59 protein-coding genes and 3 pseudogenes are annotated in these 55,821 nt (G+C 56.9%); 43 read left to right on the plus strand and 19 right to left on the minus strand.

All coding sequences use genetic code 11. From position 1 onward, the window contains the following. Positions 1–25: 25 nt before the first annotated feature. A pseudogene (locus tag SFA35_RS25950) lies at positions 26–255 on the plus strand (multicopper oxidase domain-containing protein); the annotation flags it as partial. Between the two features lie 422 nt (positions 256–677). On the opposite strand, the gene SFA35_RS25955 reads toward SFA35_RS25950, so the two are convergent. Further along, positions 678–1,640: a tyrosine-type recombinase/integrase gene (locus SFA35_RS25955; protein WP_005782496.1), complete on the minus strand. Its 963-nt coding sequence runs from the start codon at positions 1,638–1,640 to the stop codon at positions 678–680. A gap of 401 nt (positions 1,641–2,041) precedes the next feature. On the opposite strand from SFA35_RS25955, the gene SFA35_RS25960 reads away from it, so the two are divergent. The 4 genes from SFA35_RS25960 to SFA35_RS25975 all read left to right on the plus strand — a co-directional run bounded on the left by SFA35_RS25960 (position 2,042) and on the right by SFA35_RS25975 (position 4,078). After that, positions 2,042–2,515 (plus strand): TrfB-related DNA-binding protein, encoded by a 474-nt coding sequence (locus tag SFA35_RS25960; protein ID WP_320579681.1) that lies wholly within the window; start codon positions 2,042–2,044, stop codon positions 2,513–2,515. A 225-nt stretch (positions 2,516–2,740) separates the two neighbouring features. Beyond that, positions 2,741–2,908 carry a hypothetical protein gene (locus tag SFA35_RS25965; RefSeq protein WP_320579683.1) on the plus strand — a complete coding sequence of 56 codons (168 nt, stop codon included), beginning with the start codon at positions 2,741–2,743 and terminating at the stop codon, positions 2,906–2,908. Positions 2,909–2,960: 52 nt separating this feature from the next. Further along, a complete protein-coding gene (locus tag SFA35_RS25970; RefSeq protein ID WP_320579685.1) occupies positions 2,961–3,797 on the plus strand; it encodes a DUF932 domain-containing protein in 837 nt (278 codons plus the stop codon). A gap of 65 nt (positions 3,798–3,862) precedes the next feature. Continuing rightward, a complete protein-coding gene (locus SFA35_RS25975; protein WP_320579687.1) occupies positions 3,863–4,078 on the plus strand; it encodes a hypothetical protein in 216 nt (71 codons plus the stop codon). A 58-nt stretch (positions 4,079–4,136) separates the two neighbouring features. Here SFA35_RS25975 and SFA35_RS25980 read toward each other — a convergent pair whose 3' ends face one another. Next, positions 4,137–4,433: a mobilization protein gene (locus SFA35_RS25980; RefSeq protein ID WP_320579689.1), complete on the minus strand. Its 297-nt coding sequence runs from the start codon at positions 4,431–4,433 to the stop codon at positions 4,137–4,139. 419 nt (positions 4,434–4,852) lie between these two features. On the opposite strand from SFA35_RS25980, the gene mobA reads away from it, so the two are divergent. After that, on the plus strand, positions 4,853–5,185 hold the full coding sequence (gene mobA / locus SFA35_RS25985) for a plasmid mobilization protein MobA (protein ID WP_320579691.1): 333 nt from the start codon (positions 4,853–4,855) through the stop codon (positions 5,183–5,185). Positions 5,186–5,192: 7 nt separating this feature from the next. Beyond that, positions 5,193–7,151, plus strand: coding sequence for a TraI/MobA(P) family conjugative relaxase (gene traI / locus SFA35_RS25990; RefSeq protein WP_320579693.1), 1,959 nt, complete (start codon positions 5,193–5,195; stop codon positions 7,149–7,151). Between the two features lie 696 nt (positions 7,152–7,847). Here the strand turns inward: traI and SFA35_RS25995 are convergent. Further along, entirely contained in the window at positions 7,848–8,204 is a 357-nt protein-coding gene (locus SFA35_RS25995) for a helix-turn-helix transcriptional regulator (RefSeq protein ID WP_320579696.1), read from the minus strand. Between the two features lie 247 nt (positions 8,205–8,451). On the opposite strand from SFA35_RS25995, the gene SFA35_RS26000 reads away from it, so the two are divergent. The 22 genes and pseudogenes from SFA35_RS26000 (at position 8,452) to SFA35_RS26105 (ending at position 28,181) form a co-directional block, all read left to right on the plus strand. Continuing rightward, positions 8,452–8,961, plus strand: a complete 510-nt coding sequence (locus SFA35_RS26000) for a transcription termination/antitermination NusG family protein (RefSeq protein WP_320579698.1) — start codon at positions 8,452–8,454, stop codon at positions 8,959–8,961. 89 nt (positions 8,962–9,050) lie between these two features. Beyond that, on the plus strand, positions 9,051–9,260 hold the full coding sequence (locus tag SFA35_RS26005) for a hypothetical protein (protein ID WP_320579700.1): 210 nt from the start codon (positions 9,051–9,053) through the stop codon (positions 9,258–9,260). Between the two features lie 292 nt (positions 9,261–9,552). Then, positions 9,553–10,044: a lytic transglycosylase domain-containing protein gene (locus SFA35_RS26010; RefSeq protein ID WP_320579702.1), complete on the plus strand. Its 492-nt coding sequence runs from the start codon at positions 9,553–9,555 to the stop codon at positions 10,042–10,044. Between the two features lie 35 nt (positions 10,045–10,079). Next, the gene (locus SFA35_RS26015) at positions 10,080–10,562 is read left to right on the plus strand and encodes a DotD/TraH family lipoprotein (RefSeq protein WP_320579705.1); all 483 of its coding nucleotides are present in this window, start codon (positions 10,080–10,082) and stop codon (positions 10,560–10,562) included. Next, complete coding sequence (locus SFA35_RS26020) at positions 10,559–11,359, plus strand: type IV secretion system DotC family protein (RefSeq protein WP_320579707.1); 801 nt, start codon at positions 10,559–10,561, stop codon at positions 11,357–11,359. Before SFA35_RS26015 ends, SFA35_RS26020 begins: the two co-directional genes overlap by 4 nt. Beyond that, the gene (gene traJ / locus SFA35_RS26025) at positions 11,356–12,525 is read left to right on the plus strand and encodes a plasmid transfer ATPase TraJ (RefSeq protein ID WP_320579709.1); all 1,170 of its coding nucleotides are present in this window, start codon (positions 11,356–11,358) and stop codon (positions 12,523–12,525) included. Before SFA35_RS26020 ends, traJ begins: the two co-directional genes overlap by 4 nt. A 129-nt stretch (positions 12,526–12,654) precedes the next feature. After that, positions 12,655–12,792: a hypothetical protein gene (locus SFA35_RS26030; RefSeq protein ID WP_320579711.1), complete on the plus strand. Its 138-nt coding sequence runs from the start codon at positions 12,655–12,657 to the stop codon at positions 12,790–12,792. A 9-nt stretch (positions 12,793–12,801) separates the two neighbouring features. Beyond that, complete coding sequence (icmT, locus tag SFA35_RS26035) at positions 12,802–13,083, plus strand: IcmT/TraK family protein (protein WP_320579714.1); 282 nt, start codon at positions 12,802–12,804, stop codon at positions 13,081–13,083. A gap of 48 nt (positions 13,084–13,131) precedes the next feature. Next, positions 13,132–17,502, plus strand: coding sequence for an LPD7 domain-containing protein (locus SFA35_RS26040; protein WP_320579736.1), 4,371 nt, complete (start codon positions 13,132–13,134; stop codon positions 17,500–17,502). Positions 17,503–17,527: 25 nt separating this feature from the next. Then, positions 17,528–17,881, plus strand: coding sequence for a conjugal transfer protein (locus SFA35_RS26045; RefSeq protein ID WP_320579716.1), 354 nt, complete (start codon positions 17,528–17,530; stop codon positions 17,879–17,881). Continuing rightward, positions 17,878–18,609: a DotI/IcmL/TraM family protein gene (locus SFA35_RS26050; RefSeq protein ID WP_320579718.1), complete on the plus strand. Its 732-nt coding sequence runs from the start codon at positions 17,878–17,880 to the stop codon at positions 18,607–18,609. Before SFA35_RS26045 ends, SFA35_RS26050 begins: the two co-directional genes overlap by 4 nt. Positions 18,610–18,652: 43 nt before the next feature. Beyond that, positions 18,653–19,705: a DotH/IcmK family type IV secretion protein gene (locus SFA35_RS26055; RefSeq protein WP_320579719.1), complete on the plus strand. Its 1,053-nt coding sequence runs from the start codon at positions 18,653–18,655 to the stop codon at positions 19,703–19,705. A gap of 5 nt (positions 19,706–19,710) precedes the next feature. Then, complete coding sequence (traO, locus tag SFA35_RS26060; protein ID WP_320579721.1) at positions 19,711–21,072, plus strand: conjugal transfer protein TraO; 1,362 nt, start codon at positions 19,711–19,713, stop codon at positions 21,070–21,072. Next, complete coding sequence (traP, locus tag SFA35_RS26065) at positions 21,069–21,785, plus strand: conjugal transfer protein TraP (protein WP_320579723.1); 717 nt, start codon at positions 21,069–21,071, stop codon at positions 21,783–21,785. The genes traO and traP overlap by 4 nt, the downstream gene beginning before the upstream one ends. Before the next feature lie 8 nt (positions 21,786–21,793). After that, entirely contained in the window at positions 21,794–22,096 is a 303-nt protein-coding gene (locus SFA35_RS26070) for a hypothetical protein (protein WP_320579725.1), read from the plus strand. Positions 22,097–22,902: 806 nt separating this feature from the next. Continuing rightward, on the plus strand, positions 22,903–23,661 hold the full coding sequence (locus tag SFA35_RS26075) for a hypothetical protein (RefSeq protein ID WP_320579738.1): 759 nt from the start codon (positions 22,903–22,905) through the stop codon (positions 23,659–23,661). Between the two features lie 608 nt (positions 23,662–24,269). After that, positions 24,270–24,517 (plus strand): annotated as a pseudogene (locus SFA35_RS26080) (DUF1654 domain-containing protein). A gap of 56 nt (positions 24,518–24,573) precedes the next feature. After that, a complete protein-coding gene (locus tag SFA35_RS26085; protein ID WP_213881693.1) occupies positions 24,574–25,005 on the plus strand; it encodes a LexA family protein in 432 nt (143 codons plus the stop codon). Continuing rightward, a complete protein-coding gene (gene umuC, locus SFA35_RS26090) occupies positions 24,992–26,272 on the plus strand; it encodes a translesion error-prone DNA polymerase V subunit UmuC (RefSeq protein ID WP_320579728.1) in 1,281 nt (426 codons plus the stop codon). Before SFA35_RS26085 ends, umuC begins: the two co-directional genes overlap by 14 nt. Positions 26,273–26,356: 84 nt before the next feature. Beyond that, positions 26,357–27,052, plus strand: a complete 696-nt coding sequence (locus tag SFA35_RS26095; RefSeq protein WP_320579729.1) for an SOS response-associated peptidase family protein — start codon at positions 26,357–26,359, stop codon at positions 27,050–27,052. A 161-nt stretch (positions 27,053–27,213) separates the two neighbouring features. After that, complete coding sequence (locus SFA35_RS26100; RefSeq protein ID WP_320579731.1) at positions 27,214–27,870, plus strand: ParA family protein; 657 nt, start codon at positions 27,214–27,216, stop codon at positions 27,868–27,870. 56 nt (positions 27,871–27,926) lie between these two features. Next, positions 27,927–28,181, plus strand: a complete 255-nt coding sequence (locus tag SFA35_RS26105) for a hypothetical protein (protein ID WP_320579734.1) — start codon at positions 27,927–27,929, stop codon at positions 28,179–28,181. Positions 28,182–28,911: 730 nt separating this feature from the next. Here SFA35_RS26105 and SFA35_RS26910 read toward each other — a convergent pair. Then, positions 28,912–29,004 (minus strand): annotated as a pseudogene (locus SFA35_RS26910) (hypothetical protein); the annotation flags it as partial. A 111-nt stretch (positions 29,005–29,115) separates the two neighbouring features. On the opposite strand from SFA35_RS26910, the gene SFA35_RS26915 reads away from it, so the two are divergent. The 4 genes from SFA35_RS26915 (at position 29,116) to SFA35_RS26125 (ending at position 31,054) form a co-directional block, all read left to right on the plus strand. Next, positions 29,116–29,241: a hypothetical protein gene (locus SFA35_RS26915; RefSeq protein WP_414058578.1), complete on the plus strand. Its 126-nt coding sequence runs from the start codon at positions 29,116–29,118 to the stop codon at positions 29,239–29,241. A 379-nt stretch (positions 29,242–29,620) separates the two neighbouring features. Beyond that, positions 29,621–29,998: a hypothetical protein gene (locus SFA35_RS26115; RefSeq protein ID WP_320579635.1), complete on the plus strand. Its 378-nt coding sequence runs from the start codon at positions 29,621–29,623 to the stop codon at positions 29,996–29,998. A gap of 261 nt (positions 29,999–30,259) precedes the next feature. Then, positions 30,260–30,712, plus strand: a complete 453-nt coding sequence (locus SFA35_RS26120) for a glyoxalase superfamily protein (RefSeq protein ID WP_320579637.1) — start codon at positions 30,260–30,262, stop codon at positions 30,710–30,712. Between the two features lie 6 nt (positions 30,713–30,718). Continuing rightward, entirely contained in the window at positions 30,719–31,054 is a 336-nt protein-coding gene (locus tag SFA35_RS26125; protein WP_320579640.1) for a hypothetical protein, read from the plus strand. Between the two features lie 334 nt (positions 31,055–31,388). Here SFA35_RS26125 and SFA35_RS26130 read toward each other — a convergent pair whose 3' ends face one another. From SFA35_RS26130 to SFA35_RS26155, 6 genes are all read right to left on the minus strand, one after another. Beyond that, complete coding sequence (locus tag SFA35_RS26130; RefSeq protein WP_320579642.1) at positions 31,389–31,862, minus strand: hypothetical protein; 474 nt, start codon at positions 31,860–31,862, stop codon at positions 31,389–31,391. A 134-nt stretch (positions 31,863–31,996) separates the two neighbouring features. Further along, on the minus strand, positions 31,997–32,953 hold the full coding sequence (locus SFA35_RS26135; protein ID WP_320579644.1) for a hypothetical protein: 957 nt from the start codon (positions 32,951–32,953) through the stop codon (positions 31,997–31,999). A gap of 19 nt (positions 32,954–32,972) precedes the next feature. Beyond that, positions 32,973–33,926: a tyrosine-type recombinase/integrase gene (locus SFA35_RS26140; protein ID WP_320579646.1), complete on the minus strand. Its 954-nt coding sequence runs from the start codon at positions 33,924–33,926 to the stop codon at positions 32,973–32,975. Between the two features lies 1 nt (position 33,927). Beyond that, a complete protein-coding gene (locus SFA35_RS26145) occupies positions 33,928–34,611 on the minus strand; it encodes a hypothetical protein (protein ID WP_320579648.1) in 684 nt (227 codons plus the stop codon). 335 nt (positions 34,612–34,946) lie between these two features. Next, positions 34,947–35,864 carry a CDF family Co(II)/Ni(II) efflux transporter DmeF gene (gene dmeF / locus SFA35_RS26150; RefSeq protein WP_320579651.1) on the minus strand — a complete coding sequence of 306 codons (918 nt, stop codon included), beginning with the start codon at positions 35,862–35,864 and terminating at the stop codon, positions 34,947–34,949. Between the two features lie 20 nt (positions 35,865–35,884). Continuing rightward, positions 35,885–36,160 (minus strand): metal/formaldehyde-sensitive transcriptional repressor, encoded by a 276-nt coding sequence (locus SFA35_RS26155; RefSeq protein ID WP_011267062.1) that lies wholly within the window; start codon positions 36,158–36,160, stop codon positions 35,885–35,887. A 202-nt stretch (positions 36,161–36,362) separates the two neighbouring features. On the opposite strand from SFA35_RS26155, the gene SFA35_RS26160 reads away from it, so the two are divergent. The 7 genes from SFA35_RS26160 (at position 36,363) to SFA35_RS26190 (ending at position 40,945) form a co-directional block, all read left to right on the plus strand. After that, positions 36,363–36,713 (plus strand): metalloregulator ArsR/SmtB family transcription factor, encoded by a 351-nt coding sequence (locus SFA35_RS26160; protein ID WP_320579656.1) that lies wholly within the window; start codon positions 36,363–36,365, stop codon positions 36,711–36,713. Positions 36,714–36,734: 21 nt separating this feature from the next. Beyond that, a complete protein-coding gene (locus SFA35_RS26165) occupies positions 36,735–38,024 on the plus strand; it encodes an arsenic transporter (RefSeq protein ID WP_320579740.1) in 1,290 nt (429 codons plus the stop codon). 8 nt (positions 38,025–38,032) lie between these two features. Beyond that, positions 38,033–38,503, plus strand: coding sequence for an arsenate reductase ArsC (locus SFA35_RS26170; RefSeq protein ID WP_116830607.1), 471 nt, complete (start codon positions 38,033–38,035; stop codon positions 38,501–38,503). Beyond that, complete coding sequence (gene arsH / locus SFA35_RS26175) at positions 38,503–39,237, plus strand: arsenical resistance protein ArsH (protein WP_116830606.1); 735 nt, start codon at positions 38,503–38,505, stop codon at positions 39,235–39,237. The genes SFA35_RS26170 and arsH overlap by 1 nt, the downstream gene beginning before the upstream one ends. Positions 39,238–39,266: 29 nt before the next feature. Continuing rightward, entirely contained in the window at positions 39,267–39,845 is a 579-nt protein-coding gene (locus SFA35_RS26180) for an arsinothricin resistance N-acetyltransferase ArsN1 family B (protein ID WP_116830605.1), read from the plus strand. Positions 39,846–39,856: 11 nt separating this feature from the next. Next, positions 39,857–40,318, plus strand: a complete 462-nt coding sequence (locus tag SFA35_RS26185) for a DUF411 domain-containing protein (protein WP_116830604.1) — start codon at positions 39,857–39,859, stop codon at positions 40,316–40,318. Between the two features lie 300 nt (positions 40,319–40,618). Continuing rightward, positions 40,619–40,945 carry a four-helix bundle copper-binding protein gene (locus SFA35_RS26190; RefSeq protein ID WP_083188266.1) on the plus strand — a complete coding sequence of 109 codons (327 nt, stop codon included), beginning with the start codon at positions 40,619–40,621 and terminating at the stop codon, positions 40,943–40,945. 73 nt (positions 40,946–41,018) lie between these two features. Here the strand turns inward: SFA35_RS26190 and SFA35_RS26195 are convergent, their stop codons facing one another. The 3 genes from SFA35_RS26195 to SFA35_RS26205 all read right to left on the minus strand — a co-directional run bounded on the left by SFA35_RS26195 (position 41,019) and on the right by SFA35_RS26205 (position 43,503). Next, complete coding sequence (locus tag SFA35_RS26195) at positions 41,019–42,392, minus strand: heavy metal sensor histidine kinase (protein ID WP_065348570.1); 1,374 nt, start codon at positions 42,390–42,392, stop codon at positions 41,019–41,021. Continuing rightward, positions 42,389–43,075, minus strand: coding sequence for a heavy metal response regulator transcription factor (locus tag SFA35_RS26200; RefSeq protein ID WP_005782521.1), 687 nt, complete (start codon positions 43,073–43,075; stop codon positions 42,389–42,391). The genes SFA35_RS26195 and SFA35_RS26200 overlap by 4 nt, the downstream gene beginning before the upstream one ends. Positions 43,076–43,305: 230 nt before the next feature. Further along, a complete protein-coding gene (locus SFA35_RS26205; protein ID WP_005782520.1) occupies positions 43,306–43,503 on the minus strand; it encodes a heavy-metal-associated domain-containing protein in 198 nt (65 codons plus the stop codon). Between the two features lie 157 nt (positions 43,504–43,660). Here SFA35_RS26205 and SFA35_RS26210 point away from each other — a divergent pair, with 157 nt between their 5' ends. Then, positions 43,661–46,045: a heavy metal translocating P-type ATPase gene (locus tag SFA35_RS26210; protein WP_134275171.1), complete on the plus strand. Its 2,385-nt coding sequence runs from the start codon at positions 43,661–43,663 to the stop codon at positions 46,043–46,045. After that, the gene (gene cueR, locus SFA35_RS26215; protein ID WP_040259175.1) at positions 46,042–46,440 is read left to right on the plus strand and encodes a Cu(I)-responsive transcriptional regulator; all 399 of its coding nucleotides are present in this window, start codon (positions 46,042–46,044) and stop codon (positions 46,438–46,440) included. Before SFA35_RS26210 ends, cueR begins: the two co-directional genes overlap by 4 nt. Before the next feature lie 87 nt (positions 46,441–46,527). Here cueR and SFA35_RS26220 read toward each other — a convergent pair whose 3' ends face one another. Genes SFA35_RS26220 through SFA35_RS26230 form a run of 3 tightly spaced genes read right to left on the minus strand, consistent with a single transcriptional unit; the run spans position 46,528 to position 52,381 of the window. Then, positions 46,528–49,671: an efflux RND transporter permease subunit gene (locus SFA35_RS26220; protein WP_116830602.1), complete on the minus strand. Its 3,144-nt coding sequence runs from the start codon at positions 49,669–49,671 to the stop codon at positions 46,528–46,530. Then, on the minus strand, positions 49,668–51,122 hold the full coding sequence (locus SFA35_RS26225; protein ID WP_005782516.1) for an efflux RND transporter periplasmic adaptor subunit: 1,455 nt from the start codon (positions 51,120–51,122) through the stop codon (positions 49,668–49,670). Before SFA35_RS26225 ends, SFA35_RS26220 begins: the two co-directional genes overlap by 4 nt. Beyond that, complete coding sequence (locus SFA35_RS26230) at positions 51,119–52,381, minus strand: TolC family protein (protein WP_005782515.1); 1,263 nt, start codon at positions 52,379–52,381, stop codon at positions 51,119–51,121. The genes SFA35_RS26225 and SFA35_RS26230 overlap by 4 nt, the downstream gene beginning before the upstream one ends. A 613-nt stretch (positions 52,382–52,994) precedes the next feature. Between SFA35_RS26230 and SFA35_RS26235 the strand changes: the two genes are divergently transcribed. Next, entirely contained in the window at positions 52,995–53,441 is a 447-nt protein-coding gene (locus SFA35_RS26235; RefSeq protein WP_320579674.1) for a DUF411 domain-containing protein, read from the plus strand. Between the two features lie 87 nt (positions 53,442–53,528). On the opposite strand, the gene copD is transcribed toward SFA35_RS26235, so the two are convergent. From copD to SFA35_RS26250, 3 genes are read right to left on the minus strand one after another with little or no spacing between them, the layout of a single operon-like run. Then, a complete protein-coding gene (gene copD / locus SFA35_RS26240; RefSeq protein WP_116830601.1) occupies positions 53,529–54,464 on the minus strand; it encodes a copper homeostasis membrane protein CopD in 936 nt (311 codons plus the stop codon). Positions 54,465–54,466: 2 nt separating this feature from the next. Continuing rightward, entirely contained in the window at positions 54,467–54,850 is a 384-nt protein-coding gene (gene copC / locus SFA35_RS26245; protein ID WP_005782509.1) for a copper homeostasis periplasmic binding protein CopC, read from the minus strand. A 60-nt stretch (positions 54,851–54,910) separates the two neighbouring features. Continuing rightward, positions 54,911–55,774 (minus strand): copper resistance protein B, encoded by an 864-nt coding sequence (locus SFA35_RS26250; protein WP_232505830.1) that lies wholly within the window; start codon positions 55,772–55,774, stop codon positions 54,911–54,913. Between the last annotated feature and the right edge of the window lie 47 nt (positions 55,775–55,821).

The raw sequence follows: 55,821 nt of genomic DNA on the forward strand, positions 1-55,821 counted from the left end.
CCTACTCAATGCTGCCGCCTCTACTTCCACCTCCAGACACTGGCACATCATCATCCTGCCGCAGAAAATTGACGGTATACCAGAGCTGAGCTTCGCGGTCATCGAGCCGTCCGGCGTGTACGTGTGCCGGTTCAAGGTCCAACAGAATGGAACATACTGGTATCACAGCGACTCCGGGTTCTAGGAGCAGGTGTGTGTATAGCTCTGGTCATTGAGGCGAAAGAGCTCACGCCTTTCAAGTACGATCGTGTCTACACTCCACAAGCGCACAGTCGGTGACTTCGTCAAAGATGAGGCTGATGAAGCACGATCACGGCGATGGAACTGCCAATCGACGTCGCCCCTTCGGCAAATTCCACCCTTGAATCATTAGTAGAAAATCCCGTGGCGCCGTGCCGAGCGTGTTTGAAGACCCGGTGCCGAACCAACAGAACAGCGCTCCCGCAGTACTGGTAATTCGATGCACTGATAGAGAATTTCCGCTGCGGTGCAATAAGAAGAAAGTTGCGGTCAGAAGGGCTATCAACGTTGCGGAGCCGAGCGTAACCCGTACCGACTGCGAACCATGAAGTCCGACATGGTAGTGCCGGCTGCGCTGGGATTTCAGGTGGAAAAGCGGTGTGGCTAGCGGAGCCACAGCGATGCTATCTCGGCACCACTGGTGTCGAATTAGCTGGTTAATACTTCACCTTGTAGGTCGGTGAGTCCTCAGGCCTGTTCTCCCGGCGATCATAGATCTTGGTTGTGCTGATATTGGCGTGACCCAGCCAGGCCTGGACCTTGGCGATATCGGCTTCATGCTCCAGGGCGTTGGTGGCGGCGGTGGCTCGTAGTCCGTGGACTCCTAGACCGTCGACCTGAATCCCGGCTTTCTTCGCGTAAGCCGCCACCACCATATAGATGCCGTTGGCTGTGATGCCGGCACCGGTTAGCTTGCCGCGCAACGGTATGAACAGCGGTACCTTCCTGTCCGCCCAATGATGCCCTGAGCTTTCCAGGTACTGATGGATGCGCCCGGCCGCCACCGGGTGCAACGGCAGGTAGCGCACCTTGCCGCCTTTGCCGTGTACCTTGAGGTGTTGAATCCCGCGGCGGTCTTGGATGTCGCCGACCTGCAGCAGCGCCGCTTCTTCGCGGCGCAGTCCGTGATAGAGAAGAACAGCCATTAGCGCCCGGTCGCGCAGCCCTTTAAGGGTCGTTTCGTCCGGGGCCTCAAGCAGCGCTTTGGCCTGGTGATCGCCCAATGCCGGCGTCTTGCCTTCGTTGCTCTCGATCTTCGGTCGTTTCACTCCATGCACGGGATTGCCGCCGGCGATCGCATTGCTCTCCAGGAGGTGATCAAACAGGCTGGCCAGCGCCGCCAATTTGCGTCGAATCGTGGCGCCCGCCAGACCGCGATGCTCGAGCTGGGCGCGCCAGGCCAGAACATGCGATCGGGTCACCACGCGAAATTCATCAGCGGAGGCCAGCCCGACAAATCCGCAAAAATCTTCCAGGTCATTTTGGTAGGCACGTCGTGTTCGAGGGTTGTCGAGGTTGGCAAACCACTCGACCGCGGCCGGAACCTGGGCCAGCGTCTGAAATTCGACTGACGTGAGCCGACGCTGATCGTTCTGATGGGCTTTCGTCAGTTCCTGCATATCATTCTCATTATTGGCTCGCGTGAGATCACTGGCTGTGTATCTGGTCACAAAAGCAATGCCGATTAGGTCCGCCGTCGCCGAAACCGATAAACGGCAATAATTGGTGATAACCTATTTTATCACCACTTTTGAAATGCTGAGCCCATGCACTGGAGCTAGGGGTTATGACGAGATCAATATCGGCAAACGTCCAATCTCAAGCCAAAAAAAACCCTCATCGGGAGATGAGGGTTTTTGGTGGCCGCGTACCCGGCAAGGCGGGCGACCGTGCTTCCATAGTCCTTGCAGGAGATCTGGAATAAGCATGCTCATCATAACCCCCATCAAGACCTTGTGAAAGCACGTAAATAGTGTTTACATATGTTGTCAAAAATAGGCGCGAGACGAAGATGGTGGGCATGCAAAAAGACGGAGTTAACCAGGAACAGCTCCAGGCACTGGCGCAGGATATCAAGAATACGCTGAAAGCGTCTGAGATTGCTCAGTTGATCAGGCTCATTGCCCCGACCCCAACCACGGGGGAAATGAGTGCGGCCGAATTCGAGACCCTGATGGCAGAGCTAAAAGACAAGAGCAGGCGTCGTGGATATTCGGATACCTCGATAACTGCGGCCAGGCTCGTACTGGTAATGGGGGCCACTGTCGCCGAGGCGGCGGCGGAGACAAATGTTTCAAGGCAGGCTATTCACCAGGTATTAAAAAGGATCAAGCGTCGGATGGAGTCATTACCCGAAAATTGGGTACAAGTGAGTACTTGGCTCCCAGCAGAGATTGCTAGCCAGCTCGAACAAATAGTTACTTCATTGAAATCTCAGGGGGACTCGGGGGGAGTGCAGGGCGATCTAGCATTAAAGCTCGAAGTTAAAATTTGAAGAGTTTACATATTTTAGAATTGATTAAGTTAATAAAGTAAACTCAATAGATAAATAAAGCCCGCAGAAAACGGGTTTTTAATAAATAAAAACAGTAATTAGTCTTTACAAGTGTTTACGTATTCAGCTCCTGTTGGTATAATAAACCCATCGAAGCCGCATTGGCCTCGATGCCCGAAACGAGCGGCGGCAACCGCTCCGGGCTAACCTTGCAGGAGATTCACAATGAAATATCAAGCTACCAAAACACCACGTTGCAATGCCCTTGGGCATGTTGATTTCGCGCTCCTGGAGCGTGTGCCGGCTTACCAGCGCAAAGGCGTTGCGGTTGAGGAAGTAGGGCAGGTCATCAAGGCCACCCGTCCACAAACAACCGTAGCCCTCGCAGGTTAATCAACAGCCATTGGGGCCCAGTTCGCTGGGCTCCTCTATCAAGGAGAATTACATGCGTCTTTCAAGCAATTTCCGCAACCCGTGCATGATTCGCAGCGACGTGGCCCTGACCAACGATGAGATAGCACACAAGGTGCCGTCGATCTTCGCAGAAGAAGCCCACGACAGCCGTTCAGAGCGTTACCTGTACATTCCGACCGTCAAGGTGCTGGATGCACTGCGCGCCGAGGGCTTCGAGCCTTTCATGGCCTGTCAGACGCGCGTGCGCAATGAGGCCAAGCGCGAGCATACAAAGCACATGCTCCGCTTGCGTCACAAGAGCCACATCCTGACCCAGGAAGCGAACGAAATTATTTTGCTGAACAGCCACGACGGCAGCAGCAGCTACCAGATGATGGCCGGGAAATTTCGTTTCGTGTGCGCTAACGGTTTGGTCTTGGGTGATATGGCATCGGACCAGAAAGTGCGTCACAGCGGCCGTGAGGACGTGATAGACGACGTGATCGAGGGTGCCTATGAAGTGTTGCGCCAGTTCGAGCAAATCGACCACCACCTGGCCGATATGAAAGGGCAGCAACTGCGCCCCTACGAACAGGAAGCGCTCGCCATGGCCGCGCTTGCTTATCGCTACGATCCGGTTGATGGTCCGGCCCCAGTCACGGCAACACAGTTGCTCATGCCGCGCCGTCGGGAAGATCGCAGCAGTGACCTTTGGACCACGTTTAACCGCGTCCAGGAAAACACAATCAAAGGCGGTTTGAGCGGTCGTAACAAGCAAGGCCGCCGGACCACAACCCGAGGCGTTAACGGCATTGACCAGGACGTCAAATTGAACCGCGCTCTGTGGGTATTGGCTCAAGCCATGCAGTCAGCGCAGCAAGCAGCTTAAACCACGGTCCAGGCGCTTGAAGCGCCTGGGCTGTTCCATGGTAGGGATTAACCAGAGGAAACATTATGTCGCCGCATGTAGTCACCTGGACCATGTACACCGAAGACGCAGACAATCCCGTAGACGCGGCAAAATTGATTGCGCAGCAATATTTTCAAAGTCGGATAGCGCAAGGAGAACCCGACACGGCTTGCGTTTTCATTGTGACAGACAGCAAATGCAAATCTGTAAAAATTGACCTCGCAGCCGTTGCCGCGCAAGAGAACGAAAAAATCGCATAGCGGTTCATGCTGAATGAAAAAAACCCAAGGATGGGGTTTTTTTTTCGCCTGGAGAATATCAGGTTTCTGGCGAATCGGTCTTGCCGGTTTCGGCTTTCTTTCGACCTTGCGCCCGCTTGCGAGTCGCCACCATATCGCTAATGGCTTTTGTGGTTACGGTCACACCAACGCTCGCCAAAGCCGCTTTGATCTCAGCCACTGAATAGCCCTTGCTGCTGGAGAGCAAAACAATCTGCTCCTTAAGCGATGCCAGCATATCCGCTTGGCTGATCTTTTGCCGGCTTAGGTCTGGCAGATCCTCTAGAGCTTGTCGGGCCTGATCGAGTTCGGCTTGGGTGAACGTTTGTTTTGCCATGGCTGCACTGCACCTTTATGGGCTTGAAGTAAGTCGCCCAGCAGGGGGCGCGTATCGGTTTGAATTCTCAATCAGGTTATCAGGATTTTCTCAAAAAGCGACGCCCTCAACGCTCGGCTGCCAATGCGGCCAGGTGGGCCGTGCTATTGGCCGCGATGGCCTTTACAGCCAGGCCGCCACGAACTGGACGGCGGCAGAAAATTCCCGCCGTGCGCCGCCTTCGACACCGACCCTCACCGACGCCTGTTTTTAGCCCTGGACGTGCGGCTCCAGGGCAGGTTCCCTGGCCTTTGGTTGGAATACGTCGTAATATTAGGACATGAAATGTTTTGTATGTACCGCCTGCACGCAGTCGATCCACACAAAACCCTGATCAGGGCTGCGCCCCGATACCCCGCTATGCGTCATAGGTGTTGGTCATGTCGAAAAGTGAAGCGCGTCAGAGGGATAAAGTTCTGAATCTTCGGTGTACCGAGGACGAAGCCAATATCCTGAAAGCCAAAGCACAAGCCGCGGGTATTAGTACCTCGGATCTGTTGCGCAGGTCCGCGCTCAACCGAAAGATCATGACGCGCACGGACACCAAGCTGATGAGTGAACTGCTTCGCTTGGGTGGTTTGCAAAAGCACCTCTATAACCAGATGCAGGACGGCATGACGACCGAGCTTAGCCGTCAGTTCTCTGAGGTCCTGGTGGAGGTGAAGAAAGCAATCATTGCCCTAGATCTTGATCAAGTCCCAGTGAACCGGTAGCCCAATTATGAATGTCATTGTCCCCAAGAAACGTAGAGACGGAGGCTCCAGCTTTTTGAAGCTGGTGAGCTATCTGAGTCAACGTGAGGACAAGCCTTCTGCTGGTGATGTTGTGACTGACGAGCCCGATGCTCCTCGTTCTTCAACCAAAAAAGCGAGCTTTGATCGGCTGGTTGATTACATCGATCGCAGCGGTTCCGATGACGCACCTGTACGTGTACTTGAAGAATTTCCTGATGGTCGCCAGCGTGTTCTCGCTGGCGATGTCGCTTGCGAGACCAATGCATTTTCGCTGGAAACTGCTGCAGCTGAAATGAACATGGTTGCGGCTCAAAATCGCCATATCAAAGATCCGGTCTACCACTTCATCATTTCGTGGCGGGAGGAAGATAAGCCGACCGACGCGCAGGCGTTCGACTCTGCACGCTACGCTTTAAAACAGCTGGGTTTGGATTCCCATCAGTACGTCACTGCGATTCATCGCGACACGGACAATGTGCACGCACATGTCGCTGTTAACCGGGTAAATCCGCTCACTTATAAAGCTGTCAACATGTGGAAGGACGTCGAGGTTTTGCAGAAAAGCATGCGCGTCCTTGAACGTCATTACGGCTTCCAGGTGGACAATGGGCCTTGGCAGCTCAACGCGGATAATCATCTGGTTCGTCCAGGTCTGCGCTACCCGAGTGCTCCGCAAGGGGCCGCCAAGCGTCAGATCTTTTCCAACAGAGAAAGCCTGTTCCACTATGCCGTTGAGACGGTTCGAAATGAGATCAATGAGACCATTAAAAATGGCCAGCTAAGCTGGGAATTCGTTCATGTTCTCTTGCACGAAAAGGGCTTGGGCCTTCGTGAAAAAGGTAACGGTTTGGTGATCTATGATTACACCCGACCCGAAGAGACAGAAGTCAAAGCATCGTCAATTCATCCATCACTCACCAAAGCCCGGATGGAGTCAAAGCATGGCGCCTACCAAGGGCCGCCAAGGTTTGAATCTGACGATCCATTTGAGTCCAGCTATGGCATTTTCAAAACCTATCAGCCAGCCTATGAGGTTAGGGATAAAGGTGTGCGTGCCGAGCGCCGTGAAGCTCGCGCGGACGCACGTGAGGCATTGAAGCAGAGGTACCAGGCCTATCGCGCCGGTTGGGTGAAGCCAGACTTGGATGCGACGCGTCGCAGGCAGCATGTGGCTGTGCTTTACCAGGATATGAAAGCGGATGTGAAGCGCTCGCATAGCGATCCTCTGCTTCGCAAACTCATGTACAGGGTTGCTGAATTCGAGCGTATGAAGGCTATGGCCGCGCTGCGCATTGAGCTGCGAGAAGAGCGCCAGACGCTTGCAGAGAAAGGTTTACTTCGTCCTATGAACTATCGCGCTTGGGTTGAGCAAGAAGCACTCGCAGGCGACACTGCAGCAGTCAGTCAGTTGCGTGGTTTTGTGTACCGTGAGAAGCGTAATAATCGATCTCTGGAAGGGGAAGAAGACTGCGCTATTCGACTGAGCAAAGCCGATGATTCACGCGTCTATGACGTCTCTAGTCATACGTCTCATCTATTCCGAGACGGCACGATCGAATACCTACGTGATGGTGTCGTGGGTGTGGTGGACCGTGGCGACGTTCTCCAAGTCCAACCAGGATTTGAGGACTATGACCAGTCTGCCAACTATCTGTTAGCGGCCGACCTGGTCACCACTAAAAGTGGTGAGCACGCTGAGATACTAGGTGACGACCATTTCGTGCATCGAGTGTTGGAAGCTGGGTGCAGGATCAATCATTCAGCTGAAGATAACTTCTTCCGCGTAACTGATGTCTATCAGGCTGCACTCTACACAAGATTAGAGCAGGACTACCTGCATTCGCAGAATTCTGGTGTTTCGCCTGATGCAAGATCTAGCCGGCAACTTGAACGATTTGATGATAACCAGCCTGAACAAAATCCCCATCCTGTTCCTGGGGCTTAGATTCTGACCCAGTTGGCTATCCCGCAGCTGATGATAATTCCACCAATGGGGGAGTTATCATCGCTAATTAATCCATCCGTTCGGGCTTACACGTTCGATTCTTAATGTCATGTTTTAGAATATGACGGCTCACACTTGTTAAATGCCATCCTTCCCACGCTAATCCATGGCCATTAGTATCTTTATTCGCGCGATCTAACACATGCCTATCGGGTTATCTAGCCTGAACTGATAAACGGTTATCATGTTCAACCATCCATCTCTCATATGGTCAGTCAGGTAGTCTTCGACTTGATGTATCGACCAGAACACACAGATGGATCCTATGGGCTGTAACGTTTCATCTTGATTAAATACCATTAAATCAATGGGTTACGTTGAGATTTAGTCTCATCTAGCCATTTGCGTCAGAAAATGGTTTACATTTTTTAGTCATGAATTTATTTTGTTACGCAGAAATCGACGATGTGTATCGTGATCGACGCGTGATCTAGCAATACCGGTTAAGCCATTTCTTAACCCAGAATATTGAATGGATTTTCACTTGGTTTTAAATGGATTTATGATGTATAGCGAACTGGTTTTTCTTGTTTCATCTTCTCTCACTCCTACCCGAGATACGGCTTTCGGTCGTCGTCGGTGTAGGGTTGCAGGCGACCTTTCTTCTCGTCGTGATCGAACGCATTGCGCGTCCCATCAGCCCTTCGGCAGGTTTTTCTCTGCATTGAATTTCGTCAGCAGTTTCACGACTTCTTTCAATGAAGATGCCGATGCATCGTGTACGGCTACCAGTTCGGCTATCTCAGCCCTGAGAGCCATCAGGTGGGCTCGTTCGACATCCTGCCCACCTGGTAGTAGCTCACCTGGGGCTATCTGGAATACCTCAGCGATCCTTATCAGCTGATCGATTCCAGGGAGGTTAATGCCTCTCTCGTAGCGGCTAATCAATGGGGAATCGCAACCAATCAGGTCAGCTAAATCTGCCTGGCTCATGTTTTGCGATTTCCGCAGGGTTTTGATTTTTCCGCCTATCACGGTGCGGAGAGTGTCCACGGGGTCTCTCCATAAAAAATCAATATTTTCATAAGGTTGCGCTCTGTAAAAGGTAAAAACTAACCTAATTTATACAATTGTGTTTACTATTTTCGCTGTTCGATTTATTTTGTCTCTCAGAAACCCGTCCGCCGTCATTGCCCGCTTGTGCTCGTGACGGAAGATATTTTGTTCGTTGCTTCTCCTTTTTCCCCTGCGCTCAGCGGTTTGGGAATTCGAAAGAGCGCCCGACGCAGAGGTATTGACTATGCGGAACTGGTACGTACTGATGCACAATCCTGTTATCTATCAGTCACTTATTGGCATGATCGAAGCACTAGATGTTGCCGTGCTCCCGCTCCACCGTAACAGTTTGCGAAAGCGCACCGACAGGCCCTCATATGTGAGTCGCCAAGTCGCACTGTTTCCTGGCTACCTGTTGCTGCACTTCGATCCTCAAGTCGTTCACACCACAGCTATCACGGCCTTAAATGGCGCTCATGGCTTTGTCCGTTTCGGCGGTCAGCCCTGCATTCTGCAAGACGAAGTCGTTGAAAAGCTCAAGGACGCCTTGGTACGAACCGACCGTACCCTTGAGAGCATCGATTACCGCAATCTGCCTACTGACCTTGAAAGGTCACTGCATTCGATCATCAACATGCGTTCTGAAGCTGGTCGTAAGGCCGCCTTCCATGCGCTTTTGCAACAGGGTGCAGCTCTGGAACGGCTCGTCAGCCAGTCGCGTACGCTTTGCTATACAGCGGTGCATGCCCTGTAGGCATTGTCCTCTCACAGAATTTCTCTTTTCCCACCCGCCAGGCAGCTGCCTGGCGTTTTTTTGCGTATCCATTACCTGTAGGAGTCCCCATGGCCCCATCACTAGATGAAGCCCCAAAGAAAACTTCCAGTGTCTATGTCCAGCCCGTCAGGGTCGATGCACTGAATAAGGCGGCAACCCGGGTGAGTTACGAAACCGGTCGATCCAGGCAAATCTCGCCTTCGGATATGTGCCGTTACCTGATCGATAACTTTCTCGAACTGGCCGTACAGAAGCTGATCGATGACTCCAAACGGTAGTCGACAGGGAGGCTGTAATGCACAAAATGCTTCTTTCGTCCGTCCTCATCCTGGGTCTGGTCGGGTGCAGTCACCAGGTACCGAAGGCCACCCAGGTACCTGCAGGACAGTTGGTAGATAAGGAGATCGTGGATAGCGTGGCCTTGATCAGCCTGGCGCAAACCCGTTTGCATCAGACCAGCGCTGCTCGATCATTCACACCTGTTTCGGCTCCGGTTATCAGCCCTGCCAAGTCAAAGCCTTCCGCTGACCAAACCTCTGCTAGGCCCGTGCCTATTCCTGGAGGCTAGACATGCGCTGGCTATGGCTCGTTATTGCGTTGTCGATACCGCTCCAGGCCTCCGCGTTTTGTTTTCAGGAGGCCGGCCAGCGCTATCGGGTTGACCCGGTGCTGCTTCAAGCGATGGGCATACAGGAGAGTAACCTGCGCCCTGGTGCTGTAAACGTTAACCGCGATGCGGACGGCAACGTGCTCAGTCGTGATTACGGCCTCATGCAGATCAGTACCAAAAATGTGAATCGGTTGATCAGTATGGGAGTGATCAAGCGTCCCGAAGACTTGCTCACCAACGCTTGTCTGAATGTGCAGGCAGGGGCCTGGGTCCTGGCTCAGCATCTGCGCGTTTGCGGCAATACCTGGCGTTGTCTTGGCTCGTACAACGCGGGTTTCCACCCATCAGCACGCCAAGAACAACGGCGTCTGGATTACGCGCAGGCAGTGCGCGACGTCTACAACGGCCTCAAAGCATTGGGCGCTACCCCGGCCCGCCTCGCTATCCGTTAACGACTGCGCCCCGTTCGGGGTGTCAGGAGAACATCATGAAATATTCTCTTTGGGCTGCCTCGGCGGCGGCTTTGCTGCTGTCCGGCTGCCAGAGTTTCTGTGACAAACCCCCAGCGCCTCCCGCGCCTCCAGTGCCCGTCGCTAGGGCGTCACCGGTGGTTACCCGGGTTGCCCTGCAGCAGGAAACGCTGTGGATGGAAGGCGCGATCAACACTCGTTCGACCTTACCGGCTGACACTATCCGGGCTCAGGGCGATTTGGTCGCCGTGGACTGGAGCGGTGATGCCGTCGAACTGCTGTCCCACCTGGCTACTCAGCGCGGGCAGCGTTTCGTCTGGACCGGTGTGCGCCTACCACTGCCCGTGAACCTGAAGGTCAACGGCATCACCTATTCCAACCTGTTGCGCCTAATCGAGATGCAGACAGCCTGGCGTGCCACGCTGACTCAGCTTCCAGGACAACTTACCTTGGCCTTTGCACAGGCAGAGCCTGCGAAGAAGGCAGGAGGCCGGCCTTGAGAAAATCCATTCTGACGCTTGTGCTGCTGCAGGGATTACAGGGGTGTGCGCATACCCCTTCCGCCACGACACCGGATACCCCGGCACCGTTGGAAAGCTACCTGGTGCCCGCTGATCCGCCGTCTTCGGATGTGACCGAGTCCCGCCGGCAGCTGCTGGAGGAATCGGGACGCAACATCGGCTTCCGCGGAGGTAAGGCCGAACGAGCCTGGGAGCTACGCCAGGCGTTGGATGGGCAGATCGAGCGCCTTGATAGCCTTTATGACTTCAGAACGCTGATCAGCCGCGAGGGCTGGCTACCGCCAGTGATCGATGAGGCCGTCGACGTGGCTCACATCACGCCTCGGCAGATCCGCACGGCCAGCCATGTTTACGAAATCATCGTTCCCGAGCGGTTTGTCAGCAACCCGCCGTCCTGGCGTACCTGGTTGATGGCCGGCCTGTCGTCGGGAGGTGTCGATGACACCGTATCCATCACGCCGGAAAACAAGGTTCAAAAAGCGCTCTGGCAAGCAGCCGTACGCAAGGGCTGGGGGGAAGGGCGTGAAAGTGCCGATCAAACCCTGGACGCCAATTTCAACCGGCTCACCCGCGACTATCGCGGCATGCTGCTGTATTCGCAGCTGCTGCGCCAAGGCTTCATCACGGCGCCGGTGGTCACCGAGCAACAGCAGACTGTCACCGGCGATCGGCAGAAGCTGACCACGGGTGATCGGGTTCGTGACCTCAAGGAAAACGCCGGGTTTATCCCTGATAAAACCCAGTGGCAGCCGGTGATTCGTAGGGTGCAACCATGACTCAGACTGTAGATTTTTCCCCATACGCTTTTGAGGACGGGTTGAACGCCGAAAGTCTGCAGTACTTTTTTGTCTGGTGCGCTCGCCAATCGGTTAGCGATATTCACATCCAGGGCGGTAATCACCTGGTAGTCGGCCACCAAGGCCGCTTGCGTCAGGCCAGCCCTTTTGTCCTGGCTGACGATACCTGGTCCAAGCTGCTCGATGAGCTGTTCAATCCAGAGCTGCGCTCTACGGTGCGTGGTGGCCGTCCATTGGACCGAGCTATGCAGTTGGATGGCGATATCAAGCAGCGGTACGGTCTGGAGCGTGGCGAGCGGCTGCGCTTTCGTTGCAACTTTGTGCAGGCAACCGCAGGGCGTCTGGATACCACAGTCGCGCTGACGATGCGGATTATTCCCTCTGATATCCCCGACCTTACCAAAATGGGCTTGGAAGAGGAGCTGTTCGAAGCCTTGCTACCGCCTAATGGCCTGGGCCTTATTGGTGGTATCACGGGATCAGGCAAAAGCACGCAGCTCGCAGCCATTTACCGCTACTGCCTGGATAACGATCCTGATCGTAAGGTGACAACCATTGAAGATCCGATCGAATTCGTTTTAGGGCGTTCCGGGGATGTATTGCTTCCGACGCAGCTACAGATCATTCGAGACGTGGGCACCTATGCCGAAGGCATTCGGGCAGACCTGCGTAGGGCTCCATCCATCATCGGGGTGGGTGAAATGCGGGATTTGGAGACCTTGCAGGCTGCTCTTTTGGCGGGGCAGGTAGGCCACTTGTGTCTCAGCACTTTGCATATCCACTCACCTGGGGAGGCAATTCCGCGATGCCTGACCATGGTGCCCTCGGAAATGCGCGAAGCGGCAGCCAGCGACATGTTGAATGTCCTGCAGTACGTCATCGTGCAAAAGCTGCTGCGAACTACGGACGGCAAACGCCAGGCAGTACGCGAGTACATCATTTTCGATGATGCACTACGCGCCAAGCTGGGCAGCATGCCCTACACCCAATGGGGCCGGCATATCGACGACATCATTCGTCTGGAGCAACGACGCTTTGCCGATCAGGCCTGGCGTATGTACCAGGCCGGGCGCATCGATCGACGTGAATTACTGGTGGCGATGTCCGCCTCTCAGCTGCGAGAGCTAGAACAGCGCACGAATTGAGGCACTGCCCCGTGGAGAGAAACCATGTGTCATGAGCATCAGCAAAGCTGTGCAGATCCTGACGGTTGCCAAGCCTATCGGGATATCGAAGAACAGATTGGCCACTGCTCGCCGGATCAAGCCTGGGCCATGTATTTCGTTTCCACCGGGGTTGTGCGTGAGCACATCGCCCTGGCGGTGGCCAAGCACATTGCTATGGGAAACAAGGGCCTGCTGGTCGAGTTTCCGGACCTGGCGCCGGCCAACAAGGGGGAACACAAACTGTAGGAGTTACCCATGTCTGACCAGCAACTACAACCGGGCTACTGGCGCAACGCCTCTCGCCTTCTCAATGTGTATGGCATTCCGGCCCCGCTGTTCCTGTTGTACCTGGGCTGGTTTCGCTTTCCGTCGCTGAACACGATCTATGTCATCACCGCCATCATCGGCGGCTTTCGGCTGCTTTCGTTCTTCGGCTGGACCCTCAAGGTCCTGGTGGTGCGGGTGGCTTACCTGATGCGCGGGAAGCGCCTCTCGGGCCGTCCCTGGTGGTATCGGCGATTCACCGAGGGTGAGTAAAAATGACTTTCGCCAGGTTGAAGCCGCCCAATTAAGGAGGTGCCTTTCATGAATACGCCTAAAACGCCTCGGGTGGCTGATCACCCGGTCTGGCTGGCTGTACACCCTGACGCACGCGAGGATGTTCGAAACGCTGCAGGGCTTCTGGAGAACGGCAAGTCGGCCATTGCCTGGGATAAAGAGGCGAACCTCTGGTACGCCCGGCCTGGTTGCGACCTGGACCGCATCCGCGAATGGCTACCGGACCCAAGTCGCCGCGCTGGGGGAGGGGATGCGGAGTCTGAATTTCGCGACGTTCTCACTCAGGCCGGCCTGGTCATCCAGGGGATGCCCATCATGGACGGCCAGCGGCACCGAGTGTCGACGGTCGAGGACAAGAAGGGCAAGCAAAGCGGCGTCTATAGGGGTTTTCTCGATCGTCGCCCTGGTGGGTGGTTCATCAACTATCACCGGGCAGAGACGGCGAAGGACGTTACCAACTGGTCTGCAACCGGAGGTGAGTCAGATCCGATTACTCGCCTGCATATCCGTGCCGGCGCCAAGCAGGCCCAGGAAGATACAGCACGCGATCGAGCCGCCACCTATGCCGCACAGACACAAGCGGCCTTGAGACTGTACGACCGCTTACCTGCCGCTGATCCTGCGCACCCGTACCTGGTGCGTAAGGGAATCACCCCGACGCCCGAACTTCGCGAAACTCGAAACGGCGCCCTGGTGGTGCCGTTTTTTAATGCCTCGGGTGCGTTCAAGACGTTGCAGTACATCCCCCCGGAGGGGGAAAAATTCCTGTTCAAGGACGCTCCCAAGCAGGGGCATTTCCTGGTCGTCGGCGGCGCCCTGGAGCCAGGCCAACCTGTGCTGTACGCCGAGGGTTATGCCACGGCGCGCAGCTTGAACCTAGGTACCGGCCACCCGGTGGTCATGACGATCGACGCCGGCAACATGGTTGCCGTCGCCAAGGTACTGCACGAACAGTTTCCACAGAGCCGGCACGTATTTCTCGCTGACTTTGACCACGCCAAAGACGAGAACAAGGGGCTGCTGATGGCCACTGCGGCGGCTGAAGCCGTGGGCGGTCATGTGCTGTATCCCGCGTTCAATGTCGCCGAGAAAGCCCAAGGCCTGACCGACTTCAACGACCTTCACCTGTCACGGGGCCTTGATGCTCTGCGCGAGCAGGTGTTGCCCATCGTGATTGATGATTTAAGGGTGAAAACCATGCCAGAAGATCAAAAGCCAAGTGCAGCAGCTCAAGTTGAGCTAACCCCGGCCCTTCGTCGGGTGCTGGAGAAACAATGGGAAAACCTGCAGGTTGAGTTTCTTTCCCAGCAAGCCAACATCGGCGCGCAGGTCCAGGAGAAGCTGCGCAGCGGTCTGTTGGCCGAAAAGAGCAGCCTCAAGCAACAAGTGCTTGAGGAAAGCAAAGACAAATCGTTTGGTCAGCGCCTGGCTGCAACGGCCGGCATTTTGGGCGCCGGTGATAAACAAGAACAAATCACCAACATCAACCGCGCACTCAAGGAGTTGGATAACGCTGAATACCGGGGCTATGCCGACACGGGTTCACTTGATAAACACCGATCGTTGCTACAAAACGTGGGTGAATGGTCGATCGATGTTGGCAAGGGCAACCCGTCAGCAGTAGGCGATTTGGCCAAAAATCGTGACGTGTGGATCACCGAACAGGCAGCGGCACGATTGAGTTCGGAAGGTCTCGCACCTTTGGCCAGGTCGGCGCCGATCGATCCGCTTGAGGTTGAATCCAGGGTGCAGGAGCGGGCCGACTACATTGTGGAAGTCGCCAAGGAAAAACCCGGAATTGTCGTCCAGCTCGCCAACTCGGCCCTGCATCAAAGCGTCAGTGATCATTCGGCGTTCCACTCCCAGCAATTTGATCCAGTTGAACTGCGTGCGACCGGGGCGATTGATGCCCGCGCAGAAGCTTATGTTGATACCACTGCCCCATCGGTCAAGCCAGGTGTAGAACCAGCTGTTACGCCGGATGATGTCCGCGTGTGGGCCAAGATGGATACTCAAGACCTCGGCCAAATTCAGGCGAGCTCGCTTCGCGAATACGCGTCCGAGGTCATCGCTGACAACTCCAAAGCGGCGCCGGTGTATGCCCAGGCAATCGAATTGGCAGTGTCATCAGTGCCTTTGAACACACCAACGGATGAGCCGCGCCCGGCTTTAGAACTGAGCAACGTAGAGCTTCCAGCGGCACCTGCTGACGTGCGTACAGATCCGGTGGCCAGCCCTGTATTGGCCGAGCAAGGACCCGCAGCAGTGCAGCAACCGGCGCCGGTAGCCGAGGCAGCACCTGTTATTCAGGCATCGCAAGCGGCTGTGCAGGCCGGACCGGTGGCTGGCTCCGGGTTGCCCGAGCAGCCCGCAGTAGTGCAGCAAGCGGCGTTGGTCGTCGAGGCCGCACCTGTTATCCAAGCATCGCAAGCGCCTGTACAGGCCGAACCAGTAGCCAGCCCAGCAATGGTCACTGAGCCACTGGCACAACCGTCTGCCGTGCAGTCAAACGCGCGCCTCGCAGAACAATCGGAAGCGGCCAATACCACTGGGCAGTTTTTGCCAGCAGCGGCCCTGCAGCAACTGAACGTAGCACCTTCAAAGACTGCCGAGCCAGAAGCACCTGCAGCACCGAATGATCAAGACGTGCCAAAGCCTAAGCAGCCAGCCATGGCTGGTGAGCAACCGGCAGAGGCGGCTGTCGACGGCATTGTTCTTGGCGCTCCACGGCCAAGAGGCACCGAAGAAGTGCCGCAGGCCAGCAACATCGACAAGGATGCCCTGTTAGCCCGGCTGTCCTGGGAAAAGCAAGGCGATACCGCCGTGCTTTACAAGCTCGATGGCGAAGCTGCTTTCGTCGACCACGGCAACCGCCTGGAAATGGCCTCCGGTGCTAGTCAAAGCGATGAAAAGGTAATCGCAGCCCTGTTGACTGCAGCCCAGTACTACCGTGGTCGCATCGAGCTCACCGGCAGCGATGAATTCAAGGCCAAAGCCATCGAGTTGATCGCCCATCACCAGATCAATGTGGAGATGAAAAACCCGGTACAGCAAGCGCAACTGGATGATGCGCGTAACGCGCTCAATGCGCCGCCGGTTATACCGGATGCGGTTGTGGGTGTAGCGCCTCCGGCCTACGACAGCCGAGTACCGGCCCCTATGGAAAGCGTTCCTGCGACACAGCAATCGCAGCGGGCAGCGCCTGAGCCGGCTAGTCAGGCGACGTTTACAGCGCCGTTATCGGCTTATCAGCCACTAGAGGCACCAGATCTGCCTCATGGTGCGCCTAAGCCGTCTGGGCAACCGTTAGAAGCCATCAATATTGATCAGTTGACACAGGCACCCAATCGATCGATCGAGCCTACAAGCGTCGAATCGCCGGCGAATCAAAAAATATCGCCGGCCATTCATCAGCCTTTTCAGGCAGCTAAAGATGGAGTTCAAGGCAAGGTACTGGCCAGCGGGCAAGCCCCGTTTCGTTTTGAAGTGAGCAACGCGGAAAGCACCTATATAAAGCTGCGTACCAAGACGGGGGTGCAGACCTTTTGGGGCAAAGAGCTGGCAGGACTACTACGCGATACGCGCGTGCAGCCCGGCAAGATGGTCACCCTGCAGTGGCTGGGCAAAGAGCCGGTGACCGTCAAGGTTCCGCGTAAAGATAAGCAGGGTGTGACGTTGGGCTTTGATGACAAGGAGGCACACCGAAACCAATGGGCGCTGACGGTATCAGGCAGCCCCATGGTACGTACCGGCCAGGACGAAGGCGTAAAGCTGACCGCCTATGACGCGGGACGCTTTGCCGTCGTGCAGCAGGCATTGATTGCTCACCTGGGAGTCGACGTTGTCATGCCAACCCCTCCGCGTGATGGCCTGTACTGGCTGACACCCAACGGAGAGGGCAGCGCCAAAGCCGGGGATGAGTTGTCGGCCCCACGGCCGCCGATAGATCCCAAGAACACGGCAGGGGAACCCGTTATCAGCAGTTGGACCAAGGAAGGGCACCTGGACATGTACCTGGTGCGGGGTGACGGGCCATATCTGCAGGGTGTAGCGCGGCAAGGTAATCAGTTTCAACATGTGCTTGTGAGCCTGCCCGGTCGCGATGACGCCCCGCCGATGGTGTTCAACGCCATCACCCCGGAAGGTATGTCGCCCATCGGCACGGGCAACGGCATAAACCGGTCGGGTGGCGAGCCCGTCGCACGCGAGAACATTGCTTTCAAACTCGACGGTGACAACGCAGTGCGCATCGGCAAGCTCGATGCCCCTGCAAGCGTACCTCCCGCGTTGCATGCCCGGCTGGGCTTTGACCAACGCTGGAAGGAGGACAACGTCCTCCCAAAGTCAGCACCTACAGCGGCACCGTCAGTACAGCCGAACGACCCACGTCCGGCGTAAAACACAAACAGCAAAGGAACTCATCATGATGAAAAGCATGTGCGGTGCACTGCTGATGGCTGTGTGCTGCCTGCCCGTTGTAGGGAGCGCAGCAGTGTGCCGGTCTGGCCAGGCGGCCAGCGTCGGCAGCCAAACAGGGTATGAGCAGGCTAAGAAGGCGTCGGATGCGTGGGCCGAGCGCGAGCGCAGCGTTTCCGACGAGCTTGAGAACTGCTTGGCCCGTATCAGAACCACCAATATCAGCTTGCCCTCGTTTCCGAGCCTGCAAGATCTGATGAATAAGGTGGCCGACCAAATTTGCCAAGCGGCGATCGGTAAGGTGAATAGCTATATTCCCAGCACTATCGATCCTTGGCAGTCGATAGGGGGTTCATTGTGATCCAGCCATCAGAAAAGGTATTGCAGGTCGAATCATCCCTGGACGCGCCTTTGGACGGCCGCGTCGTAGATGCAAACCTGCCCACCAAAGAAGAGCAACACGCTTTCGAGCACGCCTTGCAGCTGCAGCGCGACCGGGCTTTGGGCGCTGCGTTTGCCCATCGGTGCCTCACCGCGCTGCTCTGGACGGCCCCGGCATTGGTGCTATCGGTGTGTGTGAACGGCTATTTAGGTTGGGTGGTTGCTCATCCTGACGTGAAGTACTTCGCGACCGAAGGTGGCCGAGTGACCAAGGTCATTCCCACCGATAAGCCCGGGCACAGCCAAAGCGATGTATCGGCCTTCGGAGCCGACACTATCCGGGAAAGCTTCACCCTGGACTTCGTCCACTACCGCGATCAAATGACCCAGCTGGGCGAGCGCTATTCGGAGGTCGGTTTCGAGGACTACTACAAAGCGCTGGCCACCTCGAACGTGCTCAAGGCAGTCAAAGATCAACGCATGAACCTCTCAGTCGATGTGGGTCCTGGGGTCATTCGCAGTCGCGGGAAGCTTGGAGATAAATATGCGTGGGAGTTCCAGTATCCCGTGACCTTGAAACTGGACGGACAGCAGTCCAGCAGCCCGCCTCAGCGCTTCATCTTCACGCAGCGCATCCAACAGACGGATGTACGCGTGAAAAACGCCGGGCTGGAAGTCACCCAGGTCATTACCACCAATGCCAACTAAGGCTCCTTAGCTTTATCTCGGCGCCGCTACACAGGAAAAACCCATGAAAACCTCAATTGCGCTGGCCTTATGGCTAGCAGCAGGCGGCTACGCCTGGGCGGATGATGCTGTCAGTCCGTCAGCGGCGCCGGCTCAACCGTCAGCATCGGCTCCCGCTGCATCAGCATCTAATAACAGCGCGGCGCCTACTGGCTGGGCTACAGGGGTGGGTACGACCCCCAACCCAGCAGCACAGCGATCGAGCACGCCGGCACAGGGGGCAGCAGGTTCTGCCTCGACCCAATCAGGTAATGATCCCCTCCCGCCGCCGCAGTCCGATCTGTTCCAGCAGGCCCAGGACAGCATTTCTCCGCTGACACCCCAAGAGATTCGCCTGTTACGCGGCCAGGCTGGAGAAATCAACAAGGCCATGATTGCCCCACAGGTCACCATCGTGCCCAGGATCAGCGCGCAGACCGTGAATCTGTCGCCTGGGGCTAGCTTGCCGCTGATTCGTACGGCAGTGAATTACCCCAGCTCGTTGACGTTTATGGATAGCACCGGCGCACCTTGGAAGCTTGGAGCCGCGCCGATCAGCGGCAACTCGGACATTACGGCGTATTACGTGCCCAACAGCCCGATTCTCGTGCTGGAGGCCAAAAAGCCGTATGCCAGTGGCAACGTCACCGTTTACATGGAAGGGCTGGCGGTACCGATCGTGCTCAACGTCAGCAGTGGGGAATCGGATTCGCAAGCCACGACCTGGACCGTGGACAGTCGCCTGGACATGCGCATCCCTCGGCGTGGCCCAGGTGCACAGCCCGGGGCGGCTCCAGAGGCACGGATCGGTTTGCATGACGGCGTGCTGCAGGCCTTTCTGGACGGTATACCGCCCAAGGAAGCCAAGCAGCTCAAAACCACCGGCGCGGTGCCCGACACCACCGTGTGGCAGATGGGGGATGACCTCTATATCCGCACCCGTGCTGATATCCGTGACGAGTTCGAATCCACCCTGTCGTCTGCAGACGGCACGCACCTCTGGAAACTCCCGGTGACGCCTTATGTGTCGTTCTCGGTCATGGGCCACACAGCGGCCCTCAACGTCGCCTTGGAGTAACCATCATGGCCAATGAAAACGATGCCAAACGCGACATACGACTCACCGTAGGGCTGGTCGGTGGCGTACTGGTGGCAGTAATAGGCGGGGGCTACTTTCTGTGGGGATGGCTGGCCAAGCCTGCGCCGGCGCAATCGAAGGTCGACATTGTGCGGGTCGCCGGGGCTGCGCAAAGTCAGTCCCCGGAAAGCCAGGCCTATCGCGACCTGCTCAAGCAATACAACCAGGAAGGGGCCAGCACCGCCAAAAGCGAAAACAGCAGCTTTATTGCCAGCATGCCCATGGAGCAAACGACCGTGATGCAGCCTGCATCCGTGGCCAAGCCTGTTCCTCAGGTTGCGCCTACGGCGAGGCGCAGCAACAGTCGGCCGGCAGATTCGGAGAAAGAATCTGGCAAGAAAGACCCGCGTCAGGATGCATTGACGAAGCTGCTCAATCGCATCAACCCAGACGTGACGCCCGAACAGCCGAGCACTGGCCTGGTCGTTGCCCAGGTCCTAGGCGGGGGAGCCAGCGGACCAGGCGGTACCACGGGCTCCGCTGGAGGCTACGACCAGTGGAGCGAAACGCTACCAGGTGGGGCCAAGGCTCAAACGGCGTCGATGAAAAACGGCGCCGAACCCTACTCCCCGGTTGAGGTGGTACCGCCCTACTGGCGCGGGCCTGGGATTATTGATGTGGGTATCGACTCGGATAACAGCACCACGCCGGTGCTGGGCAAGCTATCCGGTGCGTATGCCGGCGCGGTGCTAAAAGCGCCTGAAGGGGCTCGATTGGCTGGCGATGGGGTGGTTATCCACTTCACCGAAATGGCTTTCAAGGGTGTGAACTACAAGGTCGACGCCTATGCCCTGCAGGACGACACCCTGTTGGCCAACGTGGCCTCGGACGTGAACCACCGCTACATGTCGCGCATTGTGCTGCCGGCGGTACTGGGCGGCATTGGCAACATCAGCGAAATGTACTCGCAGGCCAATACGCAGGTGCTCACCAATGGCTTTTCTACCCAAACCGTGCGCCCAGGTATGCCTGACCCAAGCGCAGTAGCCGGGTCCATTTTGGGCGGCGCAGCGGGACAGGCATCCAAAGTGCTGACCGAGGATGCCGCTCGCACCCCCGCGACCCAGGTCAAGGTGTTCCCGAAACAGGTAGTAGCGATTCAGTTCATGCGCGGCGTTTATGCCGGCGATGCGATCGCTCCTGGTCGTAGCGGTGAAGCGGTGCAGTCCGCGGCTCCCGCGCAAGGGGTGACGTCGGGGCAATCGCAGGGCCAAGCACCCGTTCAACCGGTAACGCCTGACCAATGGCGTGCGCAGACCCAGACGCGTATCCAGGCGCAGCGCAGGCTGCAGGAGAGTCAACAATGAGTGAATTCAATCCAGCGGTAGAGCCCAAGCTGTCGGCCGAGCCAAGGCCTTCCACCCTTCGCGTCTCGACAGCGCCGTGGTGGCAGCGCCCTTACCTGATGGGCCTGTCACTGCCTTGGCTTATCGGCATTGTCCTGATTTTGGGTCTGGCAGGCTGGTACCTGTTTGCTCCAGCCAAGACGACACCGGTCAATCGTCTCGCCTTCCAAGACGACTTTGAGCAGCAACAGCCGGCACCCGCTGCCGGGCCGATTGCGGTCCGAAACGAAGCAGTACCTGCGTCAGATCTAGGCCAGTTCAAAAACGAGGTGGCAGCCATGGTCGGTGGGGTGCGCACGTACGCCGAGGTCAACCGAACAGCCATCCAGCGCTTGTCCGAGACAGTAAAAGCCCAAGGCGCGGCGCAGCAGACCCTGCAGCAACAGTTGGCCGAGGCCCAGGCGCAAAACAGCCTGCTATCGGCTCGCATCACGTTCCTGGAAGGGCGACCGGGTGCGCTGGCCAGCAACCAACGGGCCGGTAAACCTGCCGCCAAAGTGCGATCGCCTCTGACTGGCATGCACGTACAGGCCATTCAGACTGGAATGGCTTGGGTGTACTGGCAAGACCAGACTTGGGCCGTGAGTACGGGCGATCACCTGGGCCAGGTGACCGTTACTGGCATCAATGCTCCAGCCCGGGAAGTGCTGACCAGCGCGGGCACAATCAAATGAGGTAAATCATGGCCGGTACTGACGCGATTCAAATGCTGGTCAATCTGTCCAACAACCTGCTGACATCCTTCGTTCACCTGGCTTTCACGCTGGGCAGCTTGTTTGCGGTCACCGGTGCGTTTGCCTACCTGGCCACTCATGCCAGTCAGGCACGCAAAGCGCCTGGCCACTCTGAAAGTGGTGGCAAGGTCATTGCCGTATTGCTGCTCTGTGGTTCAAAGCCGGTGAGTAAACCCAGTTCAAGTCCTAAACCTGCTATGTCCCTTAGTGCTGACTACCACCCTGGCTACCGCGATGAGGAGTCTCTTTGAACGCAGTGGCTGCCCTGCACTAGGTCACGTTTGGTCGGCATGAAATGGATGAATCTGCTTATCCAGAGCTATTTCGGACTCAATTTGGATTACCTTGAGCGCATGAATTGCCAAATCATGCACGAGCGGTTAGTCTTGCCCTGTTATTACCAAAGTAATTCGGGGGAGTGATGGTCGTGGACCTCTCAGCTATGCGCAAGCTCTACCTAGATGGTGCTCTGAAGTCAGCCACCGTCGCGCCTGCTCCTATGGAGCAGGGATCTTGGGTACTCGTAGTTGATCATATAGACGGTTCACAGGCGTACATGACCATCGCACGGTCGGATAGGCAGAAAATTTACAGAAGTCTTGATTCTGTACACGCTGATGCACAGCGTGTCGGGTTCTCAGAAGTGAAAACACTGGTAGGGACACTCAACGTGGCTTAACCAAATCGCAGAAACCAAAAAGCCCCGGTTGGCGCCGGGGCTTTTTGGAAAATCTTGAACAGGCCTTTTAGTCAAGGAACACCTGTTCAACACACAGAAACGTGAGCTGATTATGGCGTTCACTTCGGCTTTGTGCAAGCTGAAAAAAGTGACAGTCATCAGCTCACCGCCTAATGGTGGACTTATGGAAAAGCTTCCCTCGCAGGTTATGCGCCGTTTTGGCGCCTATGTCCTGCCTCCCCTGCAACAACCGAATCCGACACGGCTCATCGCTCTGTATGGCCTATCAGGTCCAGGCGGTGAAGCATGACCCGCCTAAAAGCCGTGAGGCTCTCCCCTTCCGATCCTCACTCCGCTTTGCGCCGAGCCAGCCGGCAAATGCCCGCCCGCCATGCAGCCCCCCGTCGCCTCTCAGAACAACAGCTCAAAAACCCCCTAATCCGTACCGCTTTTGACCGTCTGGGCAATATCGTCAGCTATCGCGGGCAGTTCCTGCGCCGGCTCGATGGCGTCCATGGTGATCGCCGTACTCGCCTGGAGAAATTCGTCGCCATCGAGCGCGTGGCCGAGCAGGTTCTGCTTCGCCTCGACCTGGCCACGGGCGTACTGGGCTACATCGACCCCGCCAATGGCCGTTACGTGCTCAACACCCAATGCGGTATCGCGGAAGACGCCGGCATCTCGGCGCCGGCGCTGTGCCGTCTGATGAAGACGCTCGATGATGCCGGCTACGTGTATCGCCGGATCGAACGGGTGCGCCTGGACGAAAAGGACGACAACGGTCTGCACCTGGTGCGAACGCGTGTCCTGGTGCGCTTCACCAAGTTGTTCTGGAAGGACCTAGGTCTGGCCTACGTCTATGAGCGCGTGCAGAAGTCAGCCAAGAAGCGCCGCGATGCGCAGTTGCGCGACATGGGCCAGGCGCGCCTGGCTGAAATGGAGCAGCATTCGATGGAGCTCAAGCGCCGCGAGATCGCCAGGCAGCGCTGGCAGGCCAAGGAGGCGCGTGAATCGTCCCAGGAGGGACCGCTGGAGTCTCCTGCAGAACGTTCGCCGCAGTCCCGAGCAAGGGCTGGCAATGACGTCATGAGTGCGCTCGGGCGCCTGGCTTCTTCGCTGGCCAACAAAGCCAAGTAACACTCGATCTTGCCTGTTTTTTGTATCCGCTCACGCGGAGGCCTTGTCACGCCTGCGATTTAGTGAGGTTTTCAACGCAGGCCGAGGCGGCTCTACAGCGGTCGTCTTGCCTGCAAAATCGCCTGTTTCTGACCCTAAAACACCCTTGTTTTGACGCTGCGCCGGCGAGGCCCGGAACAGCTTGTAATTAAATGAAATTTTATACCCCTTCCAGTTTCCCCCCTTCGGGTAAAAACAGGGCTTTACGAGGTGAAACCACCTCATACAGCATTAATGCCCACGCATTTCGTGCCTACGGCACGGCGTGGCAGCGGCGAGCTTACGATAGAGCTAGAGCCCGTCTAAGCGGCCCAGGGCGATAAAGCCGCCCTGCCCTGGCCTGCGGCCACCCTACGGGCGCTAAGACCCGGATAAATCGCCCCAAGGGGCTCAACCGGGCGCGTGTGCGCGCGGGCTCAGGATATTCAGTAGCTCCTGAACCTACGCCTTGTGCCTTCGGTGAAGGCATGCGTTTTGGACCTTCCAGCGGTGATCGATCAAAAGACGTGTCACGGCAAGGAGCGATCCGCTAAAGTACTGTCTATAGATACAGTATCAAGGCAATGGAAATGGCAAAGAAAGCGGCGCCACCGCGTCAACCGGATTCCTATGAACTGCTGGGGATGCGTCTGCAGCGCGCCATCAACAGTCCCGCCGCGCAGCGGACCAAATCCGCGCTCTGGAGCGCCTGGCCGATGATCGTGCAGACGATTGGAACCGGATCATGGAAGAGCTGGGCGACACCGATAACGTCACGCTCGCCCATCGCGACGATGGCCACGTCCAGGTGTTCTGGACCGTACCCCAAGAAGACTGAACACGAACCCTTTTGCCCGTATTCGGGCTTTTTTCAACACGTTGATGGTGACACCCATGTCGTACTCGATCATAGGCCCCTTGCAGGAACAAGGCGTGCCCCTCCCGCTTTACTCCCACCTGGTACCCGCAGGTTTCCCTTCGCCGGCAGCTGACCACCTGGAAAAACATATTTCTCTGGACGAGCTGTTCGAGATTCGAGCCCCGCATGTGTACCTGGTGAAGATCGAGGGCGACAGCATGATGGGCGCCGGCATCTATTCCGGCGACCTGGTGATCGTGGATCGGGGCCGTGAGGCTCAGCATGGCGACATCGTGATTGCGGCGCTCAACACCGAGCCGCTGTGCAAGCGGCTGCACAAGAGCGGCGGCAAAGTCATTCTGATGTCGGAAAACAAAGGCTACCCGCCGCGTTACATCCTGGAAGGTGACGAGCTGGCCATCTGGGGAGTGGTTCGCTACAGCGTGCGCGATCATGCCTACGCATGAGCCTGTCTTTGCGCTGATCGACTGTAATTCCTTCTACGCAAGCTGCGAGCGTGTGTTCCGGCCCGACCTGGCCAAGACACCGATCGTTGTCCTTTCCAACAACGATGGGTGCGTGATTGCCCGCAGCTATGACGCCAAGCCCTTCGTCAAAATGGGTGCGCCCTACTTCCAGATCAAGGACATGCTGCGCAAGGAAGGCATCGTCGCCTTCAGCAGCAATTACGCGCTGTACGGGCAAATTTCCGAGCGCGTGATGTCGGTGATCGAGTCCATGGTGCCGGCACTGGAGATCTACTCCATTGACGAAGCCTTCGCGCTGCTGACCGGCGTACCGGGCAGCCTCGATGCGCTCGGGCGCACGCTGCGCGCTCGCATACTGCAATGCACCGGTATCCCGGTCGGTGTGGGCATCGCCAAAACCAAGACCCTGGCCAAGCTGGCCAACCACACGGCCAAGCGCCTTCAGCAGCAGACCGGGGGGGTGGTCGATATCTGCGATCCTTTCAAACGCGATTGGGTGCTGCGCAACACAGCTGTTGAAGAGGTGTGGGGTGTAGGCCGCAAGCTCAAGGCGCACTTGCAGGCCATGGGCATTCAGACCGCCATGGACCTGGCCAAGGCCGATGCGCGCACGCTGCGCATGAAATTCAGCGTGGTGTTGGAGAAAACGGCGCGCGAGCTCGCCGGCACACCGTGCCTGGAACTGGACGACCCCGACCCGCCGAAGCAGGAAATCTGCTGTAGCCGGATGTTTGGCAAACGGCTGACCGAGATCGAGCCGATCAAGGAGGCGGTGGCCACCTACGTCCAGCGCGCCGCCGAAAAGCTGCGGGCACAGAATTCACTCTGCAAGAAAATCCGCGTGAGCGTGCGCACAGGCATGTTCAATCCCGACGAAGCCAAGTACGCCAATGGCATCCTGGTCGAGCTGCCCTACCCCACCAATGACGTCCGACTGATCACCAAGGCCGCCGTCCAGGCCATCGACCATCTGTTCAGGCCTGGCTTTCGCTACAGCAAGGCCGAGGTGCTGCTGATGGATTTGCGGCAACCTGGTGAGTTCACCGACGATTTGTTTGCCACGTTGCAGCCGGTGGCCACCAACAAGCTGATGGGCGTCCTGGACGAAATTAACGGTCGTTGGGGACGCGGCACCCTGCGCGCAGCGAGCGTGCCGGCGAATCCTGACTGGGCCATGCGCCGCGAGCTCATGAGCCAGAGTTACACAACCAGGCTCGACCAGTTGTGGACCGTGAAGGCCAACTAACCAGGTAGCCGGGATATGCGACCGACCTACAGACCCTGGCGCAGGTCATATACACAGTGAGCCAACTCGATAAGCGAGGTTTGTATGTGTGGTCGATTCGTGATGTCCCGGTCCATGGAGGAATACGTCCAGGAGCTCGACCCGCAGGGTGACCTGTTCGCGAAAGTGGACAAGACGCCGATCAAGCGATTCAACGTGGCCCCAAGCACCGACGTCCAAGTGATCCACGTAGAGCCCGATGGCCTGCACATCAGTCCGATTCATTGGGGCTGGAAGCGCGAAGTCTCATGGCCTAAGCCCAGGGTGGTACAGCCGATCAATGCGCGTATTGAGACGATTGCCAAGGGCCGGTTCTACAAAACGCTCTTTCCAGAGCACCGAGCGCTGATACCCGCAGATGGCTGGTACGAATGGGTCCGTGACGACTTGGACGAAAAGAAGAAACAGCCGTTTTTCATTCGGCTGAAAACCCGTAAGCCCATGTTCTTTGCTGGCTTGGCCCAGGCCAAACCGGGTGCATCAGAGGACGAGCCACCGGGCTTTCTGATCATCACCAGCAACTCGGATTCCGGGATGCTCGATATCCATGATAGGAGGCCTGTTGTGCTGTCTCCCGAGCTTGCGCGTGAGTGGATTTCGCCAGGGCTAGGCAAAGATCGAGCGAAGGAGATTGCCCGAGATTACAGCCAGCCCGTGGAGGATTTTGAGTGGTTTCCGGTTTCCAAGGACGTAGGAAACGTGCGTAACAAAGGTGAATACCTTGTCAAGTCTCTAGATTGATTGCGTCATTGCGTCATTGCGTCATTGCGTTAAATTGTCTTGTGCAGAGTGTGGATCAGCGTTATCCTTCGTGGCGTCAATTAACGCAATGACTAAATGACTAAATGACGCAATGAAGCATTAACGCAATGACGCATTATGCGTCAGGATCTGGGGATGATATGGCACTTCGAATCGGTACGGCTTCGCAAAAAGGCGGCGTTTACAAGAGCGCAATTGCCAGGGCTCTTGCAACGACTTATGCGTCTGCAGGGTGGGCGGTAAAGATCTGTGACCTTGATATCGACCAGTCTACTTGCCATGACTGGAACCTTCGCCGTATCAAGGCTGGTATTGAACCGATGATCCGCGTCGAAACGTTTGGCACTTTTAGCCAAGCGCTGAAGGCATCAAGCTCGGATGACGTCGATCTGCTCATATTCGATGGTGGCCCCCAAGCGACCGCAGGTACCGTCGATATGGGTAAATCAGTTGACCTGATGATCCTCCCAACCGGACTCAGCTTGGATGACTTAACACCGACCGTACGTTTGGCTAACAGGCTGGTTGATAAGCATGGAATTTCGCCAGATCGTATCGCGTTGGCATTGGTTCGCGGCGGCGATAGCGATAAGGAAATTGTCGAAGCGCGCTCCTATCTATCGGCAACGCCCTATCATTTGCTCGCTGGTACTCTTTACGAGAAAGTTCTATACCGACGCGCTCATGATGCTGGTTTCTCTGTTACGGAAGTGACGCATAAGGGGCTACGTGACCAGGCAGATCGCTTGGTCCAATCAATCGTTGACCGATTAGCCTCGCTGCCGCAAAATGCGTGAAAGCGTTATTTAACGAAATGACGCATTAACGTTATGACGCAAAAGGAGTGTCTACAATGGCCGCCATCCCCAAACCGCCTGCACGGCTATCCGGCAAAGGCACACCACCGACCAGCGACATCCCATCAACGGTTGTGGGCAATAACACCGAGAAGCCAGAAGCGAAAAAAGAAGTGCCTATGAATCTGCGTGTCCCAGACGAATTCAAAAGGCGCGTAGACCAATTCGCCTTGGATCATCGGACAAGCGTTAAGAAAATTACCATGCAAGCCCTGGAAGAGTTGATGAACAGGGCAGGGGCCGGACAGTAGCCATATCGCAATTTTCGGAAAGCTCCTGGTTTGCGCATGCCGTATGTCAGCGTTAAAAAGTCAATGCGTTAAAGAGTCATTGCGTCAAATAACGCATGTTGAGATATTTCCTATGTACGATTCTCAGCCTCCTGTGATCGTGACTGAAACCGAAGCACTACGTCGTGATGCAGACCGCTATCGATGGCTGCGCGCTCATGCTGTGCGTATCCAGGGCAGTGAGGTTTGGTATGCGGGCGTGGCCTTGGATATCGCGTAGATGTAGGCCGTGACCATGTGGCCGAGCTGAAGAAGACTATCCAGGAGCCTAAAAAATTGTCGCGCAAGCGTCAAACTTGAATCCAGTTAAGGGTAGACACAATGCGGATGCTTGAACACGGACACGAATCCATTATTGATCAAGTGTCCAACTCAATTGTGCGAAGCGCTACAAGCCACAGCGTCGGCGCGCTCATGCGTGGTCATGGCTTGATAGCTATCTTGGTGATATCTGCAGCGCTGATCTGTGGTGTATGGCTTCTCAAGCGGGTTTTTTAGGCGACTAGGCGGCCCCGTCTGCCCGTCATTAAGACGGGATTTGATAGTACAGATCCGAGAAAAATCTAACATCCCGTCGCCCGTTCACCCAAGCCCCGTCCCTCGATGGGGCCGAGGACGTAGAAACGGGCCAATTTCGGCACGATCCAGTCGGACAACACCCAAGAGGGCAAAGCAAATGGCTGTGGTTATCGACACGTGCCAGCTGCCCGACCAGCGAGCCTACCGGCCCACTGGCGGCGGCCACCACCACGGTCTCGCCGGCTCGGGGCTTGCCGCTTTCCAATCGTTGCTCCCGCGCATTGCTGCTGTAGGTTCCGCGCTAGATGTGTTGGCCAGCGTCACTGATACGAGCGAGCGCGTGTCAGAGCCTAAGACACCAGAGCAGCAGGCTGCCATGCAGCAGGTGAACATCGAGCGTGGCAAATTGTATGAGGATTTGCTTACGTTACTGGTCAAGCCCCATGCCAAGCGTGCCGCTGAAGCTGCGGCGTTGCGGGCAGTTTTCGCCCAGGTATCCTGATGCCTCAAAGATCAGCCGCTCGCTCTCGAAACGCTCGAGGCTTACTTAGAAGACGCCGCGAATAGCCATTCCGACGTGCCTCGCCTGCGGGGGTTCCTGCAAGGTTTGTACGCCGGTAAGGCGCTGACATTTGAGGACTATTGCGAAGTTGATGCCCTCATCGTGTCGGCCTTCGATTTGTAAGGGAAAAGATTGCTATGAGCCTGAAACTACGGAAGCCCTTCCGTTTGCCGGTTCCGCAAGTAAGATCTGCTCAGCCGCTGGAGTCTGCTGCTCAACTCTTTTGACTTAACTGGACAGACAGCGCGCTGTGACTACCATGGGCAGACCTGCATGGCTAAGCGCTTTGCTGTGCTGTCGCCTGGGATATAGGAAAACCATGATCAAACGTCTGACGAAAATCGGATTTATTTGTTGCTTAGGTTCATCGGTAGTAAGCCTGGGTTTGGGAATTTGGTCCGTTACAGGATCGCCCGCCATGAGCGGCAAGCTCGTGATTTCAGGAGGTATTTTGTTGGCTTTGGCTGGGGTTTTGCAGCTTGAGGTTAGCAATTTCTTCCAGCGCATGTTTGCCGAATACTCAGATTTGGACCGGTATCCAGGATGGGCTCCATCGCACGTTGCACGACAGGCTATAGATAACCCTGACCGACCTATAGCGACTAAGGTACGGAATCTCTTTTTCTTTGACGTCCGCACGGCGTTATGGCTGATCATTGCGGGCACATTTCTGCAACTGATCGGCGTTTGGATCTAGATAGGTAAAGTGACGCTGAGTAGCAGTCTAGGACTGCAGATCAAACCGATAAGCGAGGCTTTCGCGTCACATACCTAAAGTGTCATAAGACTTGATAATCAATAGTAACCGAAGTAATGTCGGAGGAGGGCCACTTGCTGCCCGCCCCCTCCGCCGTATTGGCATGGTGAAAGCGAGGTTTACCCCCTAATGGTGATTCTCACCGGCAGGTCGCAATGGAGGGACGACACGCGTTGCGAGCCGGTATCTTGAGAACACATCATGACCACGATTGAAACGCTCAAATCGCAGGCCAAGCGTCTGCGCGCCCACCTGTCAGAAAGCAACATTCCCCTGACCCACAGCCAGGTTCTCGAAGCGGTTGCTGTCATGCATGGACATCGAGACTGGAACACTGCTTCAGCCATAGCTGGCCCACCTGCAGAGCCCGTTCAAGAGCGTCAGCCCGCAATATCACTCAAAGAATTTTTGAATGGGGTGATGCGACCTAGTGCAGACATTGGGCCGGCCGATGTGCAAATCGAAGGCACGTACAGACGCGGCTACCATCAATGCGCTGCTGAGCTCATGCACGTCATGCGAGGGCCCAAGCAGATTACTGCTGCCATGTTGGAGGAATGGGTAGAGGGGGCGGGAATGGAGTGGAGAAAAGACAAGCCACTGAATCGTATGATTTTGGCGCCAGGGTTTGTGGCTACCAGGGAGGAAAAATAGAAATAGATGCTGTTCAAGTTTTTGAATATCGAGGAGACGGCCCAGGCGCTTGTTGAATCATCAGCAACATTTTCGGCGAAATACAAGAGCCTTGGGGATGCCATCCAGTACTTGAAGCAGCAGTCTGTGGCACTTTATGAGCGAGAGTACGCTGAAGTCGAACATGCTGAATACGTCGCTGATGGTGTTCTACACGTTCCGATTTGGAGGGACGTTGGTGCTACCTACTGCGCGCTGTGCGCACCTAACCCTCCCAGAGGAGAGGAGTGGCCCATTAAATTCGTAACACCCGGTGCTGTGTACGTCGAAATCAATTTTTGGGCGTCTCTTCCCCTCAGCTGATCCCTGAGAACTGTGTCAGTCGGTGCCATAGGTCGTGACGTAGGTCGTGACGTAGGAAAAACCGGTTGACACCGGTGTCACCTTGTATATCCTTGTAGATGAGGACTGCAAACGCGCATTTCCAAGCTTGGCTTTCCAGTATTGGCCCCTTGGACTTTCGGCAGCGGTGAAACTGGTGCTCACCGACGTAGGGACAATCGATAGGCCACCTTCGTATGGCTACTTGACTCGGTTGAATTCTGACCCAAGAGACACGGAAACGAGTCTCGAAGCTAAAGAATTGCTGCGACTATGCCTCATGAATCAAAACAAAGCGGCCTCTGGGCCGCTTTTTTTATTCCTGCTTTTTTTCAATGACTCCTACCTGGATTCCTCTAGCTTTTGACGTACTTGTCCATGTGACAATCGAGTAATGAAATTTCAAGGTGCGATCGCCTTCGACGGGTTCCAGGACCAGCGTGCCTTCTGAGGTTCGTAAAATCGTGATGCGCTTCATGCTCGCTCTGTCATGGTTCGGATCGTGATAGATCTCGGCTCCTAGCACAATCAAGTTCGCAATGAATTGGGGAATGTCGTCTGCCTTGTGGCACCCTCGCTTCCGCAGCTCCTTTTTCTTCCCCTCCCAGATGTGTTGGATTCCGTACCCCGCTGCTGGGCGATTTGGTGCCTGGCGGTGAAAGCCACCCTTTAAGTAGATGACTGCTTCCGCCGAGTTAAAGCGGTCAATAGCAGGAATTACGCCAAAAACAGTGCCGCCATCGGGATGTGTAGCTAGTTGATTTTGCCCTAGCTTCAGAATTCCATTCATGCGGTACCTGGTGATGTAAAGGGTAGAGAAATATTATAAAAGCATTGCGACACGTAATGGTGCACGTCAATCGACGTTGGCCCTGAGCTCCTAAGCTGTTCAGGTCTACACTGTTAATGGCAGTGCAAGAAAGCTCAAAAGCGGCCTGCTCGATGTCCTTCCTGCATCAGAAGGGCCAATCCGTCGCTTGCCATAATTGCTTCAAATACAGAGAGTGCAGCGTGATTTGCCGCTACTGCTTCCGCCAGCGTAGAGGGAAGGGTGTAGCGGACATCAGTGGAGCAGTGGGATGACGCCACGATGTGGAGAGGTATTTCAATTCCATGCTTTTCATGCAGATTCTTCGCTAGCACCGCCAAATCATGTCCTATCTTGCGTACTTCTTTAGCATCTGTTCCTCCAATCGTTAAAAGGCCTTTCAGTGTTTTCTCAACCGCCTGCTGGACAGCCCACCTCGCTTGCCCATAGCTGTTAGTGAAGATTGCCTGGCATGAGCTATCAAAATCTCCTCGAGCCATTTGGAACAGAGGGGTTCTAGGCAAATTATTTCGCCACTCGATCGACCTCATGGCGAATATGTAGAAATTGAATAGGTCGACCAGCTCTGCATCAGTTATCCGGTCCACAAACCCTTGGGGTAGCTGGTCCACCAGGGTGAGCACGTTTACGCTAGGTACCCGTATCCCAGGAAGTCCATCCTCACCTGTGTTACCAAGATTCCGATCTAGAAAGAAATTCACAGTGCCAAAGAATTCGGCTATTCGTAGGCACCAGACGGTTCTGGCAAGCATCACAGGGACCTGACCCATTTCCATCGAGGTTTTGAGGCGCGGACCTAGGGTATCTTCATACCAGCGATAGGCTTTAGCCATGAGCACATCCCCTTTGTACCCAGGCTCGTCAGCCAAAGAGTCTGGCGGTAGAAAACTGCCTCCCCAGCCAAATGCTTCCCAGAGTTTGCGCCCGACATGGTAGGGGCGCTGATGAGGCTTTAAATCAGTTAAAGACAATTCAGCATCTACGGCGGTCATGAGTGCCTCGAAATCGGTGAGGTTTTCCGGATAGCTTGGCCAAGTGAATTTTTTGTCCATTTGATCTATCTCTCTCACGTCAATACTTGATTTTATAGGTCGGCGAATCCTCCGGCCTATTCTGCCGCCGATCGTAGATACGTGTTGTGCTGATGTTGGCATGTCCGAGCCATGCCTGAACCTTGGCGATATCGGCTTCGTGGTCCAGAGCATTGGTGGCTGCTGTGGCTCGAAGCCCATGCACGCCCAGGCCGGCCACATCGATGCCGGCGACCTTCGCATAGCTGCCGACCATTTTATAGATACCATTGGCGGTCACTCCGGTACCTGTATGGATACCGCGTAGCGGTACGAATAGGGGCGCTTTTGGTTCAAGCAGGTGATGCCCTGAGCACTCCAGATACGCATAGATGCGTTCGGCCGCAATGGGGTGGAGGGGCAGATAACGAAGTTTCCCGCCCTTGCCGTGGATCTGCAGGTGCTTTATGCCGCGACGTTCCAGGATGTTCCCCACCATCAGCAACGCGGCTTCCTCGCGCCGCAGCCCGTGGTACAGCAGCACGGCCAGAATGGCCCGATCGCGCAGGCCCTTGAGCGTCAACAGGTCAGGCGCATCGAGCAGCGCCTTGGCCTGGTGATCACCGAGAGCCGGCGTCTTACCTTCGTTGGTTTCGATCCTGGGTCGCTTCACACCGTGCACCGGGTTGCCGCCAGCGACGGCGTTGAGCTCAAGCAGATGATCGAACAGGCTGGCCAACGCCGCCAATTTGCGCCGGATCGTGGCCCCGGCCAGGCCTCGAGTTTCCAATTGCGCGCGCCAGGCAAGCACGTGCGCGCGGGTGACCGCGCGGAACTCATCGGTGCCGGTGAGCCCGACAAACCCGCAGAAGTCCTCCAGGTCGCCTTGGTACGCTCGCCGAGTGCGCGGGTTGTCGATGTTGGCAAACCACTCGACCGCCGCCGGCACGGCTGCTAGGTGCTGAAATTCCGCAGCGGTTAACCGGCGTTCCTGCTGGGTGATAAGTCCTGTCACGTCAAACCTCTCGCCAGTTATTTCGATGAATCTCGCGACACCGATGCACCACTTGCGCCACCAGCGAATTACGGGGAGTGGCGTGTATCCAAGAATCTTCAAAAGGTGGGAGCGGCCCATCGGTCTCCAGCACCGCATTCAACTCCAACGAAAGCAGGATCAGCGTTTTGAATGCGTTAGGAGCCTGGAGCTGTTCGAGCTGTTTTCTCTGGACATCCATCTCATCTAGATGCGCGTCGCTGCCGTTCCATTCCTTGGATTTGTGATGCACCAAAGCGTTACGTGCCTTGACCAGGCCTTTCAGCCCATTGATAGCGGGGCCATCCGCATTCAGCGATCGACCACAGACCAAGCGTGGGACGACGAGCCATTTACCCACAACATCCAGCTTATCCAGATAATCTTTTGCCAGACGCTCTCCCAGCTGGAGGGTGGCAAATTCGAACGCGGCCGCTTCCAAGGCCATCGCGGAGAAGACGATGGTTTTTATGGCTGCGACGTTTTTTCTAGTTTTCTGGTCGTCGTAGGCTGTCGAATCGCCGGGCCATTCTTGCCTTGGGAGCGGATTGTCTTTCTCGAATAAAAAAGATCCGAATGCCTCCTCCGCGATTTCACAATAGGTGTCCACCATGGAATCGACTAAGACCCAGCTATCGCGGACTTCAAACGGTTTGGTCGTGCCCATGACAGCTCCTCGCCAAAAAGTGGTGATAACGTATTTCTTACGCTGATAAGCAGCGACCGATGCTTGATGCGTCGTAGCTAGCGACGGAGTCGGAGATGCCAGATGGGCCGCTGACATTGAAGGAACGCTTGGGAGTTGGCTCATGGGTATCCATTCAAAGCCGACAATTCCAACCTTAGCGAGTTGGTATCCGTCTGTGAGACTTGCAATCAAACGGCGCTCAATACGAACGTGATCACGTCTGCTTGAAGTCAGGTGGTTCCAGAATAATAGAGTAAGTAGGCAAGGCGTGCGCCCGCGCCCGTTGCAGGGGCCTTGCCGAGTATCATCAAGCTCTACGTAGCAGGCAATGCTGCTCGAAACTCAATCGTGAGGTGGCTAACTTCGTGAACAGGCTTCAACCGATCACGGATGCTATCCGCATTTGTTGTAGAGGCCCCAAGAACACTGACAATTGCAGCATGGGCTTCCGGACCAACACGCCACACGTGCAGGTCGGTAATTTTGGCATCGCCAGGTTGTTCAACTAGTTCGCGAATTTCATCTGCAACATGATCGTCGGTTTGATCCAGCAGAACTCCCGCAGTAGCGCCCATCAGGCTCCAGGCCCACCGTGCGATCACAATTGCACCCACAATACCCATGACTGGATCAAGCCAGACCCATCCGAGGTAGCGGCCAGCAAGCAGCGCAGCGATGGCAAGAACAGACGTCAGGGCATCGGCAATCACATGAATGTACGCTGACCTCAGGTTGTTATCACCGCCGTGAGAACTATGATTGTGATCGTGGCCATGACTGTGACCGTGGCCGAGCAACAAAGCGCTTACTATGTTGACTCCCAGGCCCACAATAGCAATCAGCGTTGCCGTCCCGAATTGGACATCAGTTGGCTGGAGCAGACGAATGAAGGACTCAACACCGATTCCCAGAGATACCAATCCGAGGATAAGCGCTGACGCAAAGCCGCCCAGATCTCCCACCTTGCCGGTACCAAAACTGAAGCGGGTGCTGGATGCATGACGCTTGGCATACGCGTAAGCCGCCGCTGCGATTCCCAACGCACCCGCATGGGTAGCCATATGAAATCCATCGGCTAGCAAAGCCATAGACCCTGTGATGTACCCCGCAGCAATCTCACCGACCATCATCACAACGGTAAGTATTACCACCCAAAGGGTACGTTTTGCATTCTCATCATGTGCCGAGCCGAGATATACGTGCTCGTGCGTAAAGCTGGTGTTGCTGTTCATGAAGTTCGAGCCTGCGTTCATCACTTGGAATAGCGTCGAATGGCTTCGAGAAGCTCTTCGACGCCCTTGGACCGCTCTTCATCGCTCAGCGCCGGATTAGCCACATGCTCCCTGGCGTGATCTTCGATGATTTCGTCCATCAGGCCATTGATAGCCCCGCGCGTGGCGGCCACAAGGTGGAGCGTCTTGGCACAGTCGTGATCTGACTCAAGAGCCCGTTCTACAGCCTGGATCTGGCCTGCAATGCGCTTTACGCGTTTAAGCAGATCGTCTTTGTTTGATGCTACGTGCGTCATAATATACCCCCCTTACCTATACTCATGATTTCATACCCTCCCCCCCTATGCAATTCGGGCTGAATAAATCCTAATTGCCTGTCGTACGCAGCAGGCTTCTCACACAACTGATTGGTCCATACGTATCAAGCGCACTCAGACCTTTCGCAGAATGAGTTACATCTGTATATTCGGATATACGAATATACAGATTGAACATCCCATGTACCTTTCCCCGGTAACCCTTTTCAAATGCTTAGGCGACGAGACACGAACCCGCCTCATGCTCATGCTGGCTGCGCAGGGTGAGCTATGCGTGTGCGAACTTATCTGGGCACTTGACGACAACCAACCCAAGGTTTCCCGTCACCTGGCCCAGTTGCGTACCTGCGGGCTGCTGGAGGATCGCCGGCAAGGACAATGGATCTACTACCGCCTTCACCCCCAATTGCCGGTCTGGGTCCTGGACGTGCTCCAGGTAACCCTCAAAGCCAATCATGCCTGGGTTGATCAAGATTCCAATCGGCTCGAATCCATGCAGGACCGTCCTGTTCGCCAAGCTGCTTGCTGCTGACCTTCTGACGAGAGTTTCGTGATGCTTACTGCGGCTGCAATTTTTGTATTCACATTGGTACTGGTGATCTGGCAGCCCAAGGGCTTGGGCGTCGGTTGGAGCGCAGCGGCAGGAGCCATTCTTGCTCTACTAACTGGCGTTGTCAGCCTGAGTGACGTACCTACCGTATGGCAAATTGTATGGAACGCCACCGCTACCTTTATTGCCGTCATCATTATTAGCCTGTTGCTCGATGAAGCCGGCTTTTTCGAATGGGCTGCGCTTCATGTGGCGCGCTGGGGAAAGGGAAGTGGAGGACGATTATTTGCGCTAATGATCCTCTTAGGTGCTGCCGTTTCGGCTCTATTTGCCAATGACGGCGCAGCGTTGATCCTAACGCCTATCGTAATTGCCATGCTGAACGCTTTGCGCTTTAGCCCTGCCTCTACTCTAGCGTTCGTCATGGCTGCAGGTTTCATCGCAGACACTGCGAGCTTGCCCCTGGTGGTCTCCAACCTGGTCAACATCGTCTCTGCTGACTTCTTCAACGTAGGCTTCGGGGAGTACGCCTCGATCATGTGGCCGGTGAACCTGGTCAGCGTGGCAGCCACGTTGTTGATGCTTTGGCTGTTCTACAAAAAAGACATTCCCGCACGGTACGTGCCTGAGCAGCTGGACGTGCCCAGGCGCGCCATTCGCGACCGTGCGACCTTTATTGCGGGCTGGTGGGTACTGGTGCTACTGCTGGTGGGCTTGTTCGCCTTAGAGCCGCTGGGGATACCCATCAGCGCTGTGGCAGCGGCGTGCGCGCTTATCCTCCTGATCGTCGCTGGCAGGGGCCACGTCATCTCGACCCGAAACGTGATCAAGCATGCCCCGTGGCAGGTCGTGGTCTTCTCCTTGGGAATGTATCTGGTCGTGTATGGGTTGCGTAACGCCGGCCTGACAGATGCCTTTACCGCGTTACTCAATGCGCTGGCTGAGCAAGGCCTGTGGGCAGCTACCCTGGGTACTGGCCTAGCCGCCGCCCTGCTGTCCTCAGTCATGAACAACATGCCTAGTGTTCTGATCGGAGCCCTTTCTATTCAGGGTAGCAATGCCTCGGGCATCGTCCACCAGGGCATGGTGTACGCCAATGTCATTGGCTGTGATCTGGGCCCAAAAATTACCCCTATTGGTAGCCTGGCTACCCTGCTGTGGCTGCATGTCCTTGCACAGAAAGACATCCGCATTACCTGGGGTTATTACTTCAAGGTCGGCAGCCTCCTGACCCTTCCCATCCTGCTCGTCACCTTGGCCGCATTGGCCCTGCGGCTGAGTCTTCACGCTTAGGATCAATGATGAAAGTTCTATTTATGTGTACCGCCAATAGCTGCCGGAGCGTGCTCTCTGAAGGCTTGTTCAACCACCTTGCGCCTTATGGAATGGTGGGGATCAGCTCTGGCAGCTTTCCCAGCGGAAGTTTGAACCCCCGCGCAGTGAGTACCTTGCAAGGTCTAGGCGTGGATACTTCGACGCTCTACAGCAAGGGATCGGAGAGTTTCCAGGACAACCCGCCTGATATTGTCATCACCGTCTGCGACAAGGCCGGAGGCGAGCCATGCCCGGTATACTTCGGACCCGCCATCAAAAGCCACTGGGGCCTGTCCGACCCCTCGGACGTCGAGGGCAGCGATGAGGAGGTCCAGGCCGCGTTTGACGCCACCGTGGCGCATATTCGCCGGCGTTTCGAAGCCTTCTTCGCACTTGACTTCAACGCGCTCGACTCCACGGAGCTGAAACGTGCCCTTGATCAGATAGGTGCACTGTGATGAACGATTCGGTGAAGACCGATCCGAGCGATTTTCCGAGCCTGGATGTATCGCTATTGAACATTCCTACCCAGGATCAACTCGCCCAGGGCGAGCCAGCGACACACAGGCCAAGAATCCTGCTGCTCTACGGGTCCACTCGGGAGCGCTCCTTCAGCAGACTGCTGACCCAGGAAGCGGCCCGCATCCTGGAGCTTATGGGGGCAGAGACCGCGATCTTCGATCCGTCAGGTCTACCCCTGCCCGATGACGCACCGGTGGAGCATCCCAAGGTGCAGGAGCTAAGGAGCCTGGTGATGTGGTCGGAAGGCCAGGTGTGGTGTTCTCCTGAACGCCATGGCTCAATGTCTGCGGTGTTCAAGGCTCAGATTGATTGGATTCCCCTGGCACTGGGCGCGGTACGCCCTTCACAAGGCAAGACCCTGGCGGTGATGCAGGTCTGCGGAGGCTCGCAATCGTTCAACACGGTCAACCAGCTGCGGGTGTTAGGCCGCTGGATGCGCATGGTCACGATCCCCAACCAATCCTCCGTACCCAAAGCCTTTCTGGAGTTCGATGAGGCTGGCCGCATGAAGCCTTCCAGCTACTACGACCGTGTGGTGGATGTCATGGAGGAATTGATGAAATTCACCCTGCTGATTCGCGGCCGTGAGGAGTACCTGGTAAATCGCTACTCCGAGCGTAAGGAGAGCGCCGAAGCGCTTTCCCAGCGTGTGAATCAGCGGTCCATTTAAGCGGGCTGTTAAACCACAAGGAGGTTGAAATGAGCATCAGCAGCATGGTCAGGACCGCGGCCCGTACGGATGCCGCTGCCATCCAGGGTATCTATGCCCCGATGGTGGAGCGAACCGCGATTTCCTTTGAGCTGGAACCGCCGACCGTTCAAGAGATGGCGGAGCGCATCGAATCAACCCTGTTCAAATACCCGTACCTGGTTGCGGAGCGTGGGGGTCAAGTGGTGGGCTATGCCTACGCCAGCCAGCACAGGGCCAGAGAAGCTTACCAATGGTCAGTGGACGTGACCGTGTATGTGGCTCCCCAAGCGCATCGTAGCGGAATCGCCCGCGCGCTGTACTCACGCCTGATTCCGATCCTGGAACGCCAGGGACTTCACACCGCTTATGCCGGTATCGCGCTCCCAAACGCGGGAAGCGTAGGGCTACATGAAGCGCTAGGTTTCGAACACCTGGGCACCTATACCGAAGTCGGCTTCAAGCATGGCAAATGGCAAGACGTCGGGTACTGGCGCAAGCGCTTGAACAGTGCAACACCCCCAGGGCCGATTGTTCCGTTTAGCCAGCTTATCGAGGCAAGGCAGGCTGGAAATCACTTCATTTTATAGAGTGGCCGCACATGAAACTCATAAGCCTAACTACCGCTGGACGGCGCACTGTCGCAGCCATCGCGCTGGCTGTCGCGTCAGTGGCACAAGCCGCTCCTGCGCACGTGATCGACGTTTACCGGGACCCCAATTGCGGATGCTGTTCCAAGTGGATTGCTTACCTGCGGGACAATGGCTTCACGGTCAATGACCATCTGGAAGAAAACATGAGCCCGGTGAAGGCCAAGCTGGGTGTGCCTGAGAAATTGATGTCATGTCACACCGGTGTGGTGAACGGCAAGTTCATCGAGGGGCATGTCCCGGTGCAACAGATCGCTGAGCTTGAACGCCGGACCGACCTGGTCGGCGTGGCGGCACCTGGCATGCCTATGGGCTCACCAGGTATGGAAACAGGGCACAAAAGCGCTTATCAGGTCATCGGACTGAAAAAGACCGGCGAGCAGGAGGTGGTGGCTGACTACCTGTCGCAGTGACTCTTCTCCATACCCACTGAGCTTGTGCTGGCTTAGTGGGACGACAGCTGCGCCTATAGCTGATGTGAGGGTACCGGCCGATTTAGCGAAAAAGTTATTCGCTTGATCCGGTACTGCTTTGCAGCAAGTGGTCTTCATAGAGCTAACAAAGCAATGGTAGATAGCCTTTGCCTTCCCTTACAAAAATGTAATGAAACTTGAGAAACTCGCAGCGCATGGATCAGTCGGACTTACTGCGTCTTCGAAAAGAAGGCATCGAGTCCAAAGTGTAAATCGACCGTCAACCCCGGAGATTACCTCATGAACAGTGGATATGATGACTACATTTTAGAGTGCCTACGCTGTGCGATGGCATGTGAAAGCTGTGCTTCGGCCTGCTTGCAAGAGCACGATGTTCAAATGATGGCGAAATGCATAAAGCTGGATAGGGATTGTGCAGATTTGTGCAGACTCGCGGCGACCTTGATGGCTCGCCAAAGTCCTCTGGCCAAAGAATTTTGCGTCCTGTGCGCAAAAGCGTGCACAGCCTGCGCAGACGAGTGCGGCCACCACGAGGCCGATCACTGCCAGCATTGCGCTCAGGCTTGCCATGCCTGTGCTCAGGCCTGTGAGGCGGTGGCAGCCTAAGTCAACTTCTGGCCAGGAAGGCAGAGTACAAGCCGCTGCGAGGCTGTATGATCTTGATATTGCCCTAGCGAAGTCATGAATGGTGACAGCGCACAAACGTTAGGGTAAAGGCTGTTCGGCAGCTAGTTGACGTGCACGAGATAGTGCCGCCATGTGCTTGCATCAAGGACCGGGCAATCGCTAGACCCAGCCCCGCATTCCCGGCGCCTTCTCGCCGCGCCGGGTCCACTCGGTAGAACCGATCAAAGATGCGGTCCAGGTGCTGCGGGGCTATTTCGGGGCCAGGGTTTTCCACCCGAAGCTCTACCCGTCCGCCATGGTCGTGGATACTGACCTCAATCGTCGCCCCGGACGGCGTGTAGCGCAGGGCATTGGACAACAGATTCGACACGACACGGTCGATCATCACGCTGTCCGCGAAGATCGAGGCGTTGCCTGATGCTTGGAGCTGAATCCCCTTGTCCTCGGCCAGAAACTCGTAATAGCCGAACAGCTTGCTGACGACTGTTCTCAGATCCAGTTCAGCAGACTCCGGCACGATTAGCCCGTTATCGGACTTGGCCAGGAACAGCATCGCGTCGATGATTTCCGAAAGACGATTGAGCTCTTCCAGGTTGGAACTCAAATTCTCTTCGTACACCTCGGGCGCACGCTTTTTGGCCAGGATAACTTCGGTGTGGGTCCGCAGGTTGCTGATCGGTGTACGGAGCTCGTGCGCAATGTCAGCAGAGAAATTCGATAGGCGCACAAAGGAATCGTCCAGGCGGCCAAGCATTGAGTTGAACGCGGTGATGAGCTCACGCAACTCATCCGGCACCGGCTCCAAGGGAATCCGCTCCTTCAGCGAGCCTGCAGACATCGACGCAGCGGTCTGGGTCACCCTGGCTACCGGGCGCAGTCCGTTCTTGGCGACCAGCCACCCTAGGGCAGCGCTCAACACCGTACTGGCCAATAGAACGCCCCAGAACCAGCGTTCGAGCATGGCAAAGAAGTGCATATGCGTGGTCACATCCAGGACAAGCCAGGCGGTCAGCGGTGGGCTGGCAGTGGGTAGCGATATCGAGGCGGTCAGGGCCCTGAACATGCGGCCTTCGTTCTCCCACTCCCAGACGCCATCGCGCTGGGTGGCCTGCGCGAGCGACGGCGCCGCTGATTGGGGAGGTTCTGCAAAAAAAGGCGTCCCATCGGTCTTCAGAAATACAGCACTGAGATCGGGATGTGCCCCCAGGAGGGTGTGCCAGCGCGCCTTGAGCAGTTCCGGGTTTGCGCCTGATTCCTTCGCGATCTGGTTAATCGCTTCCAGCTTTTCTCCCAGCGCCTGCGCATCCAGGGCGCGAAAGTGGTGACGGCTCAGCTCGTTGAAGGCAACGCCCACGATCATGAGGACGACGGCGACCGCGACCACAAACAAAAGGCTCAAGCGCAGGGTGAGTGAGCCAGGCTTCATCCTTCGTCCTGCGCGTCTAGCATGTAACCCATCCCCCGGCAGGTATGCAGCAGTTTTGCCTCGAAGTCATCGTCAATCTTGGCCCTCAACCGCCGTATCGCCACCTCGATAACATTTGTGTCGCTGTCGAAATTCATGTCCCAGACCTGGGAAGCTATCAGCGATTTGGACAACACCTCACCTTGCCGGCGCATCAGTAACTCCAGCAGTGCGAACTCTTTGGCCGTAAGGTCGATTCGCTTGCCGCCCCGAGTCGCCCGACGCTTGAGCAAATCCACCTGAAGGTCTCCGATTTGCAGGCTTGTTTGAACCGGCAGGCTGCTGCTGCCGCGCCGTAGCAGTGTTCGCACCCGTGCCAGCAGTTCTGAAAAAGCAAATGGCTTAACCAGGTAATCATCGGCGCCCAGCTCCAGGCCCTTGACCCGGTCGTCTACCCCGTCGCGTGCGGTCAGAAACAGCACCGGTACGGACTGGCCAGCGGTGCGAAGGCGTCTGATGACTTCCCAGCCATCCAGGCCCGGCATCATCACGTCAAGAATCAACAGGTCATAGGCTTCATTGAGCGCCTGGTCAACGGCATCTGTGCCTGTGACCACGCGGTCCACATTGAAGCCGGCCTCCCGCAGGCCTTGCTGCAGATAGATTCCAGTCTTCGGTTCGTCTTCGGCTACCAACAGTTTCATGACAGCGATCTCATTTGCAGATGGGTTTAGTCTGCCAACAAACCGATAGGTGTGGTGCCACCTTACACAAATGTAATCGGCCAATCAGGTGCACGTCAGCTGCCAAGGGCTAGTCTGGGCTCAGCTCTCTTCAAAGACCTCCGCTCCTTGGTCTCCGGCGCCTGTCCAGGCGCCGTTTCTTTTGCAAAGAACCGTCTTAGGAAAGCCTGAACCTAAGGGAAGGACAGGAATCAGGCAAGCTCAGCGGGATAGCCTTTTTCCTGAATTGCTTCGAGCAGGGCCTGCGCTGGCTGGCGGCTTTGAACCTGTACGGTACGGCTTTCCAAGTCCACATCGACCGTGGCCTCACTGTCCAAAGCCGTGACCGCTGCGGTGATCGATTTGACACAATGACCGCAATTCATGCCTTGCACGTTGAACTGATACATAGCGTGTCTCCAAATCATGGGGGGCAGCGCTACTTTCAACGTTGACATGAGGTCAAGGTCAAGCCTCTTCTGTTCTTAAGCGTTAGGCGCGGTTGGAGGTTGACCTTTACATGAGGTCAAGGTTGATCCTCTACTCATTGATAGCGAGGAATCCGCCATGGCTGAATTTAATCTACCTATCCAAGGGATGACCTGCGCCGCGTGTGCCGGTCGCGTGGAGCGTGCGCTGAAGAAAGTGGCCGGCGTACAGGAAGCCAGTGTGAATCTGGCCAACGAGCAAGCCCGAATTGAAGCGCCGCAGGACGCCATGCCGGCTTTACGTGAGGCGATTACCCGCGCCGGCTACGGGGTCCCGGACGAAACCCTCGTATTGAGCATCACCGGCATGACCTGTGCCAGTTGCGTTAACCGTGTCGAACGGGCCTTGCGCAAAGTGCCCGGCGTGGGCGAGGTCAGCGTCAATCTGGCCACCGAACAGGCCCATGTCACTGCCATAGCAGGCACGTCTGTGCAGGCCTTGATCGCCGCCGTAAGGAACGCGGGCTACCAGGCTCAACCTCCCACTACCAAGGTCCCAGCCGCTGAAAATACTCGACTCACACAGGAGCGCTGGGCGTTGATCGCAGCCTTGCTGCTGGCCGCTCCGCTCGTGCTGCCCATGCTGCTGCAACCGTTAGGCATTCACATCATGTTGCCGGTGTGGCTTCAGTTCGCTTTGGCCACACCGGTGCAATTCCTGCTCGGTGCCCGTTTTTACCGCGCAGCCTGGAAAGCGCTACGGGCCCGCACTGGCAATATGGATTTACTCGTCGCCCTGGGGACCAGCGCTGCTTATGGCTTGAGCGTCTACCAAGCCGTGACCGCTGTGCCCGGCCAGTTCCCCCACCTTTATCTAGAAGCTGCAGCTGTCGTGATTGGCCTGGTCCGTCTGGGCAAATACCTTGAAAGCCGAGCTAAGCGGCAGACCGGTGAAGCCATACGTGCGCTTCAGGGGTTGAGGCCCGAGCGCGCCCTACGTCTGGAAGCTGATGGCCGTGAGCAGGAGGTTGCGGTGGCTGACTTACGCCTGAAAGAACGTGTACGGGTCAGGCCCGGCGAGCGCATCCCGGTGGACGGCCTCATTGAGACAGGCGACAGCTATGCGGACGAAGCCCTGATCAGTGGCGAGAGCCGACCGGTGGCCAAACAAGCCGGCGACAAGGTCATTGGTGGCTCCATCAACGGTGAAGGCACGCTGATCGTTCAGGTCACAGCCCTTGGGGGAGAGAGCGTACTGGCGCGGATCATTCGTCTGGTTGAAGACGCGCAGGCGGCCAAGGCACCCATCCAACGCCTGGTGGACAAGGTCAGCGAAATTTTCGTGCCGGTGGTGCTCGGCATTGCCCTGTTAGCGCTTGTGGGCTGGCTGCTGGCAGGGAGCGGCTGGGAGACGGCGCTGATCAACGCGGTAGCCGTACTGGTCATTGCCTGCCCTTGTGCCTTGGGCTTGGCCACTCCAACTGCAATCATGGCAGGCACCGGCGTTGCGGCACGTCACGGCATCCTGATCAAGGATGCACAAACTCTGGAAGTCGCCCATGCCGTGCAAGCGGTGGCCTTTGACAAAACCGGTACCCTGACCTCAGGGGAGCCCCATCTGGTGCATATAGCGGTAGCTTCGATCCCCGAAGCGGAAGCCTTGGCGCTGGCGGGCCGCTTGCAACGAGGTAGTGAACATCCCCTGGGTCGTGCTGTTCTGGCGGCCTGTAGTGAACGCGGCCTTGATACCCCAATGGCTGACAGCGTCCGTGCGCTGCCTGGTCGTGGCGTCCAAGGCTCTGTCGAAGGCCGGCAGCTTGCCTTGGGCAATGGCCGATGGCTTGAAGAGCTAGGGCTCGAGCCAGGCGCGTTAGCTGAACACGCTCAGCAATGGGACGCGGAAGGCCGGACCTTGTCCTGGTTGATCGAGCTGGGCGCTGCGCCCAGGGTGCTGGCCTTGCTCGCGTTTGGCGATGCGCTTAAGTCTGGCGCCCAGCAGGCTGTAGCGGCCTTGGCAGCACGTCAGATCAGCAGCCATTTGATTACCGGGGATACGTGGAGCAGTGCCCGGCAGGTCGCTGCTCAGACGGGCATTGAGAACATTCATGCCCAGGTACTGCCGGCCGAAAAGGCGGCCGTCGTTGCAGGCCTCAAGGCGAAGGGCACACGGGTGGCCATGGTCGGCGACGGTATCAATGATGCGCCCGCCCTGGCGGCTGCCGATGTCGGCATTGCCATGGGCAGCGGTACCGATGTGGCCATGCATGCTGCCGGAATCACCCTACTGCGCAGTGATCCACGACTTGTACCGGCAGCGCTGGATATCGCCCGGTGCACCTACCGCAAAATCCGCCAAAATCTGTTCTGGGCCTTCGTCTATAACGTGATCGGCATCCCATTGGCAGCGTTCGGTCTGCTCGATCCGGTTTTTGCCGGCGCAGCCATGGCCTTTTCAAGCGTAAGCGTGGTGAGCAATGCCCTGCTGCTCAAACGCTGGCAACCGGCATTGGAGGACACACCCTGAACATCAGCCAAGCTGCACACGCCAGTGGGCTGACGCCCAAGATGCTGCGCTATTACGAAAGCATTGGTTTGCTTGAGCCTGCCATACGAACAGCAAGCGGTTATCGCCAGTACCGGCCTGCCGATCTGGATACCCTGGCTTTTCTCAAACGTGCTCGAGACCTGGGCTTTTCCTTGGAGGAAGTCGGCACCCTGCTCGAACTGCAACGCGACCGACACCGTGCCAGTGCCGACGTAAAAGCGCTGGCCAATGCTCATGTGCAGGACTTGAACCGCAAAATCGAGGAGTTCATCAGCCTGCGCGATACGCTGCAGGCCTTGATCAATGAATGCCAGGGCAACAACGATTCTACCTGCGCCATTCTCGACTCGCTGGCCGGAGTCGAGGGCAAATAGCGCAAAGCCCTGATGTCAGGCCAGCCAGCGTGTTAAGCCAGGCGCCCTGCACTTGCGGTACCTACGAATCAGGGTACGTTCAGGCACTCAGATCTTCAATCGTCGCGCTCGAATACGGTGAGCCTGGAGGAGGAAATAGCATGTTGGAATCAGTAGCATCGATAGCAGCGGTGCGGTAAGCATACCCCCTATCATCGGTGCTGCTATGCGCTTCATGATCTCCGAACCGGCCCCTGACCCCCAGAGTATGGGCAGCAGCCCCGCGATGATCACGGCTACCGTCATCGCCTTGGGCCTCACCCTGAGCACTGCGCCTTCCTTGATAGCTTCTGTCAAATCCTGCTCGGTTCCATGTCCTGCTGCGAGGCGGGGCGACCAGGCGCTGCGCAGGTACACCAGCATGATGACGCCAAACTCGGCAGAAACGCCGGCAAGGGCGATGAAGCCCACGCCTGTAGCGATGGACAGGTTATAACCCAGGACATACAACAGCCAGATCCCACCGGACAACGCAAAAGGCAGCGTTGCCATGATGAGTACCGCCTCGCTGGCCGTACCGAAGGTGAAGTACAGCAACACGAAAATGATCGCCAGTGTAGCCGGTATCACCCACAGCAGGCGCTGGTTTGCCCGCTCTAGGTACTCGAACTGACCCGAGTACGAGACAGTGAGGCCGGGGGCGAGTTGGACCCGGGATGCTATCTGTGTCTGAAGCTCTTTCACTGTCGTGGCAAGGTCGCGCCCACGCACGTCCACATAGACCCAACCCGAAAGCCGGCCATTTTCGCTACGCAGCATCGGTGGGCCGTCGGTGATGCTGACATCTGCCACCATCGATAGGGTAATTTGCTGGCCGCTGCTGGTGACGACGGGGAGCCCTTTTAGCGCCTGTGCCGTATCTCGCCATTCGCGTCCGTAGCGCAGGTTTATAGGGTATCTGGCGAGCCCCTCTACGACTTCGCCGATGTTGCTTCCGCCAATGGCACCGGAAACCACTGCCTGCACATCACTGATATTCATGCCATAACGCGCTGCGGCCTGGCGATTGATACGTACGTCTACGTAGCGTCCTCCTGTCAGCCGTTCCGCCAGTGCGGATTGGACGCCGGCGACTTGCTTGGCCACGGCCTCGATCTGTTGAGTTGCCTGGTCTATCTGCGCAAGCGAGGTGCCCGCGACCTTGATCCCTACCGGGCTTTTAACGCCCGTGGCAAGCATGTCGATGCGGTTGCGAATGGGGGGCACCCAAATGTTCGAAAGGCCTGGGACCTGTACCGCCTTGTCCAGCGCCTCGATCAGCTTTTCAGGGGTCATCCCGGCTCGCCATTGCTCCTTGGGCTTGAACCGTACAGTAGTCTCGAACATTTCCAACGGCGCCGGATCGGTAGCTGAATCCGCACGTCCCGCCTTGCCGAATACCCGATCCACTTCAGGAACTGTGAGGATCATTCGGTCAGTAAGTTGGAGTAGCTGGCTCGCCTTGCTGGCCGATAAACCAGGCAAGGCCGATGGCATGTACAGCAAATCGCCTTCATCCATTTGAGGAAGAAATTCTCCCCCTAGTCGGCTTAAAGGCCAAAGCGTCGAGAGAAACACCAGGGCGGCGATAAGCAAGGTGAGTTTTGGCCACGCCAGAACCGTGTCGATTGCCGGGCGGTACACCGCGATCAGCCCGCGGTTGAGAGGGTTCTGATGCTCGGATGGAATCCTTCCCCGGATCCAGTAACCCATCAGCACGGGGACCAGCGTCACCGAGAGCCCTGCCGCGCCTGCCATTGCATAGGTCTTGGTGAAGGCCAAGGGCCCAAATAGCTTGCCTTCCTGGGCCTGCAGCGTAAAAACAGGCAAGAAAGACAACGTAATCACCAGCAGGCTGAAAAACACAGCCGGCCCGATCTCGGCAGCGGCTTGAGCGATTACGTGCCAGTGAGCCTGGCCTTCCAGCGGCTCCCCAGGATGCTGCTGCTGCCACGCTTCGATGTGTTTGTGCGCATTTTCGATCATCACTACTGCAGCATCGACCATCGCTCCGATGGCGATCGCAATCCCCCCCAGTGACATGATGTTGGCATTGACGCCCTGGTAGTGCATCACAAGAAAGGCAACCAAGATGCCCAGGGGCAAGGTCACGATGGCCACCAGCGAGGAACGTACGTGCCAGAGGAAGACTAGGCAGATCAGCGCGACCACCCCAAATTCTTCAAGCAGCTTGAAACCCAGATTGCTGACGGCGCGATCGATAAGCTGTGAGCGGTCATAGGTCGTGACTATTTCAACCCCAGCCGGCAGGCTGCTGCGCAAGTTTTCTAGCTTCTCCCTAACGGCAATCAGGGTATCGCGTGCATTCTTGCCGGAGCGCAAAAGAATGACCCCGCCCACAACCTCACCTCTGCCGTCCAGCTCAGCAACGCCGCGCCGCATTTCAGGCCCAAGCTGGATATTGGCAACTTGCCCGAGCAACACCGGGATGCCATTGCGAGAGGTCCGAAGAGGAATGTTGTTGAAGTCCTCCAGGCTTTCCAGATAGCCGGACGCCCTGACCATGTACTCCCTTTCGGCCATCTCCAATACCGCACCACCCGCTTCCTGGTTGGCGCCCTGGATGGCCTGGGTCACTTCCTGTTGGGTTACTCCGTACGCTGCCAGCTTCAGGGGATCGAGTACCACCTGGTACTGTTTGACCATGCCGCCGATTGTCGCGACTTCAGCCACGTTAGGGAGGGACTTGAGCTCGTACCGAAGGAACCAGTCCTGGATCGACCGTAACTGAGCGAGGTCATGGCTACCCGAGCGGTCAACGAGCGCATATTGGTAAATCCAACCCACGCCCGTTGCATCAGGCCCCAGACTAGGCGTAACGCCTTTTGGCATGCGCGCCTGCGCTTGGCTGAGGTACTCCAACACCCTTGATCGCGCCCAGTACAGGTCAGTCCCGTCTTCAAAGAGCACATAGACAAACGAGTCGCCAAAGAACGAGTAACCTCGGACCGTCCTTGCGCCTGGCACCGAAAGCATCATCGTGGTCAGAGGGTAGGTCACCTGATTCTCCACAAGCTGTGGAGCCTGACCGGGATAGCTGGTTCGAATGATGACTTGGGTATCAGACAAATCAGGCAGCGCGTCCAGTGGTGTGTTGCGCACGGCCCAGAGCCCTGCGGCTACCACGACGAGCGTAGCTAGCAACACCAGGAATCGGTTGGCGATAGACCAGTAGATCAGCCGGCGAATCATTGGCCAGTCTCCTGCTTGGAGAGCTGTTCAACGATAAGCCCAGCGTCGCTTTGGGAAATTCCAATGGCGACGTGATCACCCACCTTGAGCCCTTTAGCCACGTCCGGCCTCGCCAGTGGGAAGGTCATGGTCATGCCGGGCATGCCAAGACTTTGGAACGGGCCATGGGCCAGTGTGACGGTCTCGCTGTCCAGGTCAATGATCTGACCCGTACTTGTGTGCCATTGCGCTCCCTCTGAGGGGCCCTCACGCGCGAGCAGGCCTTGGAGGCTCGCTTCCGAATCAAGCAGAAATTGCCCTGAACTGACTACCTCATCTCCTTCGGCCAGGCCCTTGACGATTTCTGCTTGTCCCCCAGATTCTTTGCCCAGTTCGACCACCTGCGGTCGATATCGCCCCTCGGGTAACGCAACCATGACGAAGGACCGCTTACCGCTGCGGATTACGGCTTCGCTCGGGGCTAGGAGTACAGAGGGCTGCTCTTCACCCTGCAGGCGAACCTGAGCGTACATGCCTGGACGAAGCTTCCCGTTTGCATTGGGTAGTTCAGCGCGCACCGTGACCGTCCGCGTTGCGCTGTCAGCGGAGGGCAACATGGCAATGATCTTTCCCTGTATAGCTTGGCCAGGCCAGGCGACGAAAAAGGCAGAAATGGGGTTGCCCACCGCCACACTGGATGTCAGAGCCTCAGGTACGGAGATGTCCAGCCATACCCTCGAAAGCCCATTGATCCGAGCCAGGTCCTGGCCTTTGGAGATAGCCATTCCGGCCTTGGCGTCGAGGGTCAGCAGCTCACCGGCGATGGGCATCACGATAGTTTGTACGGCAGCCGCTCGGCCGGTGCGGTCTACAGCTGCAATGGTGGATCCGGGCATTCCCAGCAAGCGAAGGCGTTCTTTCGCAGCGGCAGTGAGCTGAGAGTCTCCGGTCTGTTTTACAGCCAGGTATTCAAGCTGCGCAGCGGACCACTGAGGGATGAGCAGGTCTACAAGCGGTGTGCCGGCGGCTAATACGTCGCCCGGAGCCCGGCCGTAGACCTTATCAACGTAGGCGTCGGCACGGGCCTGGACCGTGGCCAGCTCCCGCTGGCTGTATCCCAAAGTGCCGGCGGCATCAATGCTTGATGGCAATGCCCCGCGTTGCACCCGCACGGTTCGAACACCCAGGCTTTGCACTGTTCCTGCCGCCAGTCCCAAGGATGTTGACGCTTGCTCATCGGCGTATTTTGGAACCAGGGCCATGTCCATGAACGGCGATCGACCGGGCTTATCAAAATGCTGGTCTGGCTTCATGGGGTCATACCAATACAGCGCGTTGCGCGCTTGGGTCGTGGTAGTGCCAGGTTCGACAGCTGTCGATTCGCTTGCCGTGCCGAGCCAAAAGCCAAGCAGAGCCCCCACGCCTACCAGGCAGGCGGCGGACAACGTACCCATCACGTATGAGCCCTTCATTGCGCGCCCTCCGCGTAGGCAAAGAAGAGTTTGGCGGTCAGAACCGACAGCTCTTCCTCCAACCCGACCTTGCGCAAAGTCGCTTCAATCAGCTGCCGGCGCGCAGAAACGACCGTGCCGATGTCAGCGCTGCCAGCCTTGTAAGCCACCATTTCCAAGGAGAACCTACGCTGGGCCAGCGGTATAGCGCTCTCGGTGCTTCGCCTGAGTACCGCACGTAAGCGATCCTGTTCAGCCAGCCCCGATTCCAACTCCATCTGGTGACTGCGTAACATCACTTCCTGTTCTTGCTCCATGCGCGAGAGGTTCTTTTCCCTTGATGTGATTCGCGGCCCTTGCCTGGCCCCGGTGAACAGTGGAAGGTCGAACGTCACCTGTAGGCTGACCATATCGCCGAATCGCTTGTCGCGGTTGCCATAACCAAGCTCCACGCCCCAGTCGGGCTTTTTCTCGGCGACTGCTTCGCCCAGCTCGGCCTTGGCCTCACCGACCCGAGCGGCGGCGGCCTGGATATCGGGATGATGGGCCAGACCATGCTGGCTATGAGTAGCTGACCACTCCAATACAGGCGCCGACCCAGCCAAGGGCTGGTCACCTTGCGCACCCAGGAACTGGCGCAATTGTGCCCTGGCGCCGGCTACACCACTGATCAGCTGATCGCGCCTGTCTTCAAGGTCCAACGTCTCTTGTTCGAGCGCCACGGCGTCAGCAGGCTTTGCTGTTCCCCCGGCAATCAGCGCAGGTACCGTGGAGCGTTGTAGGTTGAGCTGTTTCAACAGGTCATCAAAAGCGGAAAAGCGTTGCTGAGCATAAAAGAGCCTCAGCCAACTGGCGGCAACGTCCTGCTTGACCTTGATCAGAGCCTGGCGCTGCTCGGCTTGCGCAAGCTCAGCGAAGGCTTCAGCCGAATGGCGCCGTGCACGGCGCTTGTCGCTGTTAGGAACTTCTTGCATAACCCCGATCCGACGCATCGTCATTGAGTCGTCGTCCAATGAGTAGCGCTGCTGCCCTTCTACGGGCAAGTTATCGATGCCCAGAAAGAGCTTGGGATTAGGTAGCGCATCAGCGGGGCGAATGGCGGCATTTGCCGACGCGACCTGAGCGGCCCTGGCTAGATTTTCAGGGGCCATTGTCTCTGCCAGCTTCAGCGCATAATCGAAAGTAAGGGCGTCAGCCAGGGCCGGCTGGGCCGCAGTTACAAGTAGCAAGAGTGCAAGCGCGCTAGATATGCCAGCGGCAAAAGCGGGACGAACAGGCATGACCTGCCTCCATGCGAAACCAATGTATACGCAGACCCGGCGGTATTGCGCCGTTGGTAATGCGCTCGGACAAAGGAATTACACGAAGCGTGGTGGACGCCAAGGCGTAGCGAAGGCCTCTTGAGGCGCTGGCCTAGCTACGCAGGCGTGAACTGGCAGGGGGCCCGGCTTTGGGATTTGTAGGATGAACAGGCTGATCAGAGAGCTGGTTTTGCAATCCTGTCCCCATTTGCATGGCGCTGTCTGGCTATCCTTGACCTTTTTCTCCATATCCGCACACGGTGTCTGAGCGCGCTTTTGGACTACTTGCATTGGACATGGCTCCGCTGGCAGCGGCCCGCCACCCTGGCCATAAGCGGGGAGAAGAAGACTTAGAATAAGCGCAAGTACAAAAACCACGCGAGCCATAGGATTCCATGAAGCGGGCCAAACCATTGGCTGTCACCGAGGCTGATTATAGAGCGAAACGCTTGCTGGGCCAGCTATAGCGCGCCTTGCTTACAGCATTGTAATGGGGTCTAGGCAGCTTCGAAGATATCCTTGAAGGATTCCATTCCAGGTGACTATTCCAGCAGCCCCTTGCCAAAGGGCCTGGCTTCAATCAGGAGCAACGATGAAAAGAAAGACGATCATGACCTTGGCGGCCCTGCTTATCGCGAGTACCGCTCAGGCGGCGGAGACGCTTGAGGTCGATGTCCACCGTGATGCCAATTGCGGGTGCTGCAAAGGCTGGATCAAGCACCTGGAGGCTGAGCGCTTCACCGTAAATGACCAGGTGGAGCAAGACATGACTGCTGTGAAGGGGCAGCTTGGTGTGCCGCAGGGACTGCGCTCGTGCCATACCGCTGTCATCAACGGGCGCTTCGTGGAAGGGCATGTGCCGGCAGAACAGCTCAAAGCGCTGAACACGCGTACAGACCTAGTGGGGATTGCGGTCCCAGGCATGCCGCCGGGTTCTCCGGGCATGGAGCAGGGCACTGCCCGGCACGCTTACAAGGTCATCGGGGTAACTATTGCCGGACAGCAGGAAACGGTCGCAGCGTACGATGCCAGGCCTTGAAGGGTTCCATACAAGCCACTCCGCAAGAGGAGTCGCCTGGCTCTTCTTAGCATCTGAGCCAGGCTAATGCACAGCCAGTAGCGCAAACTATTGCATCGCCATCTCCACCTCCGGGCTGAGCGTACCCAGCCAGGCGATCAGCCCAAGAACAACCACCGCTGCAGCAAGCTCTGTGGCCATACTCCAACGCAAGGCCTTGGCGGCCCCGGTGTAGTCCCCGTGCCCAATGGAATGCTCAAGGTGAGGGCTGAGCCGAAAGCGGTTCAACGAGGCCAAACCAATCATTGCCGTAAACAGCACCAGTTTAGCCATCAGCAACCACCCGTACGTGGTATCAGCCAGGCTGTCCAACTGGGGGCCAACGATGAACAGGTAGTTGACTATCCCTGTGACCAGGATGGTCGCGACGATGACACCACCTGCTGATTCAAAGCCGGTTAGCGTCCGCGCCAGGATCTTCACAGAACCGTGGTTATCTACCTTTTTAGCTCGCAGCAGTAAGGCAAAGGCCACCAGAGCACCTACCCAGCCGCCTGCGGCAAACAAATGCACGATGTCGGTCGCAAAATGCCAGAAACGGCGACTTCCTTCATCCATAGCACCGTGGCCCGTCCAGGCCAGTGTGGCCAAGGCAACCCCGCTGAGTGCTGTGACCACCCAAAGACTGCCTGTCGGGCTGCGGCTGGTTAGCAGACCAGCGACCGCTATCATGGCAAGGGCCGCCATGCGTACGTTCCAGGAAAAACCCACCTCGGTTTCTGCCAGCATCATTTTGAGATGAGGGAAAAGCTCCTCCCACTCAGTAGCACCACTCATGGCCTTAGTCATCTGCAACAGCGCGGCAAGGGACAGCAACGCTCCCAGCACGGCTGTCCCGGTGAGTAATAGCTTGAAGTTCAGCACCGCGCCTGACTGGCGCTCCGTTCCCCTCAAGCTGTACAGGCCGAAAAGGGCCAAGCCAAACAACACCATCAGGTCGGTATAAAGCGCAAAACGAAGCGCGATGCTGAGTGGATCGGCCATGCTTATTTCACCTTGAAGGTGACGTTGCCTGTAATGGGATGGGTATCGGACGAGACCGCGCGCCATTCCACCTTATAGCTGCCCGTCGTGAGCGGCGACGCTGGGGTAATGACCATCGTCTTAGGATCGCTGCCAGCGGCCACGCTTGCTTTTACCGACATAGGGGAATTAGGCATGCCAGGCATGTCCGTCATGATCAGCTTGGCACCGGAAAACTGGGTGACCAAGTTTTCCGAGAAATGAAGCTCGACCTTCTCCGGCGCAGCACCATCAGCCCCTTGCGCAGGCGTGGAAGACACAAGCTTCGGATGGGCTTGAGCCAGGGCGCTTGCCAGCATGCCGGCAGCAAGAAGGGTGGCGATACCTGTGGACTTCAAGAGAGACATAAAACGCTCCTCACAGCGGATGGCTGTTCGATTGGGGTAATTACTGGGTGAATGTAGCGGTTAGAACCACAGGCGCACGCCGAGAACCAGGCGGGCTTCACTACGATCCTCACCCTCGTCGCGGGCATAATCGGCCGTGTTCCCATATGACCGGTTCCAGGTCACACCAATGTAGGGGGCAAACTCGCGGCGGATTTCGTAGCGCAGTCGTACGCCGACTTCACTCTCGGCCAGACCCGCACCGGTACCCCTCTGTGGGTCATTCTTGCCGTAGAAATTGACCTCGGCAGTAGGCTGCAGGATGAGTCGATTGGTCAGAAGGATGTCGTAGTCACCTTCAAGGCGCATGGCTGTTTGGCCGCCTTCGCCAATAAAGACCGTAGCCTCGGCTTCGAAGTTGTACAGCGCCAGGCCTTGAAGACCAAAAGCGGCCCAGGTCTGCGGATCTCCTGGCTTGAAATCCTGGCGAACGCCTGTCACAACATCCCACCAGGGGCCAACAGCATGGCCCCAGAGGGCCTGAACTTCCGCTTCTTCGGTTTTGCCATTGAGCCGCTCACCTTCCGAGCGCACCCACAGTCTGTCGATGTCGCCACCAGCCCAACCGGTGAAATCCCAGTTCAGCGCGCTGCCGCCGTCAGCGTCCTGCCATTCAAGCTGATCGAACAGGAGCATGTAGTTGATCGACTCATCATGCACCGTGTGGCCCGCGTCCGATTTATAGACGGCGGCGCGGTCCGCTGCGTTAATCGCGGGGATGGGCGTACGGCTCTGAGTCGGAGCAGGCTTTTGGGGGGACGAGGCCATGCTCGTCATGGAGTCATCCATACCCTGCATCTGGCTGTGGTCCATACCCTGCATCTGGCTATGATCCATCCCCTGCATGGTGTCTTCCGCTGCCGCATAGGCAAATGGGGCCAGCATCAGGCTCGTTGTGATCGCCAGACGCTTCCCATTGCGGGCTAGTAATG

The sequence above is a fragment of the Pseudomonas sp. HR96 genome (genome assembly GCF_034059295.1).
Classification (GTDB): Bacteria; Pseudomonadota; Gammaproteobacteria; order Pseudomonadales; family Pseudomonadaceae; genus Aquipseudomonas.

Excerpts from the sequence above, each read along its gene's own strand:
- SFA35_RS26105 (WP_320579734.1), top strand. The coding sequence starts at position 27,927 with ATGGCCGCCATCCCCAAACCGCCTGCACGGCTATCCGGCAAAGGCACA.
- SFA35_RS26135 (WP_320579644.1), bottom strand. The coding sequence starts at position 32,953 with ATGGACAAAAAATTCACTTGGCCAAGCTATCCGGAAAACCTCACCGAT.
- SFA35_RS26185 (WP_116830604.1), top strand. The coding sequence starts at position 39,857 with ATGAAACTCATAAGCCTAACTACCGCTGGACGGCGCACTGTCGCAGCC.
- arsH (WP_116830606.1), top strand. The coding sequence starts at position 38,503 with ATGAACGATTCGGTGAAGACCGATCCGAGCGATTTTCCGAGCCTGGAT.
- SFA35_RS26210 (WP_134275171.1), top strand. The coding sequence starts at position 43,661 with ATGGCTGAATTTAATCTACCTATCCAAGGGATGACCTGCGCCGCGTGT.
- SFA35_RS26085 (WP_213881693.1), top strand. The coding sequence starts at position 24,574 with ATGTCGTACTCGATCATAGGCCCCTTGCAGGAACAAGGCGTGCCCCTC.
- SFA35_RS26200 (WP_005782521.1), bottom strand. The coding sequence starts at position 43,075 with ATGAAACTGTTGGTAGCCGAAGACGAACCGAAGACTGGAATCTATCTG.
- SFA35_RS26165 (WP_320579740.1), top strand. The coding sequence starts at position 36,735 with ATGCTTACTGCGGCTGCAATTTTTGTATTCACATTGGTACTGGTGATC.
- SFA35_RS26915 (WP_414058578.1), top strand. The coding sequence starts at position 29,116 with ATGCAGCAGGTGAACATCGAGCGTGGCAAATTGTATGAGGATTTGCTT.
- traJ (WP_320579709.1), top strand. The coding sequence starts at position 11,356 with ATGACTCAGACTGTAGATTTTTCCCCATACGCTTTTGAGGACGGGTTG.
- SFA35_RS26010 (WP_320579702.1), top strand. The coding sequence starts at position 9,553 with ATGCGCTGGCTATGGCTCGTTATTGCGTTGTCGATACCGCTCCAGGCC.
- SFA35_RS25970 (WP_320579685.1), top strand. The coding sequence starts at position 2,961 with ATGCGTCTTTCAAGCAATTTCCGCAACCCGTGCATGATTCGCAGCGAC.
- SFA35_RS25965 (WP_320579683.1), top strand. The coding sequence starts at position 2,741 with ATGAAATATCAAGCTACCAAAACACCACGTTGCAATGCCCTTGGGCAT.
- SFA35_RS26220 (WP_116830602.1), bottom strand. The coding sequence starts at position 49,671 with ATGATTCGCCGGCTGATCTACTGGTCTATCGCCAACCGATTCCTGGTG.
- copD (WP_116830601.1), bottom strand. The coding sequence starts at position 54,464 with ATGGCCGATCCACTCAGCATCGCGCTTCGTTTTGCGCTTTATACCGAC.
- SFA35_RS26015 (WP_320579705.1), top strand. The coding sequence starts at position 10,080 with ATGAAATATTCTCTTTGGGCTGCCTCGGCGGCGGCTTTGCTGCTGTCC.
- SFA35_RS26005 (WP_320579700.1), top strand. The coding sequence starts at position 9,051 with ATGGCCCCATCACTAGATGAAGCCCCAAAGAAAACTTCCAGTGTCTAT.
- SFA35_RS26155 (WP_011267062.1), bottom strand. The coding sequence starts at position 36,160 with ATGACGCACGTAGCATCAAACAAAGACGATCTGCTTAAACGCGTAAAG.
- SFA35_RS26230 (WP_005782515.1), bottom strand. The coding sequence starts at position 52,381 with ATGCCTGTTCGTCCCGCTTTTGCCGCTGGCATATCTAGCGCGCTTGCA.
- SFA35_RS26205 (WP_005782520.1), bottom strand. The coding sequence starts at position 43,503 with ATGTATCAGTTCAACGTGCAAGGCATGAATTGCGGTCATTGTGTCAAA.
- SFA35_RS25960 (WP_320579681.1), top strand. The coding sequence starts at position 2,042 with ATGCAAAAAGACGGAGTTAACCAGGAACAGCTCCAGGCACTGGCGCAG.
- SFA35_RS26125 (WP_320579640.1), top strand. The coding sequence starts at position 30,719 with ATGCTGTTCAAGTTTTTGAATATCGAGGAGACGGCCCAGGCGCTTGTT.
- traO (WP_320579721.1), top strand. The coding sequence starts at position 19,711 with ATGGCCAATGAAAACGATGCCAAACGCGACATACGACTCACCGTAGGG.
- SFA35_RS26075 (WP_320579738.1), top strand. The coding sequence starts at position 22,903 with ATGCCCGCCCGCCATGCAGCCCCCCGTCGCCTCTCAGAACAACAGCTC.
- SFA35_RS26235 (WP_320579674.1), top strand. The coding sequence starts at position 52,995 with ATGAAAAGAAAGACGATCATGACCTTGGCGGCCCTGCTTATCGCGAGT.
- SFA35_RS26070 (WP_320579725.1), top strand. The coding sequence starts at position 21,794 with ATGGCCGGTACTGACGCGATTCAAATGCTGGTCAATCTGTCCAACAAC.
- SFA35_RS25975 (WP_320579687.1), top strand. The coding sequence starts at position 3,863 with ATGTCGCCGCATGTAGTCACCTGGACCATGTACACCGAAGACGCAGAC.
- SFA35_RS26055 (WP_320579719.1), top strand. The coding sequence starts at position 18,653 with ATGAAAACCTCAATTGCGCTGGCCTTATGGCTAGCAGCAGGCGGCTAC.
- SFA35_RS26000 (WP_320579698.1), top strand. The coding sequence starts at position 8,452 with ATGCGGAACTGGTACGTACTGATGCACAATCCTGTTATCTATCAGTCA.
- icmT (WP_320579714.1), top strand. The coding sequence starts at position 12,802 with ATGTCTGACCAGCAACTACAACCGGGCTACTGGCGCAACGCCTCTCGC.
- SFA35_RS26195 (WP_065348570.1), bottom strand. The coding sequence starts at position 42,392 with ATGAAGCCTGGCTCACTCACCCTGCGCTTGAGCCTTTTGTTTGTGGTC.
- SFA35_RS26250 (WP_232505830.1), bottom strand. The coding sequence starts at position 55,774 with ATGCTGGCCCCATTTGCCTATGCGGCAGCGGAAGACACCATGCAGGGG.
- SFA35_RS26145 (WP_320579648.1), bottom strand. The coding sequence starts at position 34,611 with ATGGGCACGACCAAACCGTTTGAAGTCCGCGATAGCTGGGTCTTAGTC.
- SFA35_RS26095 (WP_320579729.1), top strand. The coding sequence starts at position 26,357 with ATGTGTGGTCGATTCGTGATGTCCCGGTCCATGGAGGAATACGTCCAG.
- SFA35_RS26170 (WP_116830607.1), top strand. The coding sequence starts at position 38,033 with ATGAAAGTTCTATTTATGTGTACCGCCAATAGCTGCCGGAGCGTGCTC.
- SFA35_RS25980 (WP_320579689.1), bottom strand. The coding sequence starts at position 4,433 with ATGGCAAAACAAACGTTCACCCAAGCCGAACTCGATCAGGCCCGACAA.
- SFA35_RS26115 (WP_320579635.1), top strand. The coding sequence starts at position 29,621 with ATGATCAAACGTCTGACGAAAATCGGATTTATTTGTTGCTTAGGTTCA.
- dmeF (WP_320579651.1), bottom strand. The coding sequence starts at position 35,864 with ATGAACAGCAACACCAGCTTTACGCACGAGCACGTATATCTCGGCTCG.
- SFA35_RS25955 (WP_005782496.1), bottom strand. The coding sequence starts at position 1,640 with ATGCAGGAACTGACGAAAGCCCATCAGAACGATCAGCGTCGGCTCACG.
- traP (WP_320579723.1), top strand. The coding sequence starts at position 21,069 with ATGAGTGAATTCAATCCAGCGGTAGAGCCCAAGCTGTCGGCCGAGCCA.
- SFA35_RS26190 (WP_083188266.1), top strand. The coding sequence starts at position 40,619 with ATGAACAGTGGATATGATGACTACATTTTAGAGTGCCTACGCTGTGCG.
- SFA35_RS26045 (WP_320579716.1), top strand. The coding sequence starts at position 17,528 with ATGATGAAAAGCATGTGCGGTGCACTGCTGATGGCTGTGTGCTGCCTG.
- SFA35_RS26120 (WP_320579637.1), top strand. The coding sequence starts at position 30,260 with ATGACCACGATTGAAACGCTCAAATCGCAGGCCAAGCGTCTGCGCGCC.
- copC (WP_005782509.1), bottom strand. The coding sequence starts at position 54,850 with ATGTCTCTCTTGAAGTCCACAGGTATCGCCACCCTTCTTGCTGCCGGC.
- umuC (WP_320579728.1), top strand. The coding sequence starts at position 24,992 with ATGCCTACGCATGAGCCTGTCTTTGCGCTGATCGACTGTAATTCCTTC.
- SFA35_RS26040 (WP_320579736.1), top strand. The coding sequence starts at position 13,132 with ATGAATACGCCTAAAACGCCTCGGGTGGCTGATCACCCGGTCTGGCTG.
- SFA35_RS26160 (WP_320579656.1), top strand. The coding sequence starts at position 36,363 with ATGTACCTTTCCCCGGTAACCCTTTTCAAATGCTTAGGCGACGAGACA.
- traI (WP_320579693.1), top strand. The coding sequence starts at position 5,193 with ATGAATGTCATTGTCCCCAAGAAACGTAGAGACGGAGGCTCCAGCTTT.
- SFA35_RS26225 (WP_005782516.1), bottom strand. The coding sequence starts at position 51,122 with ATGAAGGGCTCATACGTGATGGGTACGTTGTCCGCCGCCTGCCTGGTA.
- SFA35_RS26030 (WP_320579711.1), top strand. The coding sequence starts at position 12,655 with ATGTATTTCGTTTCCACCGGGGTTGTGCGTGAGCACATCGCCCTGGCG.
- mobA (WP_320579691.1), top strand. The coding sequence starts at position 4,853 with ATGTCGAAAAGTGAAGCGCGTCAGAGGGATAAAGTTCTGAATCTTCGG.
- SFA35_RS26130 (WP_320579642.1), bottom strand. The coding sequence starts at position 31,862 with ATGAATGGAATTCTGAAGCTAGGGCAAAATCAACTAGCTACACATCCC.
- SFA35_RS26100 (WP_320579731.1), top strand. The coding sequence starts at position 27,214 with ATGGCACTTCGAATCGGTACGGCTTCGCAAAAAGGCGGCGTTTACAAG.
- SFA35_RS26180 (WP_116830605.1), top strand. The coding sequence starts at position 39,267 with ATGAGCATCAGCAGCATGGTCAGGACCGCGGCCCGTACGGATGCCGCT.